This is a genomic window from uncultured Cetobacterium sp. (assembly GCF_945952365.1).
In the GTDB taxonomy this organism is placed as follows: domain Bacteria; phylum Fusobacteriota; class Fusobacteriia; order Fusobacteriales; family Fusobacteriaceae; genus Cetobacterium_A.
In genome coordinates this window covers 1-57,671 of record NZ_CAMFHX010000011.1, presented here as the reverse complement: position 1 = coordinate 57,671, position 57,671 = coordinate 1, and the positions used below count along the sequence as shown (strand labels likewise).

The following is a 57,671-nucleotide window of genomic DNA, read 5'->3' as shown; positions in this document are numbered from 1 at the left end:
TTACTCTATCATATAGGTTTGCAGAAGCAGCAAAACTAGTTGCATATTGATAAACGTAGTATGGTGAGTTAAAGAAATGTGGAATTCTCGACCAGATAATCTTTTGTAATTCATCCATAGTCAGTTCAGTTCCAAAATAATCTTTGAAAAGGTTTTCCATAATTTTATTTAAAACTTCAGGAGTGATAGCTCCACCCTTTTCAACAACCTCATGAGCAGCGTATTCATAGTCAGCAAATAAAGTTTGTATATAGTAAGTTCCAACAATTCCACCGATAGCTTGTTCAATAAGAGCTATTCTCTCTTTAGAATCCGTTGTATTTTTTAACATATTATCTAAAAGTAATCTTTCGTTAAAAGTAGATGCAACTTCCGCCACAAAGATAGTGTAACTACTTGTAGGGTAAGGCTGTTTTTCAGTAGATAACATAGAGTGCATAGTGTGTCCAAGTTCGTGTGCTAAAGTAAATACAGCATCCATAGTTCCATTATAATTTAGTAACATATAAGGATGAACATCATAGATATTTAAAGAGTAAGCACCACTTCTTTTATTAGGTGTTTCATAAACATCAAGCCAACCTTCGCTAAGCGCAGTATTTAGTCCTTTATAATAACCTTCTCCTAAAGGTTTAACTGATTCTAAAACAGCAGTTTTAGCTTCTTCATATGAAAACTCTTTATTATAATCCACAATGTTAATTGAGTTATCATAGTAGTAATAATTTTTAAGGTCTAAAGCTTTTTTTCTTAATGCAATATATCTTTTAAGAGGAGCTGTGTTTTCTCTAGTTGATGTAATTAAAGTTTTATATACATCTAAAGGTATATTTTTAGGATTTAAAGCTTTTTCCAAACTAGAGTTATAGTTTCTAGATTGAGCAGCTGCAAAATCTCTTTGAAGGATACTTTTATAAATTGCAGCGTATGTATTTTTATTTACATTAAATGAGTTGTAAAGAGCTTCAAAAGCTTTTCTTCTATCATCTTGATTTCTATTTGTTGAAACTATTTTTGAATAAACACCGTTAGTAACAGTTGTTTTTGTGCCATCTGCAAGTTCAATCTCATTCCACTTGATATCAGAAGTTGAAAGCTCACTATATATATCAGAAGGAACTCCTAAATATTGACCAAAGTATGAAAGTAATTTTTCTTTATCAGCAGATAGAACATGTTCTTGTAATCTGTAAATCTCCATTAACGGGAATCTGTTGTTTTCTAAAATACTATTTCCATCAATCCAAGTTAACATAGTTTCTTCTGGAATAGTTAAAATCTCTGGAGTAATCCAAGATGACGAGATAGAGTAATTAGCGTAGATACTTTCAATCTCTTGTAGTTTCACAGAAGCTTTTTCATTAGTTGAATCTAAATCTCTTTGTAAGTATGGATATAGATAAATTTTATCAAGCAATCTAGATACTTTTTCTTCTAATTCGATAAATTCTACAAAAGTTTCAGAGTTTTGTGAAATTTTACCTTCATATTTAGGAACCTTAGCCATAAGTTCTTTAAGTTTTATTAAATCTTTATCCCATTCAATCCAGTTAGGGTAGATATCATTTAAATTCCATTTGTATTCTTGAGAAATATTATCTCTATTTTTTTCCATAGAAAAATCCTCCTTAGTATTTTTTAGTATAGGTTGTTGCAAAGTTTCTTGAGAGTGTGACGATTTTTTTTCATAAAAATATTTTCCAATAAAAGCTGTATTAGCAATAAGAATAAGAACTATAAATTTTTTCATCAAATCCCCCTATATTCCTTTTGTATATTTTATATATTACAACAAAAAATAAAAAATAGAAAGAAAAGGTTTTACCATTTCTTTCTATTTCTTCAAAATTTTTATTAATTATCTATTTGATCTTTTGGAAGAATTTTATTTAAAGTTACTCCTATAAGAGCGGCAATAGCTAATCCAGAAAGAGAAACAGTTTTCCAGATGATAATATTATCGATAGCAATTCCAAGAACAAATATAAGCGATGCGATTAAAAGATTTCTTGAATGCGAGAAATCTATCTCAGCGTCGATAACCGTTCTAACACCAACAGAAGCTATCATTCCGAAAAGAATAACTGAAACTCCTCCCATAACAGGTGTAGGAATAGTTTGTAAAATAACTCCAAATTTTCCAATGAAACTAAGAGCTATAGCATAACAAGCTGCAATTCTAAGAATTGTAGGGTCGTAAACCTTTGTAACAGCAAGAACTCCAGTATTTTCACCATAAGTAGTATTAGCAGGACCTCCTAAAAGGCCAGCAGCAACAGTAGCAACTCCATCTCCTAAAAGTGTTCTAGATATTCCAGGGTTTTTAAAGAAGTCTTTTCCAACAACAGCACCGTTAGTTGTGATATCACCGATATGTTCAATAAAAACAACAAGAGCAATAGGAGCAATAGCAAGAACTGCAGTTGTTGAAAACTTAGGTAAAGTTAGTAAATCTTTTAAAGCTTCAGGTGAGAACCCAATCCAATTAGCGTTAGCTATAGGAGTGAAATCAACCAATCCTAAGAATACAGAAACAAGATATCCTAAAATAACTGAGATTAAAATTGGAACTAATCTAAAGAAAGATTTTTCTAAAATAGAAATTGTAATCATAGAGATAATAACAATCATAGCTACAGCTAAACTTTTTAAATCAAAGTGTCCGTTTGAATATCCAGCCATTGATAAAGCGACAGGGCTTAGTCTAAGTCCAATAACCATAATAATTGGTCCAACTACAACAGGTGGGAAAAATGATTTTATTTTTTCGACACCAAAAACTTTAATCATCCAAGACATAAAGATATAAACAAAACCAGCAGAGATAACTCCTCCTTTAATGGCTGCAATTCCCTCTTCTTTTAGAACTAGAGCTAAAGCACCGATAAAAGCAAAAGATGATCCTAAGAAAACAGGAACAATTCCTTTAGTACAAAGATGGAAAAGTAAAGTTCCTATCCCTGCAGAAAGTAGTGCAACAGAAGGATTTAATCCAGTTAAAAATGGAACTAAAACTGTGGCTCCAAACATAGCTAATACGTGTTGAATTCCAAGTAATAGTTTACTTTTTGTTGATAAATTAGTCATTGTAAAACGCCTCCCAAAAATTTTTTGCTATTAAATAGCCTACATTATTTTAAAATAAAAGTCAATCTAAAGTTATACTTCCTAAGAGTTTTCCTTCAGAATAAGAGATGAAGGCCTTTTGTTCAGCAATAATGTTACTTAAACATGTGGAATCTCCTCTATTTAATGTATGTTTATCTAGAGGATATCTAAATCCTTTTAAAGTTAAGTTTGTAATATTATCAGAAAAAGGAATAAAAGATATTGTTCTTCCAATTTTATCGTTTATTTCAAAGGTTTGTGGAACAAAGAATAGCTCTTCAATTTCACTAACAAAAGTCAATTTTGGATATTTAAAAATAAGATTTATGTTAGTTAAAGTATGGTCAATTCTTCCACCAAAACCACCAACAACGATGATTTTATCATAATTTAAAGATGAGACATAAGAGATTAAAAGTTCTCCATCTGTAAAATCTTTATCTTTATTGAAAATTTTTAAAGTAACATTTTGAGATTTTAAAGTTTCAAAAGATTTTGAGTCTAAAGAATCAAAATCTCCCCAAACCTCTTTAGGAATATAACCAAGTTCAAGAGCTTTTTTACTACCTCCATCAGCACAGTAGAGATGTTTATTATCAATATTTAAAGATTCATAAAAATCTTTTGAATCAGAAAATTCTCCATTTAAAAAAATAAAAGCTTTAGTCATCGTCAATCTCTGTATCTACTATTATAAAAATAGGTAGATGATCAGAAACCTCCTTTCTAGTTTTAATGTAATCGTCTTTTGTAATATCTAAAGCACCACTTTTTCCTTTGAATTCAGTGGTAAACTTTTTAGAAAGAAAGATATTATCATAAGAGTTTGCAAAACCCTTAGTTCCAATTGTTGTTTTAATAGAAGGATCTAAAGAGTAGATTATATTATCTTTGTGATTTAAAAGATTTTCAAAAGCTGAATCATTAGCAGCTAAATTGAAATCTCCACCGATTAAAATATCATTTTCAGTAGGATCTAAGTTTTGAAAATAGTTATAAATATCTAAAATTTTATTTGCTTCAAATTGTCTTTGTGAGACTTTTTTACCGTAGATTGAATGGATTAAAACGTAGGTAAAGTCAAAATTATTAATTTTAAAAGTTGCACCATATGGTTCACGTATAAAATCATCGTTTACATCAGGATAAAACCCATCACTTTTAATAAATTTAACTTTATCTTTTTTATATAAAAAAGCATAGTACTCTTTATATTCTGCTGTTCCGACTGGATACGGAGAGATTTCATATCCCCATTTTGAAGCACTAATTTTTTCAACTTCAGATAAAAGTTTATAAAGTCCTTTTTTATTCATAACTTCAACTAAGCCTACAATATCGAATGGTTCGATAGATTTAGCAAGATGAGAGTAATCTTTTTCACCTTTCCCTAACCTTAAAGCATTGAAAGAAGCTATATAAGCTTCGTTATTTTTTTCTAAACTGTTTGAAAAAGTTAGAATAGATAAAAATAAAAATAGAAAAATATTTTTTGACATAAAATCACCTCAAAAAAAATACCCTAAAAAGGGTATTTTAATAATTTTCTGGGAACATTATTTTTTCTACACCTTCAATAATAATATGTAATATCATCATGTGAATCTCTTGGATTCTGTCAGAAGTTTCTCCAGGAATAATGAACTCGTAATCACACATTCCTTTAAGTTTTCCACCATCTTTTCCAAGAAGTACAGCAGTTTTTAGTCCCATTTTTTTAGCTGCCTCAACAGCTTTTATAACATTAGCAGAGTTTCCACTTGTAGAGATACCGATAAACATATCTCCCTCTTTACCATAAGCTTCAACACCTCTAGAGAAGATGTAATCAAATCCATAGTCATTTCCAACACAAGTTATATGTGATGAATCTGACAATGAGATTGCAGGTAAAGCTCTTCTATCTTTTCTAAATCTCCCTGTAAACTCCTCTGCAAAGTGTAGAGCGTCACAGTTACTTCCTCCGTTTCCACAGATAAGTACTTTATTTCCATTTTCAAAGATAGATGCAAGGTCTCTTGCAACTTTTTCAGTTTCTTTTTTTTCAGCTTCCTCTTTTATAAATATTTCTAAAAGCTCAGCAGTTATTTTATACGAATCTAATAAGTTCATATTAGCCTCCTAAATTACATTAATTAAAATTTGAAATTTTTGATAAAATTGATAAACTTAATGATGTGTGCTAAATTCTTCTTATCCTTTGTTATAACAATTTGATAGGAATCAGTAACTTCATCAATAGTCCTAATAACTTTAAATTCATCATTTTGTATCTCTTTATAAACTGCATAATAAGGCAGAATAACATTTCCAATTCCCTCTTTTACCATACCTTTGATAACTCCTAAATTTCCAAGTACAGGAATCTTAGTGTTAAAACAAACATGGTTCTTATCCTCTAGATAGCTAATAGCTTTTTCATTGTTATAAATGTTTTTTCTAGAGATTAAAGGCTCTTTAGATATAGCTTCTAATTTTTGAGTATTCTTAGTTCCTACAAGGATATAAGGAACAGACCCAACAGTTAAAACTTCTAGATTAGGATCTGTTATATGTTCTTCATCAATTAAAAGAATATCCAACTCACCCTCTTTTAAAAGCTTTAAAAGCCAAGCTTTAGTCGAAATTGTGATGTCATATTCAATCTCATCATGTAAAGATATAAAATCTTTCATTAAAAGAGGTAGTAGTGGCTCACCGATAACAGATGTAGCTCCGATTGAAATCTTAGCTTTATCTAAATTAATGATTCTCTCCATCTCTTTTTCAGCTCTTTTTACTTTTTCAAAAATCTCTTCAGCCATTTTGAAAAGAGCTTCCCCAGTGTAAGTTAATTTTATTTTCTTTGAACTTCTATCAAAAAGTTTAGAATTTAAAATCTCCTCAAATTTTTTAACTTGAATTGAAACCGCTGATTGATTTATGTATAATTTATTAGCTGCTTTAGTAAAACTTTTTTCTTTCGCTACTTCATAAAATATTCTAAGATAATGTAAATCCAATTGTATCACTCCCAACTATTATTCTTATGTATAGTTACTATTCTATTTTAGCATAATTTTAACACAATGAATACATTTTATTTTAAAAAAGTAGTAGGAAATTATTCCTACTACTTAATAAAAGTTAAAAGTACTTTATTATTGGAAGTTTTTTAAGTTTTCCATTAGTTTATCATACTTGTCTTGGAACTCTTGTTGAATTCTTCTTTCTCTATCTAAGATATGAGCAGGTGCTTTAGATGTAAATCTTTCATCAGAAAGTTTAGCATTAGCTTTATCTAAATCTTTTTTAACTTTTTCAAGTTGCTCATTTATCTTTTTGATTTCAGCTTCAGTATCTAAAAGACCAGTTAAGATCATGAATACTTCAGAATTTCCATTAACTCTGAATCCACTTTGCTCAGGAGTTGCTAAATCAGAACCAACTGTTAACTCTTCAATTTTAGCAAGTTTAGTTATAAATAACTCATTAGCTTTTAAAGTTTCTAATTCAACAGGATTAGATGTTCTGATAACAACTTTAGCTTCTTTAGCTGGAGAGATTCCTCTTTCAGCTCTTATATTTCTTAATGAAGAGATTAAACCTTGAATATATTCAAAAGCTTTTTCTTTTTCATCATTAACTAAAGAATCATCACAAACAGGGTAGTTAGAAAGCATTATAGTCTCTCCTTCTACTTTGATTTTTTGCCAAATCTCTTCAGTTATATAAGGCATGAATGGGTGTAGTAGTTTTAATCCAGACTCTAAAACTGTCCATAAAACATATTGAGCAGTTTGTCTAGATTGAACTCCTGACTCCTCTTTGTTGTATAATCTAACTTTAGCTAGCTCAACATACCAGTCACAGAAGTCACCTCTTAAGAACTCGTATAATGATTTAGCAGCTTCATCTAATTGGAACTTTTCTAATTTATCTGCAACATCTTTAGATGTTTTATTTAACTTAGAGAAAATCCATTCGTCAACTAGTTCAAGTTGAACATTAGATTTGTCAAATGATTTTATATCGAAATCTTCAAGGTTCATTAGAACGAATCTTGAAACGTTCCAAATTTTATTAGCGAAGTTTCTTCCCATCTCTATTAATTTTTCAGAGAAGTGAACATCTTGCCCTTGAGAAGTATTGTATAACATAGTGAATCTGATTGCATCAGCACCATACTCTTCGATTAAGTTTAGTGGATCAGGAGAGTTACCTAATGACTTAGACATCTTTCTTCCAACTTCATCTCTTACAATACCATGTAAGTAAACATTTTCAAATGGAATATCATCCATAGTATACATACCGAACATAACCATTCTAGCAACCCAGAAGAATAGAATATCTGCTCCAGTAACTAGAGTTGATGTAGGATAGAATTTAGCTAATTCAGTTGTTTTATCAGGCCAACCTAAAGTTGAGAATGGCCATAAAGCAGATGAGAACCAAGTATCAAGAACATCAGTTTCTTGAGTTAATTCAACATCGTGTCCGTAGTGAGCTTTAGCTTGAGCGAAAGCTTCCTCTTCAGTTTTAGCTACAAATATATGCATATCAGGACCATACCAAGCAGGAATTCTATGTCCCCACCAGATTTGTCTAGAGATACACCAATCTCTTATATTTTCTAACCAGTTGTAGTAAACTTTTTCCCATCTCTTAGGCATAAGTTTAACTTTTCCGTTTCTAACAACTTCTAACGCTTTTTCAGCTAAAGGTTGCATTTTAACGAACCATTGCTTAGATACTCTAGGCTCTACAACAGTGTTACATCTATAACATCCACCAACATTATGTGAGTGAGATTCAACTTTAACTAAGAATCCAGTTTCTTCTAAGTCTGCTACCATTTTCTTTCTAGCATCGAATCTATCCATACCAGCATAAGCAGGGTAGTCGTTAGAAACTTTACCTTCAGGAGTCATCATATTGATGATTGGTAGATTGAACTTTTGTCCTAAAGTGAAATCATTAGGGTCATGTGCAGGAGTTATTTTTAAAGCACCCGTACCGAACTCCATATCAACATACTCATCAGCGATTACAGGAATCTCTCTTCCAACTAATGGTAAAATTACATTTTTACCAACAAGGTGTGAGTATCTTTCATCGTTAGGATTTACAGCAATAGCAACGTCAGCAAGCATAGTTTCTGGTCTTGTAGTTGCAATTATTAAGAATTCATCAGAATCTTTAACAGGATACTTGATATTCCATAGAGAACCAGCTTTTTCCTCATGTTCAACTTCATCGTCAGCAAGAGCTGTTCCACATCTAGGACACCAGTTAACCATATATTCACCTTGATAGATTAATCCATCGTTGAATAATTTGATAAAGATATCTTTTACAGAATCAGAAAGTCCTTCATCCATAGTAAATCTTTCTCTATCCCAGTCTAATGAAGCTCCAATTCTTCTTAATTGGTTTGTGATAGCTCCACCATATTGCTCTTTCCATTCCCAAACTTGCTTTATGAATTCGTCTCTTCCTAAATCCTCTTTAGTTAATCCGTCTTCAGCTAATCTTCTTTCAACTCTATTTTGAGTTGCAATACCTGCGTGATCTGTTCCAGGCATCCAAAGAGTGTTATACCCACTCATTCTCTTGTATCTAACAAGTACATCTTGGATACTGTTATTAAGAATGTGTCCCATATGTAATATTCCAGTTACATTTGGAGGTGGGATTACGATAGAGTAGTTTGCCTTATTATCATCTAAAGTAGCAGCAAAAAACTTTGACTCTTCCCAATATTTATACCATCTTCCCTCTATTTCATTAGGGGAATAAGTAGTAGCTAATTCATTCATTTAAAATCCTCCTATTCAATTTCTCCCTTTAAACAGTTTTCAATATATTCTAAAACTTGTTCTTTTCCGTTATTATTAAGTGACGAGTGGAAGAAAACATCATCATTATGGAAATCAACTTTTGTTCTGATATCCTTTAAAGCTTTAAATTTATCATTGTTTGATACTTTATCCATTTTAGTAAAGATTATTTTAAATGGAGTTCCATAGTGGTCTAACCATCTAAGCATATCTAAATCTTCACCACTTGGAATTCTTCTTATATCTAGAAGAACAAATACAAGTTTTTTTCTAGGACTAGCAAGGTATCTCTCCATTGTTAATCCCCATTCTTTTTTCATCTCTTTAGGAACCTTAGCGAATCCATATCCAGGTAAATCAACAAAGAAAAACTCTTTGTTGATTAGGAAATAGTTAATTAACTGAGTTCTACCTGGAGTTTTACTAGTTTTAGCTAGTTTATTTCTTCCTGTGATACTGTTTATAAGAGATGATTTTCCAACGTTTGATCTCCCAACGAAGGCAAACTCTATATTGCTTAACTCTTCAGGATAATCTTTTTCAAATACAGCTGATCTTACGAAATCTGCTTGTTTTACAATCATCTTATTACCTCTTTCTATTATTTTTCAAGGGCAAGTTTTTCAACGTCATCATAAGTTGAAGCAAAGTAGATTTTAATATCTTTCATTACTTCTTCTGGAATTTCTTCTACATCTACCTTATTATCTTCAGGTAAGATTATATTTTTAACTCCAGCTCTATGAGCCCCAATAACCTTCTCTTTAATTCCACCAACAGGTAAAACCTCACCAGTAATAGTGATTTCACCAGTCATAGCAAAAGTTTGCTTCACTTTTCTACCAGTTAATACTGATAAAATAGTTGTTGTGATAGCAGTACCAGCAGATGGACCATCTTTAGGAGTAGCTCCCTCAGGGAAGTGAAGGTGTATATCTTTTTTATCTAAAACAGTTGGTTCAACATTGAATTTTTCAAAGTTAGCTTTTAGATATGTGAAAGCAACCATAGCTGATTCTTTCATAACATTTCCAAGAGTTCCAGTTAAAGAAAGACTTCCTTTTCCTGGGATTTGAACACCTTGAACTTCAAGAGTCATTCCACCAACAGCTGTCCAAGCAAGACCATTTACAACTCCAACTTTAGATACAGCTTTTTTCATTTTTTCAGGTCTAAACTTAGGATGACCTAGGTAAGACTCTAAGTTTTTAATAGTGATACTAGCTGATTTTGCATCTTTATCAATAACATCTCTAGCTACTTTTCTAAATAGTCCAGAAATTTCTCTTTTTAGATTTCTAACTCCAGCCTCTCTAGTATACTCATCTATAATTTTTAAAACAGCTTTATCAGTAATATTTATTTTAATATTAGATAAACCATTTTCAATTTGAGCTTGTTTGATAAGGTAGCTATTTGCTATATGAAGTTTTTCAAACTCAGTATATGAAGAAAGAGTTATTATTTCCATTCTGTCTCTTAAAGGACCTGGAATACTTCTTAAGTCATTTGCTGTAGCGATAAAGAATACTTTAGATAAATCGAATGGCATATCTAAGTAGTGGTCTTCAAAATGCTTGTTTTGTTCAGGATCTAGAACTTCTAACATAGCAGAAGCAGGGTCTCCTTTAAAGTCGCTTGACATTTTATCTATTTCATCAAGAAGGATAACAGGGTTAACACTTCCAGCATTTTTGATAGCTTTAATTATTTTTCCAGGCATAGAACCTATATAAGTTCTTCTATGTCCTCTTATTTCAGCTTCATCTCTAACTCCACCTAAAGAGATTCTAATAAAGTTTCTACCTAAAGCGTCAGCAACAGATTTAGCTAAAGAAGTTTTTCCAACACCAGGAGGTCCAGCTAAACAAAGAATAGTTCCTTTCATATCAGGATTTAATTTTTTTACAGCTAGATAATCAAGAATTCTATTTTTTACATCTTTAAGACCGTAGTGATCTTTTTCTAAAACTTCATGAGCTATTTTTAAATCTAAAGTCTCTGTAGTTACAACTCCCCAAGGAAGTTCTAAAACAGATTCTATATATGCTCTAGATACAGTGGCTTCAGCAGAATAAGGAGCCATTTTACCAAGTTTTTTTAACTCGTTTTCTAGCTTATCCTTTGCTTCTTTTGGAAGAGTAGAGTTTCTAACTTTATCAAAAAGTTCATCTGTCTCTTCGTCTCCACCATTTTTACCAAGTTCCTCTCTAAGAGTGTTTATTTTCTCTCTTATAAAGTAGCTTTTTTGGCTTTCGTTTATCTTTTCTTTAACTTTTTGATCCACTTTTTGTTCGATAGAAGCGATTTCAATTTCACTATTTAGTATTTCAATTAATTTGTAACCTCTTTCTCTTACATCTAGCAGTTCTAAAAGCTCAACTTTTAAAGATTCCTCTATTTCAAGATTGAAAGCTATAGAATCAAATATTTTTCCAGCTTTTCTAAGTCCTTTTAATTGAACCATTAATTCAGCATTAATTTGATTTGTAGCTGTTGAGTACTCTTCGAATAAGCTAATTACTTTTCTTTTAAGAGCTGTTAATTCAGGTGATGGTTCTTCAGTTGCTGATATAACACTGTATTCAGCAAAAAGCATTCCATCCTCTTCAATAACATTTTCTATAAGAACTCTTTTATCAACATCAATAAGAACTTTAATACTTTTATTTGGTAAAGGAATAGATTGAACTATATTGGCTAAAACTCCAATTTTATGAACTCCTTCAGGAAGAATAGGATTTTCTTCTAAAGAATCTTTTTGTAAGCTCAATACTATTTTATTTTTTGTTTTCATTGCAAAATTCATCGTTAATAAGCTTCTTTCTCTTCCAACATAAAGAGGAGAGGCTGTTCCTGGGAAAAGAACCATTTCCCTAGTAGGTAAAAAAGGTAATCTACTCATTACTAATCACTCCTTAGTGTTCAATTTTAACTTTTGTAGAATCTTGAATTGAATCAGCGGTAATTGTAACCTTTTTGATAGATTTATCTGAAGGAATCTCAAACATAAGTTCAGTCATAATATTCTCGATGATAGATCTAAGTCCTCTTGCACCGATTTTTCTTTCTAAAGCAAGAGTAGCAATCTTCTTAAGAGAATCTTCTTCAAAATCAAGATCAACATTTTCCATCTCAAAGAATTTTTGATACTGTTTTACAATTGAATTTTTAGGTTCTGATAAAATTTTTATAAGAGCAGCTTCATTAAGAGGTGATAGTGTAGTAATAACAGGAAGTCTACCAACTAACTCTGGAATTATTCCTTGTTTAACTAAATCCTCAGGAAGAACTTTTCCTAAAAGTTCAATCTCTTTTTCAGTTTCTAAAGCTTCTTGAGAAGCTCCAAATCCAAGAACTTTTTTATTTGTTCTTGTTTTAATAATTTTTTCCATACCCTCAAAAGCTCCACCAACTATAAATAAAATATTTGTAGTGTCTATCTCTATAAGCTCTTGGTTAGGATGCTTTCTTCCACCTTGTGGTGGAACTTGAGATTTTGTTCCTTCGATAATTTTTAAAAGAGCTTGTTGAACTCCTTCACCTGAAACATCTCTAGTTATAGAAACATTTTCAGATTTTCTTGCAATTTTATCGATTTCATCTATATAGATAATCCCTCTTTCAGCAGCAGCAACATCGTAGTCAGCAGCTTGTAATAATCTAACAAGAACGTTTTCAACGTCATCCCCAACATAACCTGCTTCAGTAAGAGTTGTAGCATCAGCGATAGCAAAAGGAACATGTAGTGTTCTAGCTAGCGTTTGAGCTAAAAGAGTTTTTCCAGAACCTGTAGGTCCAATAAGAAGTACATTAGATTTTTGTAGTTCAACATCTTTACTTCCTTGATCTTTATGCATAATTCTCTTATAGTGATTATAAACAGAAACAGCTAAAACTTTTTTACTGTCATCTTGACCTATAACATATTCATCAAGTCTAGATTTAATCTCTTTAGGTGTAGGTAGTTCTATTCCTGTTAAAGAGTGGTTAGAAGTATCATTTTTTTCTTGTTTCTCTCCATAATAGATATCATTTTCGTAACCAAGCATATCAAAACAAGTTTCAATACATTCGTCACAAATAAAAGATCCATCAATACCAGAGAAAAGCTTTGAAACTTCATCTTGACCTCTTCCACAGAAAGAGCAATGTTCTTTTTTGTTCATCAATTCCCTCCTTATCTAACGAATACGTGGTCGATTAAACCAAATTCTTTAGCTTCTTCAGCACTCATGAAGTTATCTCTTTCAGTTGCTGAGATAATCTCTTCAACTGATTTTTTTGTGTTTTTACTTAAAATTTTAGAAGTTAAATCTTTCATTCTTAAAATCTCTTTAGCTTGGATTTCAATATCAGTAGCTTGCCCTCTAGCTCCACCAAGAGGTTGGTGAATCATAATTCTAGAGTTTTCTAGAGAATATCTTTTTCCTTTAGCTCCAGCTGAAAGTAATAGAGCCCCCATACTAGCAGCTTGACCAATACAAACTGTTTGTACATCAGGTTTAATGTAATTCATAGTATCATAGATTGCCATACCAGAAGTAATAACTCCCCCAGGACTATTTATATACATAATTATATCTTTATTAGGATCTTCAGCTTCTAAAAACAGGAGTTGAGCAACGATAGCGTTAGCTATTTGGTCGTCAATCTCACTACCTAAGAATATAATTCTATCCTTAAGAAGTCTAGAGAAGACGTCGTAAGCTCTTTCACCTTTTCCTGTGTTTTCAATAACTGTTGGACTGTACATTTTTATCCCTCCTTTAAAAACTTACTTTAAAAATTTAAAGTTAAATACTTAAAAACTTAGGTATTTAACACTAATTTTTTAAAAGTAGTATTGAGTAGAGGGTTATCTCTACTCAATACAGGGTTTTATTACTTTGCGTTATTAACAATAACTTCAATAGCTTTTTGAGATAAGCTCTCAGTTCTTAAGCTATGGTTGAACTCATCTAAGTTAGAGTTCTTAGTTAATTCAGTTTCTAATTGCTCTTTAGTCATACCGTACATTTTAGCAATCTCTTCGATTTTAGCAGTTAACTCTTCAGCAGTAACTTCTAAGTTTTCAGCTTTAGCGATAGCTTCTAAAATGATATCTACTTGAACTTTGTTATGAGCCATTGGAGCGATTTGGTTGAAAGCTTGCTCTTTAGTCATTCCAGTCATTTTTAAGTATTGATCGATATCCATTCCTTGCATAGCTAATTGTTGGTTCATTTCAGCCATTCTGTTTTCTACTTCTCTAACAACCATAGATCTAGGAACTTCGATTTTAGAATCAGCAACTAATTTTTGGATTAATTTTCCAACGAAGTTGTTTTGAACTCTAGCTTCTTCTCTAGCAACGATTTCAGTAGTTTTCTTAGCTTTTAAATCTTCAACAGATTCAAATCCAGCTTCTGTAGCGAACTCTTCAGTTAACTCAGGCTTAGCTAAAGTTTTGATTGAGTTGATTTTTACTTTGAATACAGCAGGTTTTCCAGCTAAAGCTTCAGCATGGTACTCAGCAGGGAAAGTTACATTAACTTCTCCTTCTTGTCCTACAGTGTATCCAACTAATTGATCTTCGAATGTATCGATGAACATTTTAGATCCTAATTTTAATTGGTGAGAATCAGCTTTTCCACCTTCGAATGGAACACCGTCAACGAATCCTTCAAAAGCAAGGTCAACAGTATTTCCCATCTCAGCTTTGTGCCCTTCAGCAGCATCTTCTAATTTAGCTTTAGCGTTTAACATATTTTCAATCTCTTTATTTAAAAGCTCTTCAGTCATTTCGAAAGTTTCTTTTTCAACTTCTAAACCTTTGTACTCTCCTAAAGTAATTTCAGGGTAGATATCAACTTTGAAAGTCATTTCAAGAGTTTCTTTCATTTCAGTAACAAGATCATAAATGAAACTTACTGGAGCAATTTTCTCTTCAGCAACGATTTTTTCGAAGTTAGCTTTAAGAACAGATTCTACAACCTCTTCTTTTATAGCGTCAGCAAAAGCAGCTTCAACTTTGTTTAATGGTGCATGTCCTTTTCTAAATCCAGGAACCTCAACTTTAGTAGCTAAAGTCTTAACAACCTCTGATTTAATTGGTGATAACTCTTCAGCTGTTAAAGTAACTTTAATCTCAACTGCTGAGTGTTCGATTTTTTTTAATTCGTGTTTCATCATTTCCTCCTTAAAGTATTATGTATTAATGTCTTAAACCTTGTGAGATTTAAGATCTTTTAAACGAAATTGATAATATTCTTCTCCTCTATTTATTATCTTTTCTGGATAATAAACAACATCATAAAGCATATCTTTATTTATATTATGTAACTTAGAACTTAAATCAAAAGCTACAAGAGGATAAGTTTTGCCATTTTTCAGCAATAAACCATTAAAGTGTCTATTTTCAATGCCAAAAAACTTTGTGTCTATAATTTTAACTCCTCTATCTATAAAATAGGGATGCTTATTCTCAAGGCCAAAAGGACCTAATCTTTTTATATCATTAATGCTATTTTTATTGATTTTATCAATAGGTAACTCTAAATCAATCTCTAAATATTTAGGTTGATTAATATTGTGTTCATGAACTTGAATCTCTCTTTGGAAGAGTAATTCAATCTCAGGAAGATCAGCTTCGTTGGCTATAAAACCAGCGGCTAAGTCATGACCACCAAAACGAATTAGTTTACTTTCAATAAGTTTTAAAATATTGAAAATATTTACACCAGGAATACTTCTACATGAAGCTTTAGCTAAACCATCTTTTAGAGAAATCATCGCAACAGGAAGATTATACTTTACGCTTAATCTCGATGCAACAACTCCAATAACTCCAGGATGCCATCTTTCAGATGCAACAAAAATATATTTAAGTTCGTTCTTATCTATTTTTTGTGCAATCATTTTGTTTGCTTCATCAAATATCATTCTTTCTAGTTCTCTTCTTTGCTTATTTGCTTTTTTCATCTCTTCAATAATGTTATATATTTCAAAATCATCTGTTTTCATAAAGAAATCAGCACCTAGTTTTGAATTCCCAAGTCTTCCTAAAGAATTTATAAGTGGAGAAACAAAATAACTAATATCCGTAGTACTAATATCTTTATTATAAAGTTTTAAGTACTTCATAAGATAAACAAGACCTTTAATTTTAGTATTTTTAAGAGTTTCTAATCCTTTACTTATAATAATTCTATTTTCGTCGAACATAGGAACAACATCAGCAACAGTTCCAATCATAATAACATCCATGAATTGATAAAGTTTAGAGAAATCTTCATTTAAATATGTGTATACACCTTGAGCAACTTTTAAAGCCACTCCAGCCCCAGCTAAAAATTTAAATTTATAGCTATCACTTAATTTAGGGTTGATGAAAAGGATATTATCCTCTTCATCATCCTTTACACTTTTGTGATGATCAGTAACAATAACCTCGATACCAAGGCTACGAGCATATTCAACATCTTCATAAGAGTTGATACCTGTATCTACAGTAATCACTAGTTTTCCAGAATTTTTATGAATGAAGTCGATAGTCTTTTTATCTAAGCCGTATCCTTCATCCATTCTATTAGGAATATAGTAATCAATATCAATTCCAATTTCTCTAAAAGCTAATACAAGGAAGATAGCTGCAGTGATTCCATCAACATCATAGTCTCCATAAATAAAAAGTTTTTCATTTTTATTTTTAGCAGAAACTATTTTTTCTACAACGCTATCCATCATTTCAAAATCAAAAGGATTTCTAAATCTATTAATAGATGGATTAAGAAAATTTTCTACTTCATCTTTTTCTAAAAAGCCCTTTTTAATTAGTAAAGTAGCTAAAAATTTAGAAACATTCCATTGACTAGCCTTAGTTTCAATAAGATTTTCAGATACTGTCTTATATTCCCAGTGCATAAATTACCCTTTTAAACTATCAAGTAACTGGGAGATTTTAATAGCGTGTTCTATAGTATCATCCAGTTTAATTCTCATATCAGGAGTATATCTTAAGGCTAGTTCTTCAGATACTCTTTTTCTAAGAAAACCTTTTATTTCATTTAATCCTTCTAAAACTTCTTTTCTATTAACTGTTGCTCCAGCTATTGGCATAATGCTGAAGAATAAATCTGCAAATTTTAAATCTTCAGTAACTCTTACACTAGTAACAGAAACCATAGCTTTTTTTAATTTTGGATTTTTGATCTCTTCGAAAAGAGCTTTAGAGACAACTCTAGAGATTTCCTTTTCGATTGCAGCTAATCTTTTTTTATTCATAATAAATCACCTACTTTTACTTTAAAGTTCTTTTAATTTCGATAATGTCGAATGCCTCAACGATATCTCCTTCTTTAATATCATTGAAGTTTTCGATTCCTAAACCACACTCTTGACCAGCAACAACTTCTTTAGCGTCGTCTTTGTATCTCTTAAGAGTATTTAATTTTCCTTCATAAACAATAACACCATTTCTTAATATTCTGATGTTAGAGTCTTTTCTAACTTTACCGTCAACAACAACACATCCAGCGATATTTCCAACTTTAGAAACTTTGAACACTTTTTTAATCTCGATTCTTCCAGAGTACATCTCTTTGAATTCAGGATCAAGCATTCCTGTTAAAGCCTTTTCAATATCTTCAGTGATATGATAGATAATGTTTGAAGTTCTGATTTCAACACCATTAGCATCGGCTTCTTTTAAAGCGTTTGTAGTTGGTCTAACGTTGAATCCGATTATAATAGCATTTGAAGCTTCAGCTAGTTTTACGTCACTCTCTGTGATCGCTCCAGAAGCAGCTTGAATGATATTAACTATAACTTCCTCGTGAGAAAGCTTTAATAATGAATCTCTTAACGCTTCAACTGAACCTCTAGAGTCAGCTCTTAAGATTAAGTTAAGCTCTTTTAAGTTTGCGTGATCCATTTGTTGAGATAAAGTTTCAAGAGAGATAGATTTTCTACTGATTTCAGAAATCTTTCTTTCTTTAGCTACTTCTTCTACGATTCTCTTAGCATGTTGCTCATTTTGGATAACATAGAATGTATCTCCAGCAGATGGAACATCGTTGAATCCAATAATCTCGATAGGTTGAGATACAGTTGCAGATTGAACTTTTGCTCCTAAATCGTTAACAAGTGCTCTAACTTTTCCCATAGATTCTCCAGCAACGATAACCTCTCCAATTTTTAAAGTTCCTTCTTGGATTAGAACGTCGGCAATAGGTCCAACTTTAGGATCAAGTCTAGATTCTAGAACGATTCCTTTTGCTCTTTTCTTAGGGTTAGCTTTTAACTCTAAAATTTCAGCAGTTATTAAGATTGTATCTAATAAAGTATCTAAATTCATTTTAGCTTTAGCTGAAACTTCAACGAACTCAGTGTCTCCTCCCCACTCAACTGAAACTAAACCGTGCTCCATAAGCTCTTGTTTAACTCTCATTGGGTTAGATCCCTCTTTATCGATTTTGTTGATAGCAACAATAATAGGTACATTTGCAGCTTTAGCATGTGATAAAGCCTCTATAGTTTGTGGCATTACACCATCATCAGCAGCAACAACAAGAATTGCGATATCTGTAACTTGTGCTCCTCTAGCTCTCATATCAGTGAACGCCTCATGTCCAGGAGTATCTACGAAAGTGATTTTCTTACCAGCTTTAGTAATTTGGTAAGCTCCAATCTTTTGAGTGATTCCACCAGCTTCTCCTGATGCAACTGAAGTAGTTCTGATAGCATCAAGTAAAGATGTTTTACCGTGGTCAACGTGTCCCATGATTGTTATAACAGGAGCTCTTTCGATAAGATCCTCAGTTCTATCTTCTATTTCAAGAGCGAACTTATCTCCGAAGTCTAATTGAACTTCCTCTTCTAACTCAACGAAAGCTTCGTAATCTTCAGCTAACTCTTCAGCTAACTCTAAAGAGATAGTTGAGTTTATTGTTAACATTTGTCCTTTTAAGAAAAGTTTTTTGATAAGTTCTGAACTTCCAACACCTAATCTATCAGCGAAATCACCTAAAGTAATCTCTCCTCTAATTTTGATGATTTTCATTCCATCTTCTTCTATAATCTCAGGTCCTTGCTCAGCTTTATTTACGATAAAGTCAGCTCTTCTACCTTTTCTTTTCTTTTTAGTTTTTCCTTCATCATTTGAAGCTTCACTTTTAGCTTTGTTTTTATTTTTATTTTTTTTAGTAGTAGCAGTAGTAGTCTCTTCTATAAACTCTTCTGCATCATTAAAATCCATAGTCTTTTTCATTGTTTCCTCCTCTATATAGGTATTACTAGAAACAACATCATCATTTTTAGCAAAATATGCTAGAACAGTTTTTCATGTTCAGCAGTCAATACACCTAGATGTGATTGCACATCAACTCTAATATTGTTTAAAATATCTAAAAAGTGCTTTAAATAGCTTAATCTACCAATCCTCTTGCAACTTTTTTATTTTTTATAGCAATAACATTGACTTCCTCTTTATTAAAGATTTCACCTAACTGTGCTTTATCTCCAAAGTGAGCATAAGGAATATTAAGTTCCTTAGCTTTAGCAATTAACTTTTTATCATTTTTTTCACTGATATCTTCAGCGATTATAAGGAAATGAATATGTTGAATCTCATCCATAACCATGTTGATACCAAAAGCTAAATGCTCAGAGTTTTTCATTGCTTTTAAAATATTTAAGTAATCTTTAGATTGCTTTTTAAGAAGATTAACCATAAGAAGTAAATCTTCTATTTTTAAGTTATATTTTTTATTTTTAGAAATTCTTTTTATACATTCGTGTGTTTTACAAACGTAGATTGCTCTAGCTTGATGTTTTTGCTTTTCATCAAATGAATAGTTGCTTTCACTTATTTTAGCGATTCTAAAAAGATCGCTTTTATCTTTTTTCTCTCTACAAACTACACATGTTCTTTCAGGCGTATGATTATGCATTTTCTTCCTCGTCTGAAGCAGGTGCATTTTCTGCATTGAAAGATTCAACAGTTTTGATGTCTACTCTCATACCAGTTAACTTAGCAGCAAGTCTAGCGTTTTGTCCATTTTTACCGATAGCTAATGAAAGTTGAGAATTTTCAACTAGTACTCTAGCAGTAGTTCCCTCTTCAAGAACTTCAACACTGATAACTTTAGCAGGGCTTAGAACTGCAGAAACAAACTCTTCAACATCCTCTTTCCAAACAACGATATCAATTTTTTCACCGTTTAATTCGTTAACAACGTTTCTAATTCTTAATCCTTTTTGTCCGATACAAGCTCCAACAGTATCGATGTTTTCATCAGCAGAGAAAACAGCAACCTTAGCTCTAGAACCAGCTTCTCTAGCTACTGATTTGATTTCAATAACTCCTTCAGCGATTTCAGGAATTTCTAATTCAAATAACTTCTTTAAAAGTCCCTCATTTTTTCTAGAGATTACTATTTTAGGGAATTTGTTAGTTTTTTCAACTTCAGCAACATAAACCTTGATTCTTTCTCCAACTCTGTAAACGTCAGCTGGTGATTGCTCAGCAGTTGTAAGTATTGCTTCTGATCCATCAAATTCGATGAAAATGTTTCTCTTTTCATCAATTCTTCTAATAACTCCAGTTATGATATCATGCTCTTTAACTTTAAATTTATCAAAGATATTTTGTCTTTCAGCTTCTCTAACTTTTTGAATAACGATTTGCTTACCGTTTTGGATAGCATTTCTTCTGAACTCTTCACAGTTAACTTCTAACTTTATAACATCTCCAACTTTTACTCTTTTGTGACCAGCTTCAACAGCATCCTCAACAGAAACTTCAAGAGCAGCATCGTATAAATCCTCAGCTGTAGCAACAGTTTTTATTTCAAAAACTTTAACTTCACCAGTTGATCTATTGATTTCAACCTCAACGTTTTCCTCTTCACCATAGTGCTTTTTGTAAGCAGCAAGCATAGCTTGTTCAACAGCCTCAAGAAGACTTTCTTTGTTTATTCCTTTTTCTTTTTCAAGCTGCTCTAGAGCTTCTAAAAAGATTTTTCCATCTTTACTTTTCATAATGGTTTTTTCCTCCTAACTATAACTAAATAATAATTAAATATCACTAAAATCAAAGACAATATTTGCTTTTTTTATCTCTTTGAAAGGTATTTCAAGAGTTTGTCCTTTTATATCTAAGAAAAGTGTTTCATCCTTAAAATCTTCAATAATACCTTCAAAATTCTTGTTATCATTAAGTTTGTGCTTTAAGCTAACTTTGATTTTTTCTCCTTTAAATCTCACGAAATCCGCTTCTTTTTTTAAAGGTCTTTCAACTCCTGGAGAAGAAACCTCTAAGAAAAATTTGTGTGGAATTAGCGAATCGATAGCTTCATCAATCTCATTGCTAAGTGTACCACAATCTTCAAGAGTAATATCTCCATCAATTTTTTCTATAAAAATACGTACATAAAGGTATCCACCTTCTTGGATATACTCTACGTCCACAAGATCTACATCTCTTTTTTCAACAGCTGGAATAACTACTTTCTCTATTTTAACAAGAGTTTCTTCCATCTCTCTTTTATCAAGTTTTATCATACATTTCACCTCTTTCCAAATAAAAACTATAAAGAAAGAGTGGGATTTCCCCACTCTTTTCAGCTCTAGTATAAATTATCCACTTAGAGTATAGCATAAGTATAAAAAAAAATCAATGAAATAGTGTCGTTCAAAATAGTTTATATATAATAATGTAGTAAAAAGGTAAAAACTGCTCTTCTGATATGAATAGTTATGATATATTGTGTGAATAGTTGGAAAGATAACGATATAAATTTATTATTTGTATTGTGTTTTTTTAAAACGTAGTGTATAAAATATATTATAAAAGTTTGCTTTTTATTAGGAAAAAGAAATAGTGAGGTGTTATTTTCAATGAAAAATGGAAAGAAAGTAGTAATTGGTGTAATTGGTTCGGACTGTCATGCAGTAGGAAATAAAATTATTCATCACGTATTAGAGAGCAGCGGATTTGAAGTAATCAATATAGGTGTATTATCACCACAAGTTGACTTTATCAATGCTGCTGTAGAAACAGAGGCAGATGCGATAATAGTTTCGTCACTATATGGTCACGGAGAATTAGACTGTCAAGGTATGAGAGAGAAATGTGAAGAAGCAGGATTAAAAGATATCCTACTTTACGTTGGTGGAAATATTGTTGTTGGAAAGCAAGAGTGGTCAGACGTAGAGTCTAGATTTAAGGCAATGGGGTTCAATAGAGTTTATAGACCAGGAACACCAATAGAACTTACAACTGAAGATTTAAAATCTGATTTAGGAATTTAAGCTAATAAAAATAAAGAAAAGAGATGATTTCTATGAGATGTTATCTAACTATTGACTTTGGAAGTACATATACAAAGTTAACAGCGATAGACTTAGTAGGAGAAAGAATTCTAGCAACTGCAAAAGATATAACAACAGTTGAAGATGATATAATGGTTGGTTTTAACAATGCATATAAAAAACTTGTAACTGAAATAGAAAAAGAGGTTTCAATTTCAGAAATTGAGTTCGTAGATAAAATTGCATGTTCTTCTGCAGCAGGTGGGTTGAAAATGGTGGCGATTGGATTGGTGCCAGAACTTACAGCAGAAGCTGCAAAAAAAGCTGCTTTAGGAGCAGGAGCAAGAGTTATAAAAACATACTCGTATGAACTGAATTCTCGTGAAATGGAAGAGATAAAAAATACAGCTGTAGATATAATATTACTAGCTGGTGGAACGGATGGCGGAAATAAAGAGTGTATAATTCATAACGCTAGATTAATAGTTGAGCATAAGATAGATAAGCCTGTTGTTGTAGCAGGAAATAAAGCTGCGGCAGATGAAATAGAAAAAATATTTTTAGAAGCAGGTGTAGACTATTATTTAGCAAGTAATGTTATGCCAAAGATAAATAAGTTAGATGTAGAACCTGCTCGTGAAGAGATCAGGAAAGTATTTATGAATAAAATAATAGAAGCAAAAGGAATGAAAAAGGCTGAGGACTTTATAAGTGGAATATTGATGCCAACTCCAGCTGCAGTTTTAAAAGCTGCGGAAGTTTTATCAGAAGGAACTGATGAGGAGGATGGAATTGGAGATTTAATAATAGTTGATATTGGTGGAGCAACAACTGATATCCACTCTATTGGTAAAGGTGATCCATCTAAACCAGGAGTGTTACTGAAAGGTCTAGAGGATCCATTCGCTAAAAGAACTGTTGAAGGGGATTTAGGAATGAGATACTCTGCAATCTCTTTATTGGAAGCAGCTGGAAGTAAAAAAATAAGAAACTATTTGAATGATTTAGATAAAAAATGGGATATAAAAGGAATGTGTAATTTTAGACACGATAATATTAAAATGGTTCCTCAAACAAAAGAGGATGTTTTGTTTGATGAGGCTATGGCAAAAGCAGCCACTGAATTATCGATGACAAGACATTGCGGAGTTTTAGAATGTATATATACTCCGATGGGAACAATGTTTAATCAAAGTGGAAAAGACCTTTTAAATGCACCATATATAATTGGAACTGGTGGAGTTATCGTTCATAGCAAGAATCCAAAAGGGATATTAGAGGCTGGAAAATTTAATCCTAATGAACCAATTTATTTAAAACCAGAAAATCCTAAGTATATGGTTGATAAAACATATATTTTATCAGCTATGGGGTTATTAGCTCAAAAAGAGCCAGATTTAGCAGTGAAAATAATGAAAAAATATCTAATTGAAGTATAAGTTTTGAGGAGGAGTCTGATCGATGAATTTAAAATTTAAAAAATGGACTGAAGAAGAGTTCTTTAAAGTGAGAGAAGAAGTTTTAAAACAATGGCCAACAGGAGCGGATGTAGATTTAGAAGAAGCAGTAGCTTACCATAAAACATTACCTGAGCACAAAAATTTTGCTAAAAAGTTAATAGATGCTAAATCTAAAAATATAACACTAGCTCAACCAAGAGCAGGAGTAGCTTTAGTAGAGCAACATATAGAGTTATTAAACTTCTTAGATACTGAAGGAGGAGCAGATTTACTACCTTCAACTATAGATTCTTATACAAGACAAAATAAATATGAGAATTGCGAAAAAGGAATAGAGGAGTCTAAAAAAGCTGGAAGATCATTACTTAACGGATTCCCAGGTGTAAACCATGGAGTTAAAGGTTGTAGAGAGGTTGTAGAAGCAGTAAATCTACCTTTACAATTAAGACATGGAACTCCAGATGCGAGATTATTATCAGAGATAATGTTAGCAGCAGGATATACTTCAAACGAAGGTGGAGGAATATCTTATAACATTCCTTACGCAAAATCAGTTACTCTTGAGCAAACAATAAGAGATTGGCAATATTGTGATAGATTAGTTGGATTATATGAAGAAAAAGGAGTATCTATCAACAGAGAACCATTTGGACCACTAACAGGAACTTTAGTTCCGCCATCAGTATCAAACGCAGTTCAAATAATTGAGTGTTTATTAGCAGCTGAGCAAGGAGTTAAAAATATAACTTTAGGATATGGACAATGTGGAAACTTAGTTCAAGACGTTGCAGCAGTGAGATCTATGATGGAGCAAGCTGAAGAGTATTGTAAAGAGTTTGGATATGAAAACATGCAACTGACATCTGTATTCCATCAATGGATGGGTGGATTCCCAGAGGATGAAGCTAAAGCGTTTGGAGTAATTTCAAATGGTGCTTCAGCAGCAGCATTAGCAGGAGCAACAAAAGTTATCGTAAAAACACCTCATGAAGCTATTGGAGTACCAACAAAAGAAGCAAATGCAATGGGTATCAGAGCAACAAAAATGGTGTTAAACCTATTAAGAGGTCAAAAGTTACCAAACTCTGAAGAGGTTCAATTTGAAAAAGATATGATTAAAAAAGAAGTAAAACAAATTATAGATAAAGTGTTAGAGTTAGGAGAGGGAGATTTAGCAGTAGGAACTGTTAAAGCTTTCGAGCAAGGAGTTTTAGATATTCCGTTTGCACCATCTAAGTATAATGCAGGAAAAATGTTACCAGCAAGAGATAACAACGGAATGATCAGATACTTAAATGCAGGAAACTTACCATTATCAGAGGATATTAAAGCTTTCCATACTGCAAAGTTACAAGAGAGAGCAGCATTTGAAGGAAGAGAAATCAGTTTCCAAATGACTGTAGATGATATATTTGCTGTAGGAAAAGGAACTTTAATTGGAAGACCAGCGGGGAAATAGTTTAATAAAATAGTTTGAATAGAAAAGATTATAAAATTGATTTATTTATAAAAGTTAGGGGAGGTATTCCCCTCACAAAAATCAGGAGGAATTAAAATGAGAATAGTTGATGTAGTATGTTCAGCAGGAAAAACAGGATTCTATTTCGATGATCAAAGAGCTATAAAAAAGGGAGCAGGGCATGATGGTTTTGCTTATGTAGGAGAAACTATGACAGAAGGATTCTCTTCGATAAGACAAGCTGGAGAATCAATATCTGTACAACTTATTTTAGAAGATGGTCAAGTTGCTTTTGGAGATTGTGCAGCAGTACAATATTCAGGTGCGGGAGGAAGAGACCCATTATTCTTAGCTAAAGATTTCATTCCTGTAATTGAAAAAGAGATAGCTCCAAAATTAATAGGAAAAGAGTTAGAAAACTTTAAATGTTTAGCAGAAGAGTTTGATGGAATGTTACTTGATGGAAAAAGATTACATACTGCAATCAGATATGGAATTACTCAAGCTTTATTAGATGCAGTAGCAAAAGCTAGAAAAGTAACTATGGCTGAAGTTATTCAAAAAGACTACAATACAGGTTTAGAAATTTCTAAGAGACCTATATTTACTCAATCAGGAGATAACAGATATGAGAATGCAGATAAAATGATAATAAAATCTGCTGATGTTTTACCTCATGCTTTAATAAATCATGTTGAAACTAAATTAGGAAACAAAGGGGAACTGTTACTTGAGTATGTTGGATGGTTAAGAGATAGAATCATTCATTTAAGAGATACAGAGAATTACGCACCTATTTTACATATAGATGTATATGGAACAATTGGAGCAGCATTTGATTGTGATACTGTAAAAATGGCAGATTACTTACAAACTTTAGTGGATGCAGCAAAACCATTTAAATTAAGAATTGAAGGTCCTATGGACGTAGAGGATAGAGATAAGCAGATTGAAGCTTTAGCAGCATTGACAGCTGAGGTTGATAGAAGAGATATGGGAATAGAGTTAGTTGCTGATGAGTGGTGTAACACTTACGAGGATATCGTAGCTTTCGCAGATGCAAAAGCAGGTCACGTAGTTCAAATAAAAACTCCAGATCTAGGAGGAGTAAATAACATAGCAGAAGCAATTCTTTATTGTAATAAAGTTGGAATCGGATCATATTCAGGTGGAACTTGTAACGAAACTAACAGATCAGCTGAGGTTACTACAAATATAGCTATGGCTTGTGGAGCTCTTCAAGTATTAGCTAAACCAGGAATGGGTGTTGACGAAGGATTTATGATCGTATTCAACGAAATGAGTAGAGTAGAAGCTTTAGTAAACAGAAGAAAGTAATAGACTTTTGATTCTGGAAAAGGTGGGAAAATCCTACCTTTTCCTTTAATTTTATAGAATAGTATAAGAGGTGAAAAAATGACAATAAATAAACCAGCGAAGTGTGGAACATTAGAATCTAACGATATATTTATTATGTTAACTCCATCAGAGAATGGAATTATCATTGAATTAGAAAGTGTTGTAGAAAAACAGTTTGGAAATCATATAAGAAATCTTATAAAAGAGAAACTAAAAGAGATGGGGATTACATCAATATTGGTTAAAGCTCAAGATAAAGGTGCTCTAGATTATACGATAAGAGCTAGAATTGAAGGAGCTGTAAAAAGAGGTTATTAAATTTTCCTTTAAGGTGAGGTGTTAGTGTGAAATTAAGAAGAACAATGTTATTTATGCCTGGAAATAATCCAGGAATGCTTCAGACAGCAGATACATTTGGAGCAGATTCAGTTATATTTGATTTAGAGGATGCTGTGGCTTTAACGGAAAAGGACGCAGCAAGAATATTAGTTACAGAAGCTATGAAAACAATGAGTTATGGAGATACAGAAGTTGTAATAAGAATAAATCCGTTATCATCACCTTTTGCGATGGAGGATATTGACAAAATGGCTAGATTAAAGCCAGATGCAATTCTTTTACCAAAGGCGACTCCAGAGGATATATCTGTATTAGAAAAAGAGTTGGAAAGAATTGAAAAAGAGGAAGGGTTTGAAATAGGAGAGATAAAAGTTCACGCACTAGTTGAAACAGCATATGGTGTAGAAACAGTTTATGAAACTTTGAAAAGTTCGAAAAGGATAGAAGCTGTATTGTTAGGCGGAGAGGATTTAGCAGCAGATTTAGCAGTAAAAAGAACTCGGGATTCAGATGAGTTATTTTATGCTAGAACTAAAATTGTAAATGCATGTAAAGCTTTAAAAATAGATGCTGTAGATACTCCGTTTACAGATACAAATGATTACGAAGGCTTAGAAGCTGATTCTAGAAAAGCTAAGATGTTAGGATTTACAGGTAAATTAGCTATTAACCCAAGACAGATAGATACAATTCATAATGTATACTCTCCAACAAAGCAAGAGATAAATCACGCCCTGAGAGTAATGGCAGCAAAAGAGGAAGCAGAAAAAGATGGGTTAGGAGTATTCTCTTTAGATGGGAAAATGGTTGACCTTCCAATTATAAACAGAGCTATTCAGACTTTAGAGATTGCTGAAATGATTGGTTTAATAGATTAATTTTAAAGGTGAGGTGTTCTAATGAAAAATATTTTAGGAAGAGATATTCCTGAATTTATAGATGGGTATGGAGAGGTAAAGCAGTATGAGGGATACCTTTCAAAAAAAGATGGATTGGTAAAAAAGGATTTTAAATTTAAAACCATAACTAGAGAGGATTCTAAATTATATAGAGATTTAAATGAATTGATGGATAGATTACCTTTGAGAGATGGGATGGTTGTATCTTTTCATCACCACTTGAGAAATGGAGATTTCGTTTTAAATATGGTTATGGAGGAGATTGCTAAAAGAGGTTATAAAGATATAACGATTGCAGCAAGTTCGATTTTTCCATGTCATAAAGGGTTAGTAAAGATGATGGAGGATAAGATTGTAACAGGAATATATGCAGCTTATATTTCTGGACCAGTGGCAGAGGCTATATCAAATGGGAAACTTTCTAAACCTGCAATTATGCATACACATGGTGGAAGAGCAAGAATATTTGAATCAGGAGAGAGAAATATAGATATTGCATTTATGGCAGCACCTACTAGTGATGAATATGGAAATATAAATGGTGTAGATGGAAAATCTGCTTGTGGAGCTTTAGGGTATGCTCATACGGATGCAGAGTTAGCTGATATCGTTGTAGCGATAACTGATAATTTAGTAGAGTTTCCAAATTCAACAATAGAAATAAATCAAACAAATGTTGATTATGTTTTAGTTGTGGATGCTATTGGAGATCCGAAAGGGATTGTTTCAGGAACAACTCAAATAACTAAGAATCCGATAGGATTAAAAGTAGCAGATTTAACGGCTAAATTTATAGAGGAATCTGGATATTTGAAAAATGGTATGAGTTTCCAAACAGGAGCAGGAGGAATATCTTTAGCAGTGGCAGCTCAACTTAAAAATATAATGAAGCAAAAAGAGATTTGTGGAAGTTTTGCTTCAGGAGGAATAACAGGTTATATAGTTGATATGTATAAAGAGGGATTATTTAAGGCGTTGTTTGATGTACAGTGCTTTGATTTAGAGGCTATAAAATCAGCTAAAGAGAATTCAGCGCATATAACTATGTCAGCATCGATGTATGCAAATGCAAACAATAAAGGAGCTGTAGTAAATAAGCTGGATGTTGTTATTTTAGGAGCGACAGAGATTGACACAAACTTTAATGTAAATGTTACAACTGGTTCTAATGGTGTTATAATGGGAGGATCAGGTGGACATTCAGATACAGCTGCTGGATCTAAGCTTTGTATAATAGTATCTCAACTTGTTAACTCGAGATTATCTGTAGTGAAAGATAAGGTTACGACTTTAACAACTCCAGGAGAAACAGTAGATATCCTTGTAACTGAAAGAGGAATTGCAATAAATCCTTTAAGAAAAGATTTAATAGAGAGATTTAAAGAATCGAAGCTTCCAATAAAAACAATTGAAGAGTTAAGAGCAATTGCAAAAGCTATGACAGGACAAGAAAATGATATTGAGTTTGAGGATGAAATTGTAGCAGTTGTAGAGTATAGAGATGGAACTGTTATAGATACAATAAAAAAAATTAAAAATTAAAACTTTTTTAGAAAAAATTTGGTCTAAAAAATATAATAAAGAATAAAAGTGTGAATAAAGTAATATCCCCCCGTTTTAAAAGAACCTCGTTTGAGGTTCTTTTAATTTTTTGTAAAATAATAAATTATAAAGGAAAAAAATGATAGAATAGGAAATAATACTTCAGGAGGATGATACGATGATAAATAATATTAGAAATTACATAAACGAATTGCAGCTAACACATTTTTATAGTCAAATTAAAGGGGCTTTAGAAAACTATAAACGTTCAAATTCAAATCTATGGGCTAATACACTATGTTACTTCACAACTTTATCATTTATTCCATTGTTGGCTATAGCTTTTAGTATAGCTAGATGGTTTGGGATAGATAGCTATTACTTGAGACAATTAACTGAAAGTTCTCCTTTGAATGAGGAAACAGTTAAAGTGATATTGGATATAGCACAAAACTTATTGCAGAGTACAAGAAATGGAGTTATAGCAGGAGTCGGTTTTGTATCTTTGGGATGGGTTATTGTTTCAATGTTTTCAGTTATAGAGAAAGCACTTAATAGTATTTGGGGCATTAAAAAAACTAGAGGTTTTTTTAGAAAAGTTAGTGATTATCTACTGGTATTTTTTATGCTTCCGATAAGTGTAATAGGTGCTAATATTTTAAATAATATAAAGTTAGAATTTTTTTATACAGAACATATATTGAATTTAGTGGCACCCTATTTTGCTTTGTGGATCTTTTTTATATTCTTTTATATGGTTTTACCAAATACAAAAGTAGCGTTAGTTCCAACTATTTGGAGTAGCTTTGTAGTTTCATTTTTTCTAAATCAAAGTAATATGTTATTATTGAAACTACAAATAATAATAGCAACATATAATAAAATATATGGTAGTTTTTCTGTTTTACTGCTATCGTTAATTTGGCTTAAAGTTGTTTGGTTTTTAATATTGATTGGAGCTCATTTTTCATATATTTTACAAAATAGAGAAAACTTGGGGAAGATAGAGGATATAAAAAAAATTAATTTCAAATCAAAGTATTTAGTTACAAAAAAAGTTTTATTATTTTTAGTAAAAAACTACTTAGATAATAAAAAAGCTGTCACTGCCCTTGAAATTTCTGAAGAATTAAAAATACCTTTAGAATTAAGTAAAAATATACTAGAAGAGCTTAGAAAGTTAGAATATGTTTCGATTATAGAGAGTGATAGTGTAGAAGAAAAAAGGTACAAATTAACAATGTGTGTAGAAATAATAACTTTTAAAAAATTGTATGAAGATTTAGAAATGGTTGGAGAAAATTTAGACATTGAAGTAGTATCTTTTGATGAAAATATAAAAGTAATAGATTATTTTAAAAATATTTGATTGACAAAGTTTTTAAAATATAATATATTTTACTTACATAAAGTATGTAGGAGGATTTTCATGAGAGATAAAATACAAGAAATACTTGCAAATGATGTGAAAGCATCTTTAAGTAAAGTGGCAAAAGAGTTAGAGATGCCATTAATAGAAGTTTTAAGACAAGCTCCAACAGTAAAAAAATATGACGTAGCTAAAATAGATGATCTATTTGCAGTTTTAAGAAGTTGGGAAAGAGTATTTTTAATAGTTATAACACCAGCATTTGTAATTGAGATTCAAGATAAGTTTGCTGAAGGATTCTATGCCCATGGATATTTCAACTTCCATGATAAAAACTCTTCAATTGGAGGACACTTAAGTGTTGATAAGATAAAAGAGATTTTCTTAGTAAAAGATGTTATGTTCGGAAGAGAAAGCTATTCAATTAGATTCTATGGAGAAGACGAAAAAGAAATCTTCGGAATCTATGTTCCTAGAGATGAGAAAAAAGAATTAATTCAAGAATGTGTTGATAGTTTTAAGAGTTTATAAAAATGAGAAAAGGAAGAGAAATTTAAATCTCTTCCTTTTATTTTTATATAGTTATTTTATTGAATTCATTATAGATAGTGCAAATTCTTTTGCTTTGTTTAAATCAGATTCATCTGGATGAGATTTAGCAGCGTCCCATCTTTTTGTTCTTTCTTCACTTGGAGCCATTTTGTGGTCTGAAGGTAGTGTTGAAAACCAAGCTATAAGCTTAGGATCAATAGCACCTTGACAGAAATATCCACCGTGAATATTGTTGTTATTATCTTTTAATAATGTTTCAATATTAGTTATACAATCTTTTGCATGGTCAGAATCAGGATAAGCACCTAAGGTAAAGAAGTAAGCTACATTTTTATCGAATATTTGCTTAGCTAAAGTTAAAGCTGTTTGATCGAAAGTAGCTCTATCAATCCATCCTCCAACAAAGATTAAATCGTAGTCTAAATTAACAATTTCTGAAATTGGTAGAAGACTAGCTTGTGGAATATTTTCATGAATAGCTTTCGCTACTTTTTCAGTATTTCCAGTTTTTGATGAGTACGTAATAAGTATTTTCATAAAATTTAAATCCTCCTATTATTTTTGATTAAATTTGAATTCTTTGTAAAAATAAAGTTTAATAGCTTTTCCATTTAACATAACAGGAGTAAGCTTCCATCTTTTTAAAGTTTTTTCAACTTCACTTTGGAAACCTAAACTATCTTTGTCACTATAGAATTTAACCTCTTCAATTTCACCTTTTAAACCAACAAGGAATCTTACTTTTATAGAAACCTCTTTGTTGTAACTTATTCTCTTAGCAGCTAATGGGTAATCAGGATCAGGTTGAGATATAAATGAATATGTAAGTCCTTGAACACCTTGATTTCTAGCAGCAAAAACACCTTGAGATAGTTCGATTAAGTCACTACTATTGTTGCTTGGAGCAGTAGATTGTTGAGACTCAGGTTTTTTTGTTGGTTTTTTATCTTCTGTAACCTCTTTTTTAGGAAGTTTTTTCTCGGGTGTTTTTTTTGGTTTTTCAACTTTTTTTTCAGGTTCCTTTTTGATTACCTCAAGTTTTTTCTCTTCAACTTTTGGCTCAGGAATAGGCTCTGGGATAACAGCCTTTTCTTCGATGACCTCTTCAACAGAAGCTTCGTTTTGAACAGGTTCAGACGGTTGGAAAGAGTTGAAATTTACGGATATCGAAGGAGTGCTAAAATCATTTCCGACATTGTCAATTTCATATTTTTTATTGGTATCTAGAGAAAAACCAAAAATAAAGATAAATATATGTAAAGCTATAGAAAAAATAACAAATTTCATAATTCCTCCAAAATACAAGTAATAATTTCGTAATAATTATAACAAAAAATATTTTAATTATCAAATTATTTATTAAAAAATACTTTGTTTAAAAAATATATTGACTATTTGGTACAAAGTTAATATAATAACTTTGAATGTCAAAATATTAAAATTCAGGAGGGAAATAGATGATAGAGATGATTAAAGCTGGAGGACCACTTATGGGAGTGATTATTTTTCTTTCAGTAGCGGGATTAACAGTAATATTAGAAAGAGGTTACTATTTCTTTAAAAATGAAAAAGACAACGGAGAGTTACTATTAAATCATTTAGAAAAATTTATAAAAAATAATGAAAAAGAGAGAGCAATAAAAGCGTGTGATTCTTTTAAAAATACATCAGCAAAAGTTATGAAAACAATTTTAATAGAGTATAACGGTGGAAAAATGAATTGTTGTACTTATGATTATTTAGAAGAGAAAGCAAGAGAGTGTGCACTAAGAGAGATGCCAAAATTAGAAAGACACATGTGGATATTAGCACTAGCAGCTAACGTTACACCTCTAGCTGGATTATTAGGAACAGTTACAGGAATGATAGGTGCATTTACAGCGATGTCAAAGCATGGAGCTGGAGATCCAACAGTTTTAGCATTTGGAATATCTCAAGCACTTATTACAACAGCATCAGGTCTTATAGTTGCTATTCCAGCACTTATATTCTATAACTTCTATCAAAAGAAGATTGAAAAAGCTATGCTTGATATGGAAAAAAATGTAGTGGAGTTTATAAATATATTAAGAAAAATGTAGGAGAGTAGTAATGTTAAAATCAAAAGGATTTTTGAACTATCAAAGAAAGCAATTAACACCTGATTTAACACCTTTAATTGATGTGGTTTTCTTACTACTAATATTTTTTATGGTAGCAACAACATTTGATGATATGAAAGGTATGAAGATTGATTTGCCAAAATCTGAAGTTGCTGAAATAGTAGAAGCAACAGATAAGGTATCGGTTTTAGTGACGGTTGATGGTCAATTAAAATTAAAAATAGATAGAAGAAATGATAGTTCGATGATAGATATCACAAAAGAGGAGTTATTAGAAAAGATTAAAGAAACAATTTCAACGATGGAAAATAAAAGAGTTGCGATATTAGCTGATAGAGGGATTGATTATGGTGATGTTGTAGATATAATGTCAGATATAAAATTAGCAGGAGCAGCAGCAATAGATATAGAGACTAAAGGGAAGTGATTAAATAATGCGTTTTGAAACAAGACATAAAAGCCACCATAATTCATCAGGATTAATAGGGAAATATTATCCACAAAGAAGAATTACAGAACAGGATTTCTTAAACAAATTGTCAGAGGAACCAAAGGATGTACCAAGAGCAATATATGTACATACACCATACTGTGATAAAATCTGTTCGTTCTGCAACTTAAATAGAGAGCAACTTAGTGGAAGTTTAGACTCTTATGCTGATTACCTAGTTGGAGAATTTGATAAATATGGACAATATAGATACTTTAAAGAAAAAGGTGTCGATGTAATATACTTCGGTGGAGGAACACCAACTGTTTATAAAAATGATCAGTTAGAAAGAATACTTCAAAGTGTAAATAGAAATATAATCTTTGCAGAGGGATATGAGTTTACATTAGAAACAACACTACATAACTTAAATCCAGAAAAAATAGAGTTGATGAACAAATATGGAGTAAATAGGTTATCTGTAGGAATTCAAAGTTTCTCAGACGAAGGAAGAAAGTTCTACAATAGAACTTATACTAAAGCTGAAGTGAAAGAGAGATTGTTAGATTTAAAATCAAAGTTTAACGGTGAAGTTTGTATAGATATTATCTATAATCATCCAACTCAAACAGTAGAAGATGCAAGAGAGGATGCAAGAGTTATAAAAGAGTTAGATTTAGGAAGTTCGAGCTTCTACTCGTTAATGGTTCATGAAGGTTCAACACTATCTCACGACATAAAAGATGAGAAGGTAAAACTACAAGATGATTTAAAAAGAGAGAGAGAGTTACATGACGCTTTCGTAAAAGAGTTAACAACAGATAGCGATTACTATGTTTTAGAGTTAACTAAGATAGCTAAAGCAGGAAGAGATAACTATAAATATATAAAAACAAGAACATTTGGAGGAGATACGTTCCCAATCGGTGTAGGTGCTGGTGGAAATGTTGATAATATATCTGTATTTAGAATGAAAAAAGAGATGGGAATGTTTGTTGAGAAAAGTGAGTATCAACAAAGATTAGATAGATTTAATGGATTATTCCAGTTCCCAACAGTTGAAAAAGATGTAGTGAATGAGATTTTAAACTTTACAGAGCAAAAAGTATTTGAAGAGGTAATGTCTGAATTAAAGGCTGATGGGTTTGTAACAGAAAATGAAACACATTACTATTTAACGAGTGACGGTCTATTTTGGGGTAACAATATATCTAGAGAGGTTTTAACTACTGTAGTTGAAAAAACTTTAGAGGTAATAAAAAAGTAAAGTTTAGAGAGGGATTAAATTATGAACAAGAAGATAGCAGTGTTAAGTTTATTAGTAACAGCTTTGAGTTATTCTAATGATGACTTTTTCTATGAGGAAGCTAATAAAGGAGTTAAATTAAATGAAAGTGTTATTTCAACAACAGGGTTTGAAACAGCACAAAGAAATGTAACGAATACAGTTACAGTTATAACAGCAAAAGATATTGAAGAGAAAAATTATCAATCAGTATCAGATGCTTTAAGAGATGTACCGAGTGTAAATATAATTGGAGATCCAAAAGATCCGATTATAGATATGAGAGGGCAAGGAACAAAGGCAGCAGAGAATGTACAAGTTTTAATTGATGGAATTTCAACAGGATCATTAGATTCAAGTCATGGAAGAATGCCTATAAATACAGTTCCAGTTGAAAATATAGAAAAGATAGAAGTGATTCCAGGTGGAGGAGCGATACTTTATGGAAGTGGAACTAGAGGAGGAGTAATTAATATAATTACTAAATCTGGTGCAGGATATAAAGGTGGATCTGTCTCTAGTGAATTTACTAGTTTTGGAACTAAAAAAGGTGATGTATCATTCGGAACTACTGTAGGAGATTTTGGAGTAGGAATTAACTATACAAAAAATGATTACAAAGGTTTCAGAGATGGAGATGAATCAGATTCAGAATTCTTCGAAGGAAGTTTAAAGTATAAAATTGATGAAAATCAAAATATCACTTTAAAATATTCAAGATATGATGAAAATGCAACATCACCAGAAAGATTGACAAAAGAGCAGTTATCAGACCCAACACAGTCAGGGCTTACAAGTTCAAAAGATTTAGCAATGCTTGATGTGGTTAAAGATGAATTTAACTTGAAATATGAAAATAAAATAAATGACAATTTAAAGTTAGATATATTATCGTTCTATCAAGAATCAGATATTGAAACTGTAGGAACTAAGGGAAGCGGAAGAATAGAATTAGAAGATAAAAAAGTTGGATTCAAACCGAAGCTTCAATTAAAATATGGAGAAAATAATGAGATTGTATTTGGATACGATTTTATATCTCAAGAGATGAATAGGGTTACAGGTTCTAGTACAAACTATAATCTAAGTGATTTTACTAAAATGACAAACAGTGGGTTTGTTTTAAATAGAAATAGATTTGGAAAGATTGAATTCACTCAAGGATTCAGATACGAACGTGCTGATTACGATTTAAAAAGAAAAGATAACACTAGAAATCTAGATGAAAAAATAACAAAAGAAAATTATGCAGCAGAAGCGACAGTGAATTATCTGTATTCAGATACGGGAAATGTATATGCAAAGATAGAAAGAGGATTTAGATCACCTCTTCCACCAGAGATGGCTAATACACAGGATTATTCATTAAGTAAAGCAGATTCAGAAACATATTTAACTTATGAGTTAGGTGCAAAAGACTATATCTTAGGAAGTTATGTAAATGGAGCAGTATACTACACAGAAACAGATAATGAGATAGCAAGAGTAGCTATTCCGGGGACATTCTATTTCGATTACTATAATATAGGAAAAACTAAAAGATATGGAGCTGAGTTATCAGCAGAGCAATACTTTGGAAAATTAACTGTTAGAGAAAGTTATGCTCTTATAAAAACAGAGATATTAGAATCAGCAAATTCTAAGTTAGAAGGAAAAGAGATAAGCGATGTACCTACGAATAAGTTATCATTAGGATTATCTTATGAGGTAACACCAAAGTTTACAGTTTTAACAGAGACTGTTTATACATCAGCTTACTACATAAATGATGAAAATACTGGAGGAAAGCAAAACGAGAATGTTGTTACAAATGTGACGTTTAACTATAATCCAACAGAAACATTAAAACTATACACAGGAGTAAGAAACCTGTTTAATGAGAAATACTATAACTCTATAAAATCAGATGGAAAATATTTTGATCCAGCAGCAGAAAGAAGTTTCTATGCAGGATTTAAATACAACTTCTAAAAACAGGGAGAATTAATATGAAGAAACATGTGTCATTAATATTAATTCTGGGAATAATACTGACAGGAACACTTTCTATTGGCTTAGGAAGTGTTTCTGTGCCATTGGAGCAACTATTTTCAATGTCAACTGCCCCAGATTATATAAAAACAATAATTTACGAAATAAGATTACCAAGGATAATTATGGCGCTATTAATAGGGATGATGTTATCATCGAGTGGTGTTGTAGTTCAAGCTGTATTTCAAAATCCATTAGCTGACCCTTACATAATAGGAATAGCAGCGAGTGCGACATTTGGAGCAGTAATAGCTTACGTATTCCAATTACCAGATATATTTTACGGAGTACTAGCATTTTTATCATGCTTAATAAGTACTTTCGTAATATTTAAGCTTTCAAATAGAAATGGAAAAGTTGATATAACAACGTTATTGATAGTAGGAATAGCTGTATCATCATTTATAGGTGCATTTACATCGTTTGCTATGTATCTTATAGGTGAGGAATCATTTAAAATTACTATGTGGTTAATGGGGTATTTAGGAGGAGCGACGTGGACAAAGGTAGCACTTTTATTTGTACCATTAGTATTTTCTCTAATCTTCTTCTATCTACAAAGAAATCAGTTAGATGCTCTGCTATCAGGAGATGAAGAAGCAAACTCTCTAGGAGTTGATGTTCATACGTTAAAAGCAAAAGTTTTAACTGTTTCAGCGTTAGTAGTAGCCTTTTCAGTAGCGTTTTCAGGAATGATAGGATTTGTAGGTTTAATTATACCTCATTCAATAAGAATGTTAGTGGGACCTTCAAACTCAAAATTAATTCCAAACTCAGCTTTAGCAGGAGGATTCTTCTTACTAATCTGTGATACTATTGGAAGACTTTTATTAGCACCAGTTGAGATACCAATAGGTGTTGTTACAGCGTTCTTTGGAGCACCATTCTTTTTATATCTAGCATTTAAATCTAAAGGAGGAAGATAAGATGGGTATTAAAGTTGAAAATCTATCTTTTTCTTATGGAGATAGAGCTATTTTAAAGAATTTAAAAGTTCAAATAAAAAAAGGAAAGATGACAGGAATATTAGGACCAAATGGATGTGGAAAGTCCACTTTTCTAAAAAATATACTTGGTTATTTAACTCCAAATAGTGGAGAGATTATTTTCAATGGAAAAGATACAGTTGGGTTATCTAAAAAAGATAAAGCTAAACTTGTATCATTAGTTCCACAAAAATCAAATTTAATGACAAATATGTCTGTGAAAGATTTTGTTTTAATGGGGAGATTACCTCATTTAAAATCGAGCTGGGCAGGATATACATTTGATGATAAAAAAAAGGTAGAGGATAATCTAAATTTTTTAGGACTATATAAGTTCAGTGAAAGAGTAGCAGTAAGTTTATCTGGAGGAGAGTTTCAAAGAGTATTACTAGCAAGAGCGTTAACTCAAGAGCCAGAAATACTACTTTTAGATGAACCAACTTCGGCACTTGATTTAAATCACGCTGTAGAACTACTAAATAAAGTTAAGAATTTATCTTTAGAAAAATCACTGACAAGTGTTGCAGTTCTTCATGATCTTAATTTAGCGGCAATGTTTTGTGATGAGTTAATAATGATGAAAGATGGAGAGATTAAATTCCAGGGAACACCATTAGAAGTTTTGACAGAGGAAAATTTACAAGCAGTTTATAATCTAAAATCAAAGGTTATAAAAGATGAAAATGGGATACCATATATTATTCCATTAGTATAAGGAGAGATTATGAAAAAATTAGCAATTTTAGCATTTACAGTTTTGATGAGTAATTTTGCCTTTGCTTTAAAGTTAGAGAATGGATTTATTGTAGATTCTAGAGGTAATAAAGTAGAGGAAAAAGAATATAAAAAAGTTTTAATATTAGACCCAGCAGCGGTTGAATCATTTTATTTAATTGAAGGAGAAAAAAGTATTGTAGCTATAGCAGATACAGCAAAAAATCCTATATGGCCACAAGAGAAAACAAAAGATCTCCCAAAAGCTGGAACTATAATGAAGCCATCGATAGAGCAGGTTCTAAGTTTTACTCCAGATCTTGTAATATTAAATACAATGTCTGAAGCATTTGGAGAGAGCTTAAAAGCTAGAAAATTAAAATTTATAATAAATGAAGCAAATTCTTTTGATCAAATTTTAGAAAATTTAGAGGTGTATGGAGTAATAACTGGTCAAAGAGAAAAATCGGAAAAGTTAGTACAGGATTATAAAGCTAAGCTAGATGGTATAAAGAAAAAGATAGAAGAAAAGCCATTGAATATTAAAGGAGCATTTCTATTCTCGACATCTCCAATGATGGTATTTACTCCAAACTCTTTACCGGGTCAGATATTTGATACGCTAGGTATTGAGAATATAGCAAAAGGTTTACCAGGAGGAAGACCGATACTTTCACCAGAATATTTATTAGCTCAAAATCCAGATTTATTAGTTGGATCAATGGCAATAAAAAATAAAAATGATATTTTAAATAGTAATCCAGTTGTAAAACAAACTAAAGCAGGGCAAAAAGGTAATATGATGATAATTGATTCAGATAAAATACTGAGAGGAACTCCGAGAGTTATAGATGCTCTAGAAGAGTTATATCAGGAGTTATCAAATGTTAAATAGTGTTTTAAGATACTATCTAAAAGAAAAAAAACTGCTAACTTATTTTTTAGTTAGCAGTTTTTTTGTAACTGGTTTGGATTTGTATGGCCCGATAGTAGTTCAAAACCTAATAGATAGATCAATACCGAATAAAAACGTTAAAGAGTTCTTCATGTTCTCAGCAGCCCTGCTAGGAATATATGTGATTAGGTTAGTGTTGTCTGTTTACTCTAGTTCGAGAGGACAGTTGATGGGAAATAGAATAAAGTTTCTGATGAGAGAGGATTTATTTAAGAAAATTCTAAGTCAACCAGACACATATTTTATGAAAAATCAAAGTGGAGATATAATATCAAGAGTGACAAGTGATTTAGAAAATGTTTCAGCTCTTTTATATAGAGGATTAGAAGATTTTCTATTTTCTATATTATCAATAATTGGTGCAGTTGTTCTTATGGCAAATTTCAATTTGAAATTGACCCTATTAACGATGATACCTCTTCCTTTAGCTGTTTATTTTACAATTTATCAAAATAAAAAGTTAAAGGTAGGTTATGGTTTAGTAAGAGAGAGATTTTCAGGTCTTACTTCAAAAATTCATGATTCTTTAAAAACTGTATTTTTTATAAAAGATAATGTTTTAGAAGATGATGTCTTAGAAAAGTTCTCAGAAAGAAATAAAGAACTTTTAGATGTAGAAAAAACAAATATATTTAATACATCCGCTCTTATGTCAGGAGTAAATTTCTATAATCAACTTACTCAATTGATAGTGATATTTATAGGTGGATATATGCATATAAATGATGAAATAAGTCTAGGAGTTATCGTAGGTTTCATATTACTGACAAATAGATTTAGGATATATCTACTAAGATTGATGGGATTGATAGATGTTTTCCAAAGAGGAGCAACAGGAATTGGGAGATTTTTAGATATTATGAATATTCCAGATGAAAAAAATGGAGATATTCAGATGAGTGATGAGATAAAAAAAATAGAGGTTAAAAATTTAAGTTTCTCTTTTGGTAATCAAGATGTAATAAAAAACCTATCTTTAGTTATTAAAAAAGGCGAGAAAGTTGCTTTTGTAGGAGAGAGTGGGGTTGGAAAAACAACAATTTTCTCACTTTTAAAAAGAACATTTTTACCTGAAGAAAATAGAATATTAATAAACAATAACTGTATAACTGATTTGGAAAGAGAGAGTCTACTTAATAAGATAGCAGTTGTTGATCAAAGAGATAGTTTGATGAATGAAACAATTTTAGATAATATAAAAGTTGTGAAAAAAGATGCTACTGATGAGGAGATAATGAAAGCCCTAGAATTGGCTCAATTGAAAGAGTTTGTAGAGGCTCTTGAGCACAAAGAGAATACTAAGTTAGGTCAAGGTGGAGTTAATTTAAGTTCAGGTCAAAAGCAAAGATTAGCAATGGCAAGGCTCTTTTTAAAGAATCCAGAGATTATAATGTTAGATGAGGGAACGTCAGCATTAGATAATATCCTAGAGAAAAAAATCATGAATAATATTTTAGAAAAGTTTAACGACAAAATAATAATCTCGATTGCTCATAGATTAAATACGATAAAAGAGTTTGATAAAATTGTTGTTTTAGGTAAAGAGGGTATCAAAGAGATGGGAGATTATAAAACTTTAATGGAAAAAGAGGGTGAGTTCTTTAGAATGTATAAAGCTGGAAATTTATAATCATACAAAAAAAGTGTAATTAATTCTTGACAAAGTTTGTAAAAAAATATACTATATGAGTATATAATAATTTGAAATACAAACTTAAAGGAGATTGAATAGTTATGATGAAGATGGCAATGGCAATGAATTTAAATAAAGATGAATTAAGAAAAGAGATAGATGAGTTTGAAGGAAGTTTTAAATCAGTAGTTTTAGGAACAGTTTCTAAAAATGGAGAGATAGATGTTACTTATGCTCCTTATGTAAAATATGAAGATGCAGGATATATATTTATCAGTGAAATAGGAGATCATTATGATAACCTAGTAGAGAACACTCAAAAGTTTGAGATTATGTTCTTACAAGATGAAAAAGAAGCTGCATCAGTATTAGTAAGAAAGAGATTAAGATACAATGTTACAGCTGAATTCCAACCAAGAGATGAGAGATTTGAAACTATTTTAGATATTTTCGAAGAGAGAATGGGACATGGAGTTAAGGTAGTACGTAAAATGGAAGATTTCCATTTAGTAAAATTAAATGTAATTGATGGAAGATTTGTTAAAGGATTTGGTCAAGCATTTAATTTAAAAGGTGATGATATCATTCATATGACTGGAGATAAAAAAACTCATAGATAAAAAAAGGATTATTGTGACTCTATAAAGTTACAATAATCCTTTTTTTTTAAAACTTATCAATATGAATTTTAGAAAAGTCCATATCATTTTCATTTCGAGGTATTTTTTCTTCGTTTGGGTATCCTAGTGAAATAATTGAAACTATTTTGAAATGAGATGGTATTGATAATAAATTTTTTATATAAATTTCAGAATCGATTCCATCACTAGTTTTTCTATCTTTTACATTTATCCAGCAACTACCTAAGCCAAGTTGAAAAGCTTTTAGTTGAATTGTGAATGATGCAATAGAGGAGTCCTCGTTCCAAGTGTTTGATATCTCAGGATTTCCCAGAACAATAATTGCTGTGTCAGCTTCACTTAACATAGCTGAACCAACTTTTTTGGAAAAAGATAATTTATTTAAAATATCTTTATTTTGAGTTAGAATTAATTCAAATGGTTTTAAGTTTCTTCCAGAAGGTGAGGCTAAAGTAGTTTTTAAAATTTCATCTAATTTTTCTTTTTCAATATTTTGTGTAGTGTATTTTCTAATAGTTCTTCTTGATAAAAAATCCATATGTATCCTCCTGATATTATTTTATTTTTTATCTTATCACATAAAATAAAATAATAAAAAGGAAAAAAATAAAATAATAGAATAATATCTAGGAATACAAATAAGGAGGTAACTTAATAAAATGGTAAAATCGATTAGAGGATCTAAAACTGAACAAAATTTATTAAAGGCTTTTGCAGGGGAATCACAAGCAAGACAAAGATATACAATGTTTGCAGAAAAAGCTAAGAGTGAAGGTTATGAGCAGATAGCTGCATTATTTGAAGAAACAGCTTTAAATGAACAATATCATGCTAGAAGATTTTTCTCATTTTTAGAGGGAGGTCCTGTTGAGATAACAGCAACATATCCAGCTGGAATTGTTGGAACAACTATGGAGAACTTAGAAGAGGCTGCAGAAGGTGAATATGAAGAGTGGGCAGAGCTTTATCCTGGATTTGCTGAGGTGGCGATTGAAGAGGGGTATCCACAGGTAGCAGCGGCGTTTAAAGCGATAGTTGAAGTAGAAAAGCTACATGAAAAAAGATATCGTAAACTTCTTGATAATTTAGGTAGAGAGTTAGTGTTTAAAAAAGATGAAGATGTGAGATGGAAATGTAGAAAATGTGGTTATGTTCATTCAGGAAAAGAAGCTCCTAAGGTGTGCCCATCATGTTTAGAAAAACAGAAAGAGTTTGAAATGGAGTGTGTAAACTATTAAAATTGATTTAGAGAGGATTATATCCTCTCTATTTTTTCATTTCAAATTAAATTTGAAATAGTGTAAAATAATTAAAAAACAAAAATGGGGGGAGATTCATGATAGGAGAAAGTTTAGCACTTTTAGCAGCGTTTGGATGGGTGGGAAGTTCTATCTTTTTAGAGAAAGCAAGCAAAGAAGCAGGAAGTTTAGCTGTAAATTTAATTAGATTAGTTTTAGCAATGGTATTTTTAGGCATGATAACACAAATGAATAGAGGAATGTTACTACCTCTAGATGTTTCTAAAGAGTCTTTAAAATATCTATCTGTATCAGGATTATTTGGATTATTTTTAGGAGATTTCTTTTTATTTAAAGCTTATTTGAAAATAGGTCCTCGAATTACACTGCTTGTAATGACGTTTAGTCCTATAGCAGTATCAATATTAAGTTTTTTTATTTTAAAAGAGAAAATAGAGCTATTAAAAATAGTAGGAATGCTATTGACAATAAGTGGAATTGCAATGGTTATTTTAAAGAAGAAAAGTGATGAGAGCTTTTCAAAATTAGGGTTTGTATATGCTGTATTAGCTATGTTAGGAGAGAGTTTTGGAATTGTTTTCACTCGAATGGGTTCTATAGATTATGATTCTTTTGCAACAATACAAGTCAGAACAATTCCAGCTATATTAGCTTTTATTTTGTATATAACGTATCGTAAAGAGTGGGACGACATAAAGGATGGAGCAGTGAATAAAAAAGCGATGTTATATATATCATTAGGGACAATTATAGCAACAATGGGTGTAACATCTTTAGTCGAAGCGATGAAGCATGCACATGTTGGAATTGTGAGTACATTAGCTGCAACAAGTCCGATATTAATAATACCAATATCAATAGTTTGTTTTAAAGAAAAGATATCTGCTTTAGAAGTAGTCGGTGCAATGGTTTCTTTTGTTGGGATAACAACATTTTTCATACTATAAAACTTGATTTTTTATAATAAAAACAATATAATTATTTTTAATAAAATAAAAAAGGAAGGGATAAAAAATAGAGATACAGGTCTTGGTGGAAAATAAAAGTTCAAATAAAGAGTTAGCAAAGGAGCATGGCCTCTCTTTGTATATAGAAACGAAAGGTTTGAAAATATTATTCGATGTTGGAGAGAGTAAAAAGTTTTGGAAAAATGCTGAAAAATTAGGATTGAATTTAGAAGAGGTGAATTATCTGATTTTATCTCATGGTCATAAAGATCATGGAGGGGGACTTTCATATTTTCTAAAGAGGAATAAAAAAGCAAAGATTTATTGTAGTGAATATTATTTTGAAAAGCATTATAAGAAAATTTTTGGAGCGTATATAGATATAGGAATTCCTTATGAATATCTAGATGTTGAAAGATTTAATTTTGTGGAGGATACCTTAGAAATTGAAAATTTAAAGTTATTTCATTGTTTTGATAGGGAAAGTTATAATCCATTGAATGAAAGTCTTTATATAAAAAATGATAATGGTGAGTATATAAAAGATAATTTTAAGCACGAATTAAATCTAATAGTCGAAGAGGAAAACATTAAAGCTTTATTTATCGGATGTGCTCATAAAGGTGTGAGTAATATTTTAGATGAGTGTGAAGCTCGTGGTGATAGAGTAAATACAATAGTAGGAGGGTTTCACCTTTCAAGTAGAACAAGTTTAAATAAAAATGAAAAATATATAGATGAAACGATAGAGTATTTGAGTAAAAGTAAAGTTGAAAAGTTATATCCTTGTCATTGTACTGGAGAGTATGGTATGAAGCGAATGAAAGAGAAAAGTGGAATTTATATATTGGATATTCAAGTGGGAAGTAAAATAAATTTATAGTTAAAATAGGGAGAGAACGTTGAAGTATAAAAAATTAAATGAAAAATTTCCAGAATTTATAAAAAATTTAGATAGGTTGGTAAAAATTCCTAGTTTTTTACAAGAGGATGAAAGTGGTTATCCATTTGGAAAAGAGATACAAAATGTATTAGAAGAAACTTTAAAAATTTGTAAAGAGTTAGGATTCAAAACTTTTATTGATCCAGAAGGGTATTATGGGTATGCTGAAATTGGAGTTGGAGAAAAATTAGTAGGTGTTTTAGGACATCTAGATGTAGTTCCACCAGGAGATTTAAAAAAGTGGAAAAATCCACCTTTTGAGCCTAAAGTTGAAGATGGAAAATATTTTGGAAGAGGATCTCAAGATGATAAAGGTCCTACATTGGCTGCTATATATGCCCTAAAAATTTTATTAGAAACTGGATTTGAATTAGATTACAGAGTAAGATTTATATTTGGAACAGATGAGGAAAATCTTTGGAGAGATATGCCTAAATATGTTGAGAAAGAGGAGATGCCTACTGTAGGATTTACACCAGATTCTAAATTTCCATTGATATATGCAGAAAAGGGGCTGTTACAGTGTAAGCTTATTTCTGAAAATGAAAGTGGAATGATATTTAAAGGTGGAGATGCATTTAACTCAGTTCCTTCAACGATTACAGTTCAAAAATCAAAGGGGCTTATAGAGGCATTAGAAAAATTAAATTATGAGTATTTAGAAAAAAATGGATGTGTTGAAATAATTGGAAAAAGTGTTCATGCTCAAGTAGCTGAAACAGGTGTAAATGCAATTAATAGATATATGCACGCTTTGAATGAGTGTGGACAAAATACAAAATCTGGTAAATTTATAGTGGAAAATATTATTGGTTATAATTTTGCAGAGCCTATTTTTGGAGAGGTGAAGGATGAACATTCTGGAGAATTAAAATTTAATATTGGTAAAATTGAATTTACAGAAAAAGAAGAGATTTTATGTATTGATATGAGAATACCGGTGACATATAGTGTGGAAAATATAATAGAAACAATAACAAAAAAGGCTTCTGAGTATGGATTTAGATATAAACCACACGACTATTTAAAATCTATCTATACACCTTTGGATTCACCTTTAGTAAAAACATTGATGTCAGCTTATCAAGAGATAACAGAAGATGTAATTTCTCAACCAATAGCTGGAGGGGGAGCTACGTATGCAAGAGCAATAAATAACTGTGTAGCGTTTGGTGCAGTTTTACCAAACAGCCCAAAAACAGAGCATCAGCCGAATGAGTACATAGTGTTAGATGACATAAAATTAGCTATGAAAATATATATGAGAGCATTTGAAAAATTTAAAGACTATAGATAAAAATATTAAAATTAACGGGGATAAAAAAACATCCTCGTTTTATTTTGATTAAAAAAATATGAATTACAGGTCATAATTTAATCGTAAAAACAATTGACTTACGAATACTAAAAAGGTATACTTTGGTTGAATATATATCAAATAAAATGGATTTTAGGAGGCAAATTATGAGTAAAATAGTAGTAGTAGGAGCAAATCACGCTGGAACAGCAGCAATTAACACAATTTTATCTAACTACCCAGGTCAAGAGGTAGTAGTATTTGATAAAAACTCAAACATTAGCTTTTTAGGATGTGGAATGGCTTTATGGATAGGAAAACAAATTTCAGGACCTGAAGGATTATTCTACTCTTCACAAGAAAAGTTAGAGTGTAATGGTGCTAAAGTTCATATGGAAACAGAGATAAAAAGAGTAGATTTTGACAATAAAGTTGTTTATGGAATGGATAAAAATGGAAATGAGATAGCAGAATCTTATGATAAGTTAATATTATCAACAGGATCATTACCAATAGATTTACCAATTCCAGGAAAAGATTTAGAAAATGTTCAATTTGTAAAATTATATCAACATGCTGAAGATGTAATAAAAAAATTAGAAAATAAAGAGTTAAAAAATATAGTAGTAGTTGGAGCAGGATATATTGGTGTTGAGTTAGCAGAGGCGTTCCAAAGATGTGGAAAGAATGTAGAGTTAGTTGATTTAAGTGACAGTTGCTTATCAGGTTACTATGATTCTGAATTCAGAGAGATGATGAAAGAAAATATGGTAAAAAATGGAGTTAACGTAAACTTTGGAGAGAAAGTATTAGAACTTAAAGGAAACGGAAAAGTTGAAGAAGTTGTAACAGATAAGAAAACTTACAAAGCTGATATGGTCATTTTAGCTGTTGGTTTTGTACCAAATAATATCTTAGGAAAAGAAAATTTAGAGTTATTTAGAAATGGAGCTTACAGAGTAGATTTAACTCAAAAGTCAAGTTTAGAAGATGTTTATGCAATTGGAGATTGTGCTACAGTTTACGATAACTCAATCGAAGATACAAACTACATAGCTTTAGCAACAAATGCAGTTCGTTCAGGTATCGTTGCAGCTCATAACGTGTGTGGAACTAAATTAGAGAGTATTGGAGTTCAAGGTTCAAATGGAATCTCAATATATGGATTAAATATGGTTTCAACGGGATTAACTTTAGAGAAAGCAAAAGCTTTAGGATATGATGCAATTGCAACTGAGTTCGCGGATCTACAAAAACCTGGATTTATCGAACATGATAATGATACTGTATTCTTAAAAATAGTTTATGATAAAAATACAAGAAGAGTTTTAGGAGCTCAAATGGCTTCGAGACAAGATATCTCAATGGGAATTCATATGTTCTCACTTGCTATTCAAGAGAAAGTGACTATAGATAAGATTAAACTATTAGATATATTCTTCTTACCTCACTTTAACCAACCATATAACTACATTACAATGGCTGCATTAAGTGCAAAATAATTATTAAAAAAGTTAGTTAGAAAAGTAACATAGAATTCTTGACATGTTCCTTCATATATTAGATAATATAAGAAGTATCGAAATAGGAGGAACAAAATGAGAAACAAGAAAACAATAGCTATGTTATTACTGACAACATCTCTTCTAGGGGCTTGTAGTACTGCAGATAAAAAAACTAGTGGAACTGTAAAAGGTGCAGCAGCAGGAGCACTAATAGGTCAATTAGTAGGAAAAGATACAAAGGGAACACTTATAGGTGCTGGAATAGGAGCGTTAGCAGGACTTGGTTGGGGAGCGTATAAAGATGCTCAGTACAAAGAGTTTATGAATGCGTTAAATAGTACAAATATAACTGTGACAAATAACAAGGATAATATAAACTTAAGATTACCTGGAGAATCATCTTTTAAAAGTGGAAGTTCAATTTTAAATGGTGGGTTCTATGCACCTTTAAATTCGATAGCTGATATTATGAATAGATATCCTGAGACGAAGATTCAAGTTTCAGGATATACAGATAACACAGGAAATCCAAACTCAAATTTAAATCTTTCATTACAAAGAGCTCAAAGTGTAGCTAATTATTTATCTGCTCAAGGAGTATCTCCAAGTAGAATTTCAAGTGTGGGGTATGGAGATAGAAATCCTGTAGGATCAAACTCAACAATTGAAGGAAAAGCTTTAAATAGAAGAGTAGAGATTAATATATATCAAAAATAAGAGAAAAGGCTTTCGAGCCTTTTTTTTGTTTCAAAAATTGAAGGTAAATAAAGGTATTTAAGTGTATAAAAATACAATTCAAGTATTGAAATAGTCGTTTTATTCCAAAAAAGTTACAAAATGGTAAAAATAAAGTTATAATTTACCGTGAAAAGAAATGTAAATAGGGAGGTTTATAATGATTAGTTTTATAGGGTCATTGATAGCATTAATTTTAGGTTATGTAATCTATGGAAAGTATGTAGAGAAAGTATTTGGTATTAGTGAGAAAGAAACACCGGCGGTTCGTTTAGCAGACGGTGTAGATTATGTTGAGTTAGATTGGAAAAAAGCATTTTTAATTCAGTTTCTAAATATTGCTGGATTAGGACCGATATTTGGAGCAGTAGCAGGAGCACTTTGGGGACCAGCAGCATTTTTATGGATTGTTTTTGGATGTATTTTTGCAGGAGCAACACACGATTACTTATCAGGAATGCTTTCTGTTAGACACGATGGAGCAACAATAGCAGAGATAGTAGGTCATTATTTAGGGGATAACGCTAAAAAAATTATGAGAGTATTTTCAGTTGTATTGCTAGTTTTAGTTGGAGTTGTATTTGTAAATGGTCCAGCGGGAATATTAGCAAGTATGACAAGTGTAGGGACTTTAACATGGGTAGCAATAATAATTGCATACTATATGCTTGCAACAGTTTTACCTGTTGATAAATTGATAGGGAAAATATATCCAATATTTGGAGCTTCATTGATTATTATGGGAATAGGTATTGGTGGAGGACTAATCTTCCAAGGGTATAATATACCAGAGATTTCATTAGTAAATTTACATCCTAAAGGAACATCTATCTATCCATATTTATTTATAACAATAGCATGTGGAGCGATTTCTGGATTCCATGCAACACAATCACCTCTTATGGCTAGATGTATGAAGAGTGAAAAAGAGGGAAGAAGAGTGTTTTATGGATCAATGATAGCAGAGGGGGTTATAGCACTTGTTTGGGCAGCAGCAGCAATGTCGTTCTTTGGTGGAACAGAGGGACTTATGAATGCAGGACCAGCAGGAGTTGTAGTAAATACAATATCAAATAGTATATTAGGAAAAGTTGGAGGAGCTTTAGCATTATTAGGAGTTGTAGCTTGTCCAATAACATCAGGAGATACAGCATTTAGAAGTGCAAGACTAGCAATAGCGGATGCAATTGACTACAAACAAGGGCCAATAAAAAATAGATTTATGATAGCAATACCACTGTTTGCAGTAGGAATTGGTTTATGTTTTATAGATTTCGCAATTATTTGGAGATATTTTGCATGGTCAAATCAAACTTTAGCAACGATAGCACTATGGGCTGGAGCGGTATATTTAGCTAAAGAGGATAAAAATCATTGGATAGCAACTATACCGGCGACATTTATGACTGCGGTAGTTACAACATATATACTGATAGCACCAGAAGGATTTAGATTGTCAGAAACTATAGGTTATGTGGTTGGAATAGTAGGAGCAATAGTAGCTTTAGGATTATTCTTAAAAAAGATAAAAAAGTAATAAATAAAAAATCTCTCTGATTTAGGAGAGATTTTTTATTTTATAGTTAAAATTTCTTTAAGCTCTTTAACTTTATTTCTACTTACAGGAATTTTAAAGTTAGAATTTGAAACTTTTAAAATATAAGTTCCATTAAACCAAGGTTCTACTTCAATAATTTTATCAATATTTACAATATATGAACGATGGCATCTAAAAAATAGCTCTTCTGAGAGAATATTTTCTAGTTGAGAAATTTTTAATTTTGATGTGTGCATTATTTCTTTTGTAAAAATATTTGTTTCTTTTTCATCAGCTTCAATATATAGAATATTATCAGTTGAAATTACTAACATTTTTGAATCACAGTTAACAGTTATTTTCTTTATATTATGATCTTTTGAAGGAGAATCACTTTTCCTTATGTCTTCTGCAATATTTTTAAGAAGATTTATGATTCTCTCTTCTGAATATGGTTTTAGAATATAATCGAAAGCTTTTATTTCAAAGGCTTCAACTGCGAAATCTTTATATGCAGATATAAAAACTAATTTTATATTTTTATTAACTCGGTGAATTATTTTTCCAAGAGTCATACCATCTAGCTCAGGCATATTTATATCTAAAAATACAACATCAACTTCATTGGCTTCCACATATTTTAAAGCATCTATTGGGTTTTCAAACTCTTTTTCGAGCTGGAAGTTGTGATCACTATTAATGAAAAATTTTAACTCCTCTCTAGCTGGAAATTCATCTTCAACAACTATACATTTAATCATTTTTCCTCCTGGTCAATATAGAATGAAATTTTTGTTCCGTTACTTAGGCGTTCTATATTTAATCCTTTACCATAAATAAGTTTTAAACGATTGTGAACATTTTTTAAGCCTATATTTTTTTCAATTTTATTATTTATATTTTTGATAATTTCTGGATCAATTCCAATGCCGTCATCTTCTATGGAGATTAAGCATTTTAGATATGTTTTTTTAATCGTAATCTTAACTTTTCCAGAACCACTTCTTTTTAATAAACCGTGTTTTATACTATTTTCAACAAGCGGTTGAATAGTTAAACTAGGTATTTTTAAGTTCTCTAAATTTTGATCAAAATCATAAATAACTTCAATCCTATCTTGAAACCTTGCTTTTTCTATATTTATATAAGCTTTAACTTGTTCTAACTCTTTCTCTAAGGGAACAAGTTTGTCTGTATTTTCTAAATTGTATCTAAGATAAGTTGATAAATCAATAATAATCTCTCTTGCCTTACTTGGATTAAATCTAACGAAAGAAGCTGTCGTATTCAGAGCATTAAATAAAAAGTGTGGATTTATTTGTGCCTGAAGAGCTTTTAGCTCAGCATCTCTAGCCATAGTTTTTAAATTCTCTATTTTACTTATTTCGAGTTGAGTAGATATAAGTTGGGAAAGACCAATAGCCAAATATTTTTTTCGAACCGTTATATTTTCTTCGTTTTTAAAGTATATTTTTAATGTTCCTGATACTCGTTCATCTTGAAAAAGAGGAGTGATAATACAAGATTTTATACCTTTTTCAGAATACCAAAAATCATTTAGTTCGCTATCTCTATCAAAAATTAAAACTTCACCAGAAGATAAAACTTTTTTTGTTGCATCACTTTGAATACTTTGATATTTCATACAAAAATCTTTATTTTTAAAAGCGTTTGCTATTATAAAATTTTTGTCAGTAATAACAACAGTTTCAGCTTTCAATGATTGAAGTAAAATTTTACAAACATTATCAAGAGATTCTCCTTTTTTAAAAAAAGGAAGAGTTTGATTGGCAATTTCAAGGGCTAGTTTAGCTTGAGTTCCAGCTTCTCGCTCTTTTTCTTCTAAAATTTCTTCAGTAATAATAATAATGACGGCGACACCTATTCCATTTATAAATATCATCGGAAGATAAAGATTTTTAACAATATCTAGAGCTAATATTCTGTTGTTAGAAAGGATTAGTATAAGCAACATACTTAGATTTTCAACGAAAACTCCTGCGAAGAAACCAAGAAGAGAACGGTTGTTAGAGTTAGCTTTTTTGTATAGATAGCTAGTGATAAATCCTCCTAAAACTGTAGCAATAGAGCATGGAATCGCAGTGAGTTGGCTAACTCCTATAGAGGCTCTATGTATACCAGCAACAATACCCGAAATAATAGCTACTTCAGGACCTGCAAGCATACCACCAACAATAACTCCAATGTTTCTGGTATTTGCAATAGCGCCTTTATAATCAACACCAATATAAGTTCCTAAAATAGCTAGACCAGAAAAAACAATTGAAAGTATTATGGTGTCTTTTTTAGTGTGTTTCTCTCTTATGAAAATATTTTTAGCACTTTTGAACCGGGAAAAGAAAAATGCGATAGCTATAATATAGCCTAGAGTATTAAAAAGTTTACTTGCTAATTCGAACATAAAACACCTCTAAATTATGATTTTAATTATATCATATAAAAAAGAAAATTAACAAACTAGAAGAAATATTGTTATAATGAAAAAAAGAAAAAGGAGTGTAAATTATGTTTGTAATAGATTATAAAGTAACGATATCTGATATAAATTATGGTGGTCATATGGGAAATGAAAGGGCTCTTCTTTTGTTTCAAGAAGTAAGGATTAACCTTTTTAAAATTTTGGGTGGAAGCGAAATTAATTTAGGTGAAAATGTGGGAACAATTCAAAAAGATGCCCATGTTTATTATAAAGGTGAGGTTTATCTAGGAGAGAAATTGAAGGTGAAAATTGTAGGAGCTGAACTAAAAAAAGCTTCTATAAATTTTTTATATGAAATAGAAAATGAAAACAATCAGATTGTAATAGAGGGAACAACGTTGATTGTAGGATTTAATTATACTTTAAAAAAAATTTCCAAATTTCCAGAAGAGTTATTAACAAAGTTAAAAAATATCATCTAGTTAGGAGGGTACTTTATGGATATAGAGAGAATTAAATATTTAAAGATAAATGAAGATAAAATAGGGCAGTATATAGTTTATTGGATGCAGGAGACTCAAAGGGTAAGTTATAACTTTTCTTTAGAAAAGGCTATAGAAGTTGCAAATGAATCTAAGTTGCCACTTTATGTAATGTTTAACTATATAAAAAATTATCCTGAAGCATCTGAAAGACATTTTAAGTTTATGCTTCAAGGACTAAAAGATGTTCATGATATTTTGAAGAAGTATGGTATTCGTTTTATTTTATTAGAAGGAGATTTACAAAAAAATATATTAGAAATTTCAAAAGATGCTCAAGTGTTGATTTGGGATAAAAGTTATCTCAGGTCTCAAAGGAGTAGTCGAGAAAAACTTTTGAAAAAATTGAATGTAACTACAATTGAAGTAGAGAATAACGTTGTTGTACCTGTAGAGGTTGCTAGTTTTAAAGAGGAATATAGTGCAAAAACATTTAGAGATAAATATGTAAAGGTAAAGGATAGATTTTTAAAAAAATATGATTATAAAATAGATATAAAATTTACTTATGATGATTTTGTAGATGACAAGTTTAAAAAGAAAGATCAGTCACAATTTTTTCTTCCTCAAAGTAAACAAGTCTTAGATGGAGATTTTATTGGAGGTGAGATAGAAGCTAAAAAAATATTGAAAAAATTTATAGAAGAAAAATTAGAGTTTTATTCGAAGAAAGGGCCTGATAATGAATTAAGCTCTAAACTTTCTCCATATCTACATTTTGGTCAAATATCATCACTTGAAATTTGGAGTGAGTTGGATAAAACTAAGAGTTTAGAAACGTCAAAAGGTGAATTTTTAGAGGAGCTTTTAATAAGAAGAGAGTTAGCGATAAATTTTGTATATTATAATTTAAAATATGATAGCTGGGATGGTATTAGTTATAAGTGGGCTTATGAAACATTAGAAAAGCACTCAAGTGACCAAAGGCAGTATTTATATTCTTTAGAAGAATTAGAAAATTATAAAACACATGACATTTATTGGAATGCAGCACAAAAGCAAATGGTAGATACAGGATATATGGAAAGTTATATGAGAATGTATTGGTGTAAAAAAATATTGGAGTGGACAGCTTCCCCTCAGAAAGCATATGAAGTTGCAATAAATTTAAATAATAAATACTTTTATGACGGAAGGGATCCCAACTCTTACGCAGGAGTGGCTTGGTGTTTTGGGAAGCATGATCGAGCATGGAAAGAGAGAGAAATTTTTGGAAAAGTCAGATATATGAATAGTTCTGGTTTGGAAAGAAAATTTGATATGGGGAAATATATAAAAAAATTATGAAATAAAGAAGGAAAATATCGAGTTATGGTTAACAATAATATAACAATATCTTAATTCGTTTTGAGGAGGAATTAAAATGAAAAAAATAACTATGTTAGCATTATTAGCAATAAGCGCACTTATGGTAGCGTGCTCGAGTGAAAAAGAGGAGGCTAAACCAGCACCAGAAGCACCTGTAATAGAAGCTCCAGTGGTAGCAGAAAAAGCTGCAGCGGTAGAAGCAACTGTTCAGCAGGATGTAAAACAAAATGTAGAAACAGCAACTCAAAGTGTTGATACAACAACTGAAAAAATAGGTGCTGAAATAGAAAAAGTTGGAGATGCAGCAAAAGAGAAAGTAGATGCTGGTGTCGACGCAGCAAAAGAGAAAGTTGAAGCTGGCGTGGATATGTTAAAAGAGAAAATAGCAAACTAAATAAAAAAATAAGGGGTAGATAAATCTACTCCTATTTTTCTTTTAAGATCTCTTCTAATTTTTCATAAGTATATTCTACAATCTCTTGGCAGCTAGTACCTGATTTTTTTAAATCTACGCATAACTCAGAGTTATATTTCTCTTTAATATCTTTTAAAAGCTCATTTGATAATGCTCTAGCCCTATTTTCTTCTAGGTAAGTTTCTCTACCTTTTAAAAAACCAATAACAAGAACAGCAGCATTAACAGCTCCACATAGACTACCAATAGTAGCACCAGTTCCCATACCACTTCCTAAAGCTACAGGAATAGTTGTTCCGTTATTTTTATTAAATGATGCGATTATACTTTCAGCACAATTAAGCTGTCCCTTAACATACTCTACTTTTTTATTCATAAAACACTCCTTAGATAAATGATAATTTGATTATAATCCTGAAAAGAAGTCGTGTCAATAGTAAGTATAAACAGAGTGAATTTGAAAAGATATAAAAAAGAGGGTAAACTTTTATTAGAGTTCAAATCATAAAGGGGGTAGTTATGGTATTGAAGAAAATAACAGTAGGATTGGTTTCGGTTTTGAAAGTTTTTTCAGAGATTTTATATGAAGTTTTAAAAAAGTTTTCGATATTTTATTATATGATATTTATTGTAGGTTTATTAATATCTATAAAAAATAATACTGTAAGTTTTGAGGTCATTTTAGTCTCGATAGCTTTTTTAATAATGAGTTGGGGATACTGTAAATTTTATACTAGGATACATGATATTTTAGAGAAAAACGTTTAATTTAAAGGGAAGTCTGAATGACTTCTCTTTTTTTGTTTTGAATTAAACTTATAACGATGTGTGTTCTTTTTTAGGTCGAAAAAAGTATATAGTGAATAAAAGTAGTTGATTTTTATAGTTTGTAGATAAAAAAATAATTGACAACACTTGAATTAAAATGTATACTAAACACAAAATCGTATACAATCTTTGCAAACGTATACAAAAAAGTTGCGATATGATGAAGTATTAAAAATTTAAAATAAAAAATTAAATAGAGAACACGGAGGGAACACTTAATTATGAAAATGTTACAAGTTGAAAACTACATAGAGGCTTACTTAAAGAGTTATCAAGACTATAAAACAGAGTGGAACTATGAAGATGGATGCATACTGATAGGGGCAGAGGCATTATATAAAGCTACAAAAGACAAAAAATACTTAGAATTTATTTTGAATTATTTAGATAAAAGAATTGATAAAAATGGGAAAATAGCAGATTTGAATCCGGTGGAATACAATATTGATAATATAAACTCAGGAAGAGTTTTATTTACAGCATTCAAAGAAACAAATAATATAAAATATGAAAAAGCTACTGAAAGTGTAAAGTATTTGCTAAATATTCATCCAAGAACATTGGAAGGAAACTTCTGGCATAAAGGAAGATATCCTTATCAAGTTTGGTTAGATGGACTGTATATGGCTCAACCATTTCTTACAATCTACTCAAATGAAAAAAATGATGAAAATGGCATAAAGGATGTTTTAAATCAATTTAGAAATGTAAGAAAAAATCTATTCTGTGACGATAAAAAACTATATTTCCATGGTTTTGATGAAACAAAAACTATGAATTGGGCAGATAAGGAAACAGGAAGATCGAAAAATTTCTGGGCAAGAGCAGTGGGTTGGTATGCGATGGCCTTAGTTGATGTTATTGAGGGGATTGATAATGTAGCATTTAAATCTTATAAAGATGAACTTGTAAAGCTATATGTAGAACTTATGGAGGGAATTGTAAAATATCAAGATGAGTCAGGCTTATGGTATCAAGTTATGGCTTTAGAAGGAAAAGAAGGAAACTACTTAGAGACTTCAGCTACACTAATGTTTGCATACTCATTGTTAAAAGGAGTTAGACTAAATCTAATTGATAAAATTTATTTAGAAAAAGGGAGAAAAGCTTTTGATGGAGTTGTTATGAATAATTTAAAAGAAAAAGCTGGAAAATTAGAGTTAGGAAATATATGTATAATGGCGGGATTAAATGGACTTATACCATTTAATGGAGATAGAGATGGAAGTTTTGAATATTATATATCTGAAAAAGTAGGCTCTAATGATCCAAAAGGAGTAGGACCTCTATTTAAAGCTTATAGTGAAATAATATTATTAGGCGATAAAGGAGGTAACTAATGAAAATAGATATATTGGTAATCGTAATTTACTTTATGTTTATGATGGCGATAGGATACTTCTTCCAAAAGCATGCTTCGAATTCAACAAGTGACTATTTTTCTGGTGGAGGAAAAATGTTGTGGTGGATGGTTGGAGGAACAGCTTTTATGACTCAATTTAGTGCTATGACTTTTACAGGAATGGCAGGGGATGCATTTACAAAAGGAATTGGTCCAGTTGTTGTATTCTATGCAAATGCATTAGGATATTTAACTTGTTTCTTATGGTTTGCACCGAAAGCAAGACAATTACGAATTGCAACTCCGATAGAGGGAATAAGAATGAGATTTGGAAATACAAGTGAGCAAGCTTTTACCTGGGCAATTATGTTACCAAATATAATCTCGGCGGGTGTTTGGTTAAATGCACTAGCAATATTTGCAAGTGCTGTATTTGAAGTTTCGATAGATATTACTATAATAGTGACAGGATTAGTTGTTTTATTTATGTCTTTAACAGGTGGAGCATGGGCTGTAATAGCATCGGATTTTATGCAGATGATAATTTTAATGGTGCGACACGTTTCGTAATGAAAAGTTACGACATGTTAAAAG

The 57,671-nt window shown here is 31.1% G+C and carries 54 protein-coding genes and 1 pseudogene (1 of these 55 running past the window's edge); 31 read left to right on the top strand and 24 right to left on the bottom strand.

Features of this window, described 5'->3' with window-relative positions; translation table 11 throughout:
• The 18 genes and pseudogenes from pepF to rimP form a co-directional block, all read right to left on the bottom strand.
• On the bottom strand, window positions 1–1,615 hold the 5' portion of the coding sequence (gene pepF / locus Q0O83_RS05600) for an oligoendopeptidase F (RefSeq protein WP_294094999.1). Its footprint begins 215 nt before the window's first position; 1,615 of the gene's 1,830 nt are visible here — the first part of the coding sequence; it begins with the start codon at window positions 1,613–1,615; its stop codon lies off the left edge, out of view.
• Window positions 1,616–1,854: 239 nt separating this feature from the next.
• Window positions 1,855–3,087: a uracil-xanthine permease family protein gene (locus Q0O83_RS05595; protein ID WP_294094918.1), complete on the bottom strand. Its 1,233-nt coding sequence runs from the start codon at window positions 3,085–3,087 to the stop codon at window positions 1,855–1,857.
• 61 nt (window positions 3,088–3,148) lie between these two features.
• On the bottom strand, window positions 3,149–3,778 hold the full coding sequence (locus Q0O83_RS05590; RefSeq protein WP_294094916.1) for a thiamine diphosphokinase: 630 nt from the start codon (window positions 3,776–3,778) through the stop codon (window positions 3,149–3,151).
• Window positions 3,771–4,607, bottom strand: coding sequence for an endonuclease/exonuclease/phosphatase family protein (locus Q0O83_RS05585; protein WP_294094914.1), 837 nt, complete (start codon window positions 4,605–4,607; stop codon window positions 3,771–3,773). Before Q0O83_RS05585 ends, Q0O83_RS05590 begins: the two co-directional genes overlap by 8 nt.
• A 37-nt stretch (window positions 4,608–4,644) precedes the next feature.
• The gene (gmhA, locus tag Q0O83_RS05580) at window positions 4,645–5,220 is read right to left on the bottom strand and encodes a D-sedoheptulose 7-phosphate isomerase (RefSeq protein ID WP_294094912.1); all 576 of its coding nucleotides are present in this window, start codon (window positions 5,218–5,220) and stop codon (window positions 4,645–4,647) included.
• A 23-nt stretch (window positions 5,221–5,243) separates the two neighbouring features.
• Entirely contained in the window at window positions 5,244–6,110 is an 867-nt protein-coding gene (locus Q0O83_RS05575) for a LysR family transcriptional regulator (RefSeq protein ID WP_294094910.1), read from the bottom strand.
• A gap of 138 nt (window positions 6,111–6,248) precedes the next feature.
• Entirely contained in the window at window positions 6,249–8,909 is a 2,661-nt protein-coding gene (locus Q0O83_RS05570; protein ID WP_294094908.1) for a valine--tRNA ligase, read from the bottom strand.
• A gap of 11 nt (window positions 8,910–8,920) precedes the next feature.
• Entirely contained in the window at window positions 8,921–9,514 is a 594-nt protein-coding gene (yihA, locus tag Q0O83_RS05565; protein WP_294094905.1) for a ribosome biogenesis GTP-binding protein YihA/YsxC, read from the bottom strand.
• A gap of 17 nt (window positions 9,515–9,531) precedes the next feature.
• On the bottom strand, window positions 9,532–11,835 hold the full coding sequence (lon, locus tag Q0O83_RS05560; RefSeq protein ID WP_294094902.1) for an endopeptidase La: 2,304 nt from the start codon (window positions 11,833–11,835) through the stop codon (window positions 9,532–9,534).
• A 13-nt stretch (window positions 11,836–11,848) separates the two neighbouring features.
• Window positions 11,849–13,102, bottom strand: a complete 1,254-nt coding sequence (clpX, locus tag Q0O83_RS05555) for an ATP-dependent Clp protease ATP-binding subunit ClpX (RefSeq protein ID WP_294094899.1) — start codon at window positions 13,100–13,102, stop codon at window positions 11,849–11,851.
• An 8-nt stretch (window positions 13,103–13,110) separates the two neighbouring features.
• Window positions 13,111–13,686 carry an ATP-dependent Clp endopeptidase proteolytic subunit ClpP gene (gene clpP, locus Q0O83_RS05550; protein ID WP_294094895.1) on the bottom strand — a complete coding sequence of 192 codons (576 nt, stop codon included), beginning with the start codon at window positions 13,684–13,686 and terminating at the stop codon, window positions 13,111–13,113.
• A 128-nt stretch (window positions 13,687–13,814) separates the two neighbouring features.
• Window positions 13,815–15,101 carry a trigger factor gene (gene tig, locus Q0O83_RS05545; protein WP_294094893.1) on the bottom strand — a complete coding sequence of 429 codons (1,287 nt, stop codon included), beginning with the start codon at window positions 15,099–15,101 and terminating at the stop codon, window positions 13,815–13,817.
• Between the two features lie 33 nt (window positions 15,102–15,134).
• Complete coding sequence (recJ, locus tag Q0O83_RS05540) at window positions 15,135–16,835, bottom strand: single-stranded-DNA-specific exonuclease RecJ (RefSeq protein WP_294094890.1); 1,701 nt, start codon at window positions 16,833–16,835, stop codon at window positions 15,135–15,137.
• A gap of 3 nt (window positions 16,836–16,838) precedes the next feature.
• Complete coding sequence (gene rbfA, locus Q0O83_RS05535; RefSeq protein WP_294094887.1) at window positions 16,839–17,195, bottom strand: 30S ribosome-binding factor RbfA; 357 nt, start codon at window positions 17,193–17,195, stop codon at window positions 16,839–16,841.
• Between the two features lie 16 nt (window positions 17,196–17,211).
• Window positions 17,212–19,191, bottom strand: a pseudogene (infB, locus tag Q0O83_RS05530) (translation initiation factor IF-2); the annotation flags it as partial.
• A 145-nt stretch (window positions 19,192–19,336) separates the two neighbouring features.
• Window positions 19,337–19,861, bottom strand: a complete 525-nt coding sequence (locus Q0O83_RS05525; protein ID WP_294094885.1) for a DUF448 domain-containing protein — start codon at window positions 19,859–19,861, stop codon at window positions 19,337–19,339.
• Window positions 19,854–20,951, bottom strand: coding sequence for a transcription termination factor NusA (gene nusA, locus Q0O83_RS05520; RefSeq protein WP_294094883.1), 1,098 nt, complete (start codon window positions 20,949–20,951; stop codon window positions 19,854–19,856). The genes Q0O83_RS05525 and nusA overlap by 8 nt, the downstream gene beginning before the upstream one ends.
• Before the next feature lie 36 nt (window positions 20,952–20,987).
• Complete coding sequence (gene rimP, locus Q0O83_RS05515; RefSeq protein ID WP_294094996.1) at window positions 20,988–21,449, bottom strand: ribosome maturation factor RimP; 462 nt, start codon at window positions 21,447–21,449, stop codon at window positions 20,988–20,990.
• A 360-nt stretch (window positions 21,450–21,809) separates the two neighbouring features.
• On the opposite strand from rimP, the gene glmS reads away from it, so the two are divergent.
• The 9 genes from glmS (at window position 21,810) to hutX (ending at window position 31,181) form a co-directional block, all read left to right on the top strand.
• Window positions 21,810–22,223 carry a methylaspartate mutase subunit S gene (gene glmS, locus Q0O83_RS05510; protein ID WP_294094881.1) on the top strand — a complete coding sequence of 138 codons (414 nt, stop codon included), beginning with the start codon at window positions 21,810–21,812 and terminating at the stop codon, window positions 22,221–22,223.
• 32 nt (window positions 22,224–22,255) lie between these two features.
• Entirely contained in the window at window positions 22,256–23,662 is a 1,407-nt protein-coding gene (glmL, locus tag Q0O83_RS05505) for a methylaspartate mutase accessory protein GlmL (protein ID WP_294094878.1), read from the top strand.
• 22 nt (window positions 23,663–23,684) lie between these two features.
• Window positions 23,685–25,142, top strand: a complete 1,458-nt coding sequence (locus Q0O83_RS05500; protein WP_294094873.1) for a methylaspartate mutase subunit E — start codon at window positions 23,685–23,687, stop codon at window positions 25,140–25,142.
• Between the two features lie 96 nt (window positions 25,143–25,238).
• Window positions 25,239–26,480, top strand: coding sequence for a methylaspartate ammonia-lyase (locus Q0O83_RS05495; RefSeq protein ID WP_294094871.1), 1,242 nt, complete (start codon window positions 25,239–25,241; stop codon window positions 26,478–26,480).
• 78 nt (window positions 26,481–26,558) lie between these two features.
• Window positions 26,559–26,819, top strand: a complete 261-nt coding sequence (gene citD / locus Q0O83_RS05490) for a citrate lyase acyl carrier protein (protein WP_294094868.1) — start codon at window positions 26,559–26,561, stop codon at window positions 26,817–26,819.
• 26 nt (window positions 26,820–26,845) lie between these two features.
• Entirely contained in the window at window positions 26,846–27,718 is an 873-nt protein-coding gene (locus Q0O83_RS05485) for an aldolase/citrate lyase family protein (protein WP_294094866.1), read from the top strand.
• Window positions 27,719–27,739: 21 nt separating this feature from the next.
• Window positions 27,740–29,281 carry a citrate lyase subunit alpha gene (gene citF / locus Q0O83_RS05480; protein WP_294094864.1) on the top strand — a complete coding sequence of 514 codons (1,542 nt, stop codon included), beginning with the start codon at window positions 27,740–27,742 and terminating at the stop codon, window positions 29,279–29,281.
• Window positions 29,282–29,459: 178 nt separating this feature from the next.
• Window positions 29,460–30,650, top strand: coding sequence for a YihY/virulence factor BrkB family protein (locus Q0O83_RS05475; protein WP_294094862.1), 1,191 nt, complete (start codon window positions 29,460–29,462; stop codon window positions 30,648–30,650).
• Between the two features lie 60 nt (window positions 30,651–30,710).
• Entirely contained in the window at window positions 30,711–31,181 is a 471-nt protein-coding gene (gene hutX / locus Q0O83_RS05470) for a heme utilization cystosolic carrier protein HutX (protein WP_294094861.1), read from the top strand.
• Between the two features lie 51 nt (window positions 31,182–31,232).
• On the opposite strand, the gene Q0O83_RS05465 is transcribed toward hutX, so the two are convergent.
• Both Q0O83_RS05465 and Q0O83_RS05460 read right to left on the bottom strand, forming a co-directional pair.
• The gene (locus Q0O83_RS05465) at window positions 31,233–31,739 is read right to left on the bottom strand and encodes a flavodoxin family protein (protein ID WP_294094858.1); all 507 of its coding nucleotides are present in this window, start codon (window positions 31,737–31,739) and stop codon (window positions 31,233–31,235) included.
• 18 nt (window positions 31,740–31,757) lie between these two features.
• Window positions 31,758–32,489 carry an energy transducer TonB gene (locus Q0O83_RS05460; RefSeq protein ID WP_294094855.1) on the bottom strand — a complete coding sequence of 244 codons (732 nt, stop codon included), beginning with the start codon at window positions 32,487–32,489 and terminating at the stop codon, window positions 31,758–31,760.
• 170 nt (window positions 32,490–32,659) lie between these two features.
• Between Q0O83_RS05460 and Q0O83_RS05455 the strand changes: the two genes are divergently transcribed.
• From Q0O83_RS05455 to Q0O83_RS05415, 9 genes are all read left to right on the top strand, one after another.
• Window positions 32,660–33,283 carry a MotA/TolQ/ExbB proton channel family protein gene (locus tag Q0O83_RS05455; protein ID WP_294094852.1) on the top strand — a complete coding sequence of 208 codons (624 nt, stop codon included), beginning with the start codon at window positions 32,660–32,662 and terminating at the stop codon, window positions 33,281–33,283.
• Between the two features lie 10 nt (window positions 33,284–33,293).
• Window positions 33,294–33,731 (top strand): biopolymer transporter ExbD, encoded by a 438-nt coding sequence (locus tag Q0O83_RS05450; protein WP_294094849.1) that lies wholly within the window; start codon window positions 33,294–33,296, stop codon window positions 33,729–33,731.
• 7 nt (window positions 33,732–33,738) lie between these two features.
• On the top strand, window positions 33,739–35,001 hold the full coding sequence (locus Q0O83_RS05445) for a coproporphyrinogen-III oxidase family protein (protein ID WP_294094846.1): 1,263 nt from the start codon (window positions 33,739–33,741) through the stop codon (window positions 34,999–35,001).
• A gap of 21 nt (window positions 35,002–35,022) precedes the next feature.
• Window positions 35,023–36,990, top strand: coding sequence for a TonB-dependent receptor (locus Q0O83_RS05440; protein WP_294094843.1), 1,968 nt, complete (start codon window positions 35,023–35,025; stop codon window positions 36,988–36,990).
• Window positions 36,991–37,007: 17 nt separating this feature from the next.
• Window positions 37,008–37,976, top strand: coding sequence for an iron ABC transporter permease (locus Q0O83_RS05435; RefSeq protein ID WP_294094841.1), 969 nt, complete (start codon window positions 37,008–37,010; stop codon window positions 37,974–37,976).
• A 1-nt stretch (window position 37,977) separates the two neighbouring features.
• Window positions 37,978–38,751, top strand: a complete 774-nt coding sequence (locus Q0O83_RS05430; RefSeq protein WP_294094839.1) for an ABC transporter ATP-binding protein — start codon at window positions 37,978–37,980, stop codon at window positions 38,749–38,751.
• 9 nt (window positions 38,752–38,760) lie between these two features.
• The gene (locus tag Q0O83_RS05425; RefSeq protein WP_294094836.1) at window positions 38,761–39,645 is read left to right on the top strand and encodes an ABC transporter substrate-binding protein; all 885 of its coding nucleotides are present in this window, start codon (window positions 38,761–38,763) and stop codon (window positions 39,643–39,645) included.
• A complete protein-coding gene (locus Q0O83_RS05420; RefSeq protein WP_294094834.1) occupies window positions 39,635–41,335 on the top strand; it encodes an ABC transporter ATP-binding protein in 1,701 nt (566 codons plus the stop codon). The genes Q0O83_RS05425 and Q0O83_RS05420 overlap by 11 nt, the downstream gene beginning before the upstream one ends.
• Window positions 41,336–41,439: 104 nt before the next feature.
• Window positions 41,440–41,958, top strand: coding sequence for a pyridoxamine 5'-phosphate oxidase family protein (locus tag Q0O83_RS05415; RefSeq protein WP_294094832.1), 519 nt, complete (start codon window positions 41,440–41,442; stop codon window positions 41,956–41,958).
• 46 nt (window positions 41,959–42,004) lie between these two features.
• Here Q0O83_RS05415 and Q0O83_RS05410 read toward each other — a convergent pair whose 3' ends face one another.
• A complete protein-coding gene (locus Q0O83_RS05410; RefSeq protein WP_294094831.1) occupies window positions 42,005–42,517 on the bottom strand; it encodes a nitroreductase family protein in 513 nt (170 codons plus the stop codon).
• A 121-nt stretch (window positions 42,518–42,638) separates the two neighbouring features.
• Between Q0O83_RS05410 and rbr the strand changes: the two genes are divergently transcribed.
• The 7 genes from rbr (at window position 42,639) to Q0O83_RS05375 (ending at window position 50,202) form a co-directional block, all read left to right on the top strand.
• Window positions 42,639–43,217, top strand: coding sequence for a rubrerythrin (gene rbr, locus Q0O83_RS05405; protein WP_294094829.1), 579 nt, complete (start codon window positions 42,639–42,641; stop codon window positions 43,215–43,217).
• A gap of 98 nt (window positions 43,218–43,315) precedes the next feature.
• Complete coding sequence (locus tag Q0O83_RS05400; protein ID WP_294094828.1) at window positions 43,316–44,185, top strand: DMT family transporter; 870 nt, start codon at window positions 43,316–43,318, stop codon at window positions 44,183–44,185.
• Between the two features lie 85 nt (window positions 44,186–44,270).
• Window positions 44,271–45,068 carry an MBL fold metallo-hydrolase gene (locus tag Q0O83_RS05395; protein WP_294094827.1) on the top strand — a complete coding sequence of 266 codons (798 nt, stop codon included), beginning with the start codon at window positions 44,271–44,273 and terminating at the stop codon, window positions 45,066–45,068.
• Between the two features lie 19 nt (window positions 45,069–45,087).
• A complete protein-coding gene (locus Q0O83_RS05390) occupies window positions 45,088–46,425 on the top strand; it encodes a Sapep family Mn(2+)-dependent dipeptidase (protein WP_294094825.1) in 1,338 nt (445 codons plus the stop codon).
• A gap of 167 nt (window positions 46,426–46,592) precedes the next feature.
• Complete coding sequence (gene nox, locus Q0O83_RS05385; protein WP_294094823.1) at window positions 46,593–47,927, top strand: H2O-forming NADH oxidase; 1,335 nt, start codon at window positions 46,593–46,595, stop codon at window positions 47,925–47,927.
• A gap of 96 nt (window positions 47,928–48,023) precedes the next feature.
• Complete coding sequence (locus Q0O83_RS05380) at window positions 48,024–48,647, top strand: OmpA family protein (RefSeq protein ID WP_294094821.1); 624 nt, start codon at window positions 48,024–48,026, stop codon at window positions 48,645–48,647.
• A gap of 178 nt (window positions 48,648–48,825) precedes the next feature.
• Window positions 48,826–50,202 carry a carbon starvation protein A gene (locus Q0O83_RS05375; RefSeq protein WP_294094819.1) on the top strand — a complete coding sequence of 459 codons (1,377 nt, stop codon included), beginning with the start codon at window positions 48,826–48,828 and terminating at the stop codon, window positions 50,200–50,202.
• Between the two features lie 35 nt (window positions 50,203–50,237).
• Here the strand turns inward: Q0O83_RS05375 and Q0O83_RS05370 are convergent, their stop codons facing one another.
• Together Q0O83_RS05370 and Q0O83_RS05365 are read right to left on the bottom strand one after the other, a co-directional pair.
• Window positions 50,238–50,963: a LytTR family DNA-binding domain-containing protein gene (locus tag Q0O83_RS05370; RefSeq protein ID WP_294094817.1), complete on the bottom strand. Its 726-nt coding sequence runs from the start codon at window positions 50,961–50,963 to the stop codon at window positions 50,238–50,240.
• Window positions 50,960–52,624 carry a LytS/YhcK type 5TM receptor domain-containing protein gene (locus Q0O83_RS05365; protein WP_294094816.1) on the bottom strand — a complete coding sequence of 555 codons (1,665 nt, stop codon included), beginning with the start codon at window positions 52,622–52,624 and terminating at the stop codon, window positions 50,960–50,962. The genes Q0O83_RS05370 and Q0O83_RS05365 overlap by 4 nt, the downstream gene beginning before the upstream one ends.
• A gap of 104 nt (window positions 52,625–52,728) precedes the next feature.
• Between Q0O83_RS05365 and Q0O83_RS05360 the strand changes: the two genes are divergently transcribed.
• From Q0O83_RS05360 to Q0O83_RS05350, 3 genes are all read left to right on the top strand, one after another.
• A complete protein-coding gene (locus Q0O83_RS05360) occupies window positions 52,729–53,124 on the top strand; it encodes a thioesterase family protein (RefSeq protein WP_294094813.1) in 396 nt (131 codons plus the stop codon).
• A 15-nt stretch (window positions 53,125–53,139) separates the two neighbouring features.
• Complete coding sequence (locus Q0O83_RS05355; RefSeq protein ID WP_294094810.1) at window positions 53,140–54,471, top strand: deoxyribodipyrimidine photo-lyase; 1,332 nt, start codon at window positions 53,140–53,142, stop codon at window positions 54,469–54,471.
• A gap of 76 nt (window positions 54,472–54,547) precedes the next feature.
• Window positions 54,548–54,886, top strand: a complete 339-nt coding sequence (locus Q0O83_RS05350; RefSeq protein WP_294094808.1) for a hypothetical protein — start codon at window positions 54,548–54,550, stop codon at window positions 54,884–54,886.
• A 31-nt stretch (window positions 54,887–54,917) separates the two neighbouring features.
• On the opposite strand, the gene Q0O83_RS05345 is transcribed toward Q0O83_RS05350, so the two are convergent.
• On the bottom strand, window positions 54,918–55,283 hold the full coding sequence (locus tag Q0O83_RS05345; protein WP_294094805.1) for a C-GCAxxG-C-C family (seleno)protein: 366 nt from the start codon (window positions 55,281–55,283) through the stop codon (window positions 54,918–54,920).
• Window positions 55,284–55,426: 143 nt separating this feature from the next.
• Here Q0O83_RS05345 and Q0O83_RS05340 point away from each other — a divergent pair, with 143 nt between their 5' ends.
• The 3 genes from Q0O83_RS05340 to Q0O83_RS05330 all read left to right on the top strand — a co-directional run bounded on the left by Q0O83_RS05340 (window position 55,427) and on the right by Q0O83_RS05330 (window position 57,647).
• On the top strand, window positions 55,427–55,675 hold the full coding sequence (locus tag Q0O83_RS05340) for a hypothetical protein (protein ID WP_294094804.1): 249 nt from the start codon (window positions 55,427–55,429) through the stop codon (window positions 55,673–55,675).
• A 281-nt stretch (window positions 55,676–55,956) separates the two neighbouring features.
• Entirely contained in the window at window positions 55,957–57,075 is a 1,119-nt protein-coding gene (locus Q0O83_RS05335; protein WP_294094803.1) for a glycoside hydrolase family 88 protein, read from the top strand.
• Window positions 57,075–57,647 carry a hypothetical protein gene (locus Q0O83_RS05330; protein ID WP_294094801.1) on the top strand — a complete coding sequence of 191 codons (573 nt, stop codon included), beginning with the start codon at window positions 57,075–57,077 and terminating at the stop codon, window positions 57,645–57,647. The genes Q0O83_RS05335 and Q0O83_RS05330 overlap by 1 nt, the downstream gene beginning before the upstream one ends.
• Window positions 57,648–57,671: the final 24 nt, after the last annotated feature.

Bases quoted from the DNA above. Each gene is read 5' to 3' on its own strand.
- Q0O83_RS05435 (WP_294094841.1), top strand. From the start codon at position 37,008: ATGAAGAAACATGTGTCATTAATATTAATTCTGGGAATAATACTGACA.
- Q0O83_RS05355 (WP_294094810.1), top strand. From the start codon at position 53,140: ATGGATATAGAGAGAATTAAATATTTAAAGATAAATGAAGATAAAATA.
- hutX (WP_294094861.1), top strand. From the start codon at position 30,711: ATGAGAGATAAAATACAAGAAATACTTGCAAATGATGTGAAAGCATCT.
- Q0O83_RS05410 (WP_294094831.1), bottom strand. From the start codon at position 42,517: ATGGATTTTTTATCAAGAAGAACTATTAGAAAATACACTACACAAAAT.
- Q0O83_RS05420 (WP_294094834.1), top strand. From the start codon at position 39,635: ATGTTAAATAGTGTTTTAAGATACTATCTAAAAGAAAAAAAACTGCTA.
- Q0O83_RS05350 (WP_294094808.1), top strand. From the start codon at position 54,548: ATGAAAAAAATAACTATGTTAGCATTATTAGCAATAAGCGCACTTATG.
- glmL (WP_294094878.1), top strand. From the start codon at position 22,256: ATGAGATGTTATCTAACTATTGACTTTGGAAGTACATATACAAAGTTA.
- citD (WP_294094868.1), top strand. From the start codon at position 26,559: ATGACAATAAATAAACCAGCGAAGTGTGGAACATTAGAATCTAACGAT.
- Q0O83_RS05450 (WP_294094849.1), top strand. From the start codon at position 33,294: ATGTTAAAATCAAAAGGATTTTTGAACTATCAAAGAAAGCAATTAACA.
- Q0O83_RS05330 (WP_294094801.1), top strand. From the start codon at position 57,075: ATGAAAATAGATATATTGGTAATCGTAATTTACTTTATGTTTATGATG.
- Q0O83_RS05500 (WP_294094873.1), top strand. From the start codon at position 23,685: ATGAATTTAAAATTTAAAAAATGGACTGAAGAAGAGTTCTTTAAAGTG.
- clpP (WP_294094895.1), bottom strand. From the start codon at position 13,686: ATGTACAGTCCAACAGTTATTGAAAACACAGGAAAAGGTGAAAGAGCT.
- rbr (WP_294094829.1), top strand. From the start codon at position 42,639: ATGGTAAAATCGATTAGAGGATCTAAAACTGAACAAAATTTATTAAAG.
- Q0O83_RS05400 (WP_294094828.1), top strand. From the start codon at position 43,316: ATGATAGGAGAAAGTTTAGCACTTTTAGCAGCGTTTGGATGGGTGGGA.
- citF (WP_294094864.1), top strand. From the start codon at position 27,740: ATGAAAAATATTTTAGGAAGAGATATTCCTGAATTTATAGATGGGTAT.
- nusA (WP_294094883.1), bottom strand. From the start codon at position 20,951: ATGAAAAGTAAAGATGGAAAAATCTTTTTAGAAGCTCTAGAGCAGCTT.
- Q0O83_RS05460 (WP_294094855.1), bottom strand. From the start codon at position 32,489: ATGAAATTTGTTATTTTTTCTATAGCTTTACATATATTTATCTTTATT.
- nox (WP_294094823.1), top strand. From the start codon at position 46,593: ATGAGTAAAATAGTAGTAGTAGGAGCAAATCACGCTGGAACAGCAGCA.
- Q0O83_RS05465 (WP_294094858.1), bottom strand. From the start codon at position 31,739: ATGAAAATACTTATTACGTACTCATCAAAAACTGGAAATACTGAAAAA.
- Q0O83_RS05455 (WP_294094852.1), top strand. From the start codon at position 32,660: ATGATAGAGATGATTAAAGCTGGAGGACCACTTATGGGAGTGATTATT.
- Q0O83_RS05345 (WP_294094805.1), bottom strand. From the start codon at position 55,283: ATGAATAAAAAAGTAGAGTATGTTAAGGGACAGCTTAATTGTGCTGAA.
- Q0O83_RS05365 (WP_294094816.1), bottom strand. From the start codon at position 52,624: ATGTTCGAATTAGCAAGTAAACTTTTTAATACTCTAGGCTATATTATA.
- Q0O83_RS05440 (WP_294094843.1), top strand. From the start codon at position 35,023: ATGAACAAGAAGATAGCAGTGTTAAGTTTATTAGTAACAGCTTTGAGT.
- Q0O83_RS05360 (WP_294094813.1), top strand. From the start codon at position 52,729: ATGTTTGTAATAGATTATAAAGTAACGATATCTGATATAAATTATGGT.
- glmS (WP_294094881.1), top strand. From the start codon at position 21,810: ATGAAAAATGGAAAGAAAGTAGTAATTGGTGTAATTGGTTCGGACTGT.
- Q0O83_RS05445 (WP_294094846.1), top strand. From the start codon at position 33,739: ATGCGTTTTGAAACAAGACATAAAAGCCACCATAATTCATCAGGATTA.
- yihA (WP_294094905.1), bottom strand. From the start codon at position 9,514: ATGATTGTAAAACAAGCAGATTTCGTAAGATCAGCTGTATTTGAAAAA.
- Q0O83_RS05570 (WP_294094908.1), bottom strand. From the start codon at position 8,909: ATGAATGAATTAGCTACTACTTATTCCCCTAATGAAATAGAGGGAAGA.
- rimP (WP_294094996.1), bottom strand. From the start codon at position 21,449: ATGGAAGAAACTCTTGTTAAAATAGAGAAAGTAGTTATTCCAGCTGTT.
- gmhA (WP_294094912.1), bottom strand. From the start codon at position 5,220: ATGAACTTATTAGATTCGTATAAAATAACTGCTGAGCTTTTAGAAATA.
- Q0O83_RS05475 (WP_294094862.1), top strand. From the start codon at position 29,460: ATGATAAATAATATTAGAAATTACATAAACGAATTGCAGCTAACACAT.
- Q0O83_RS05525 (WP_294094885.1), bottom strand. From the start codon at position 19,861: ATGCATAATCATACGCCTGAAAGAACATGTGTAGTTTGTAGAGAGAAA.
- rbfA (WP_294094887.1), bottom strand. From the start codon at position 17,195: ATGAATAAAAAAAGATTAGCTGCAATCGAAAAGGAAATCTCTAGAGTT.
- Q0O83_RS05430 (WP_294094839.1), top strand. From the start codon at position 37,978: ATGGGTATTAAAGTTGAAAATCTATCTTTTTCTTATGGAGATAGAGCT.
- Q0O83_RS05380 (WP_294094821.1), top strand. From the start codon at position 48,024: ATGAGAAACAAGAAAACAATAGCTATGTTATTACTGACAACATCTCTT.
- Q0O83_RS05335 (WP_294094803.1), top strand. From the start codon at position 55,957: ATGAAAATGTTACAAGTTGAAAACTACATAGAGGCTTACTTAAAGAGT.
- Q0O83_RS05375 (WP_294094819.1), top strand. From the start codon at position 48,826: ATGATTAGTTTTATAGGGTCATTGATAGCATTAATTTTAGGTTATGTA.
- Q0O83_RS05425 (WP_294094836.1), top strand. From the start codon at position 38,761: ATGAAAAAATTAGCAATTTTAGCATTTACAGTTTTGATGAGTAATTTT.
- Q0O83_RS05370 (WP_294094817.1), bottom strand. From the start codon at position 50,963: ATGATTAAATGTATAGTTGTTGAAGATGAATTTCCAGCTAGAGAGGAG.
- lon (WP_294094902.1), bottom strand. From the start codon at position 11,835: ATGAGTAGATTACCTTTTTTACCTACTAGGGAAATGGTTCTTTTCCCA.
- recJ (WP_294094890.1), bottom strand. From the start codon at position 16,835: ATGCACTGGGAATATAAGACAGTATCTGAAAATCTTATTGAAACTAAG.
- Q0O83_RS05585 (WP_294094914.1), bottom strand. From the start codon at position 4,607: ATGTCAAAAAATATTTTTCTATTTTTATTTTTATCTATTCTAACTTTT.
- Q0O83_RS05415 (WP_294094832.1), top strand. From the start codon at position 41,440: ATGATGAAGATGGCAATGGCAATGAATTTAAATAAAGATGAATTAAGA.
- Q0O83_RS05590 (WP_294094916.1), bottom strand. From the start codon at position 3,778: ATGACTAAAGCTTTTATTTTTTTAAATGGAGAATTTTCTGATTCAAAA.
- Q0O83_RS05595 (WP_294094918.1), bottom strand. From the start codon at position 3,087: ATGACTAATTTATCAACAAAAAGTAAACTATTACTTGGAATTCAACAC.
- tig (WP_294094893.1), bottom strand. From the start codon at position 15,101: ATGAAACACGAATTAAAAAAAATCGAACACTCAGCAGTTGAGATTAAA.
- Q0O83_RS05495 (WP_294094871.1), top strand. From the start codon at position 25,239: ATGAGAATAGTTGATGTAGTATGTTCAGCAGGAAAAACAGGATTCTAT.
- Q0O83_RS05340 (WP_294094804.1), top strand. From the start codon at position 55,427: ATGGTATTGAAGAAAATAACAGTAGGATTGGTTTCGGTTTTGAAAGTT.